Consider the following 43,409-nt stretch of genomic DNA (forward strand, 5'->3'; position numbering starts at 1 on the left):
CTCCACCGGCCCGGCCGACGGCCACCTGCCCCACACCCGGCTGCGGTAGCTCGCGTACCCGCTGTCCCGGCCCTGCCAGAACGGCGAGTTCCCGCTGAGCGCCAGCAGCACCGGCAGCCAGCCGCGGATCCGGTCCAGGACCGCCACGCCCTCCTCGTCGGACTCCACCGACACATGGATGTGGCAGCCGCACGTCAGCTGCTCAGCCGCGGTCAGCCCGTAACGTTCACGCAGCCACCCGTACCGCTCCCCCGTGCTCAGCGACGGGCTCACCGGCAGCGGCGAGGTCGCCAGCGCCGCGACCGCGCCACCGGACTGCTCCGCGTGGCGGGCCGCCTCCGCACGCCACCGCACGACCTCCGCCGCCAGATCCTCCATCCGCGCCTGCGGACGAGTCGCGAACTCCAACTGCTGACGCTGCAGTTCCGCCTCAAACACCTCACCGGTCGCGTCGGGGTCACGGCGCGCCGACGCCAGCACCGCCGCCGACAGCGCCCGCGGCTCCCCGGACTCCGCGTCCAGCAGCAGGAGCTCCTCCTCCACACCCACCGTCCGCATCACGCCACTCCGTTTCCATGACTGCGACGTGACCTACGGCCTGGACGCGCGTTGGACGCGATGTGCCAGAGCCCGCGATCATCCGTGACTCCACCAGTACGTCAAGCATCACATCGCCTTCCCCGCCTTCGCCCATCGATGCCCCCACCGTGGCCTGCCTGACACCCTCGTCCGGGTCTACCTTCGGGGGCACCGTGGTCACCGTCATCGGAACAAACGGGAGCACAGCGCAGAACGTCACATTCGCGGCTGCTCAGACGCCCTTCGCAGTGATGGCCGACGATGAACTGTCGGTCATCGCTCCGGCCGGCGTTGCTGGCACGCTCGCCGTTGCCATCTCTGTCGGGGCGGATCCCACGTCATCGCCAAGGCCTTCACCTACGTCCCGGGTCCGCTGGTTGAGCAAGGCATGTAGCAGCAATGCAGGAACACGTATGTGCAGTGCGTCCAAGCAGCATGAGAGTAGAAACGGGACTGGCTCACTGCACCGGGAAGTCAGCCCGTCCATCTGTTGCAACGTCGGCACGCGGCGCGCTCGACCAACACGGACCAGCGCAAGGATGGTTGCCCCCCAATTAGCGCCCCGTGAGCAACCCGCCGGGCACTGGCCGCGTCACGGGGTTGGACACCCCGTGCGTGGACCTCGACGTACCGGCGTAGCCAGCGCGCGGTGCGCTGCCGCCGAGCATGCTGGCACGACAGCGGGGCACACGCGGGGTCAGGAGGTAAAAGACATGGTTCCCTTGCTGCTTGTCCTGCTGCTGGCCCTGATCCTCTTCGGGGCGGGGTTCGCCCTCAAGGCCTTGTGGTGGATCGCGTTGGTCGTCCTGGTGGTGTGGCTGCTCGGCTTCGTGTTCCGGGCCGCCGAGGGAGGCGGGCGCCGCCGCTGGTACCGGTGGTGACCTGACCCTCGCTCGCAGCAACGACGGGGTGCCGGCCGCGATTCGCGGCCGGCACCCCGCGCGTCGTGGGCCTTATCAGGTCAATCCCCGTAAGGCACCGGTCTTTGCCGCTCCACGGGGTACACGCGGGCACAGACGGCCGGAGCAGCCCGGCCCATGCCTGCCAGGAGACGCCGATGAGGGAGGACCGCCGGCTCACCGTCCGGGAACGAACGGCTCTCGAAGGGATCGAGCGACTGCTCCGCCATGAGGACCGAGCCCTTGACCGGCGACTGCGCCAGATGCGCATCCGCACCCCCTTGCGGGAGGCCGCGGCGCGTTTCGCCCGGTGGCCGCGCGCCCTGCTGGTGACCTTCCTTGCAGGTGCCACCCTGACCCTGCTGCTGTCGGCCACGCTGACCAAGGCCCCTCCGCTGGTCTGAGTGGGTGCGGCCTCATGGGTCGTCACCCTTCGCGCCGCCACGTGCTCGATGGCGGGTGGGAAGCGCATCCGACGGCGGAACCAGGTGGCGTGACGCGCTGTCGGCGGACAAAAGAGTGGCCGGGGTTCGAGGGCTGCGAGAGCCGCGACGGCGGTGCGGTCACTCCGGCCCAGTCAACGAAGCCAACCCGGGTGCAGCCGAAGACCTAGCGCCGCGCCCGCGGGGTTCGGCATGTCGGCCGCGGCCCCCGTACGCGCGTCGCATGTCGCCAGGACGCGGAAGCCCAGCCGCGCCGCCGCTGACGCGTTGCGTCAGGCCGGGACGGCGGAGTCGTCGTGGGGGCGGGCGCCAGGCAGGTGGAGGCGGGCCGCGAGCAGGGCTGCGTCGATGTCGCTGGTGCCGGTGGCCAGGCACAGCGTGTACGAGACGTCGTCGAGCCGTCGGCGGACCTCGGGGGCCTTCGGGTTCAGCAGGCGAAGCGTCTGGTAGCGGTCGATCAGGTCGTTCAGGACGGCGGGGTGGGCCATCAACACGGTGTACTCCTCAGTCGAAGCTGGCGTTCGGCCGTTGATTTACCGACTTCCCGGCCGTCTGAGACGCATGCCGCTCCTCAGGGCAGCGGCGTGCCGCCCGTGGCGTTGACGACCTCCGCGGTGATGTAACTGGCGCGCTGGGAGGCGAGGAAGACGTAGGCCGGGGCCATCTCGGCCGGCTGGGCGGGTCGGCCGAGCGGGGACTGCTTGCCGAACTCGGTGGTGTCGGGGAGGGTCGCCGGGATGAGCGGGGTCCACACCGGTCCCGGGGCCACCGCGTTGACGCGGATCCCCTTGGAGGCGACCATCTGTGCCAGTCCCTGCGTGAAGTTGACGATCGCCGCCTTCGTCATCGCGTAGTCCAGCAGATGGGGGCTGGGCTTGTAGGCCTGCACGGAGCTGGTGTTGATGATCGAACCGCCGGCCGGGAGGTACTCCAGGGCCATCCTCGACAACCAGAACATCGCGTACAGGTTGGTCTTGAGCACCCGGTCGAACTGCTCCGTGTCGATCGCGCCGATCCCGTCCGGCTGTGACATCTGGTACGCGGCGTTGTTGACCAGGATGTCGAGCCGCCCGAACTGCGTGAGCGCCAGGTCGACCACCTCGCGGCACTGCTCCTCCTCGCGGAGGTCACAGGACAGGGCGACGCCCTTGCGTCCGGCGTCCACGATGAGTCCGACGGTGGTGTCCGCGTCGGCCCTCTCCTCGGGCAGGTGCGTGATGAGCACGTCCGCGCCCTCGCGGGCGAAAGCGAGCGCGACGGCCCGGCCGATCCCGGAGTCGCCGCCGGTGATCACCGCGGCCTTGCCCTCCAGCAGGCCAATGCCTTCGTAGGAGGTCTCGCCGTGGTCGGGGGGCGGGTCCATCGGCCCCGTCCAGCCCGGATGCGGTTGGTCCTGGGCGGGGAAGTCCGGCTGAGGGTGGCGGCTGACCGGGTCCTCGTTGCGGGAGGTCATGCGGGTTCCTCCGTCACTTCTCGATCGCGACTCGGATGGAGCGCACCTTCTGGTCGGCGGCGTCCGGGACGACCATCCCGGCCTCGACCCCCGAGCGCAGGTAGTCCAGCACTTGCCGGTTGAGACGTTCGCCGGGCAGGGCGGCAGGGATGCCGGGCGGGTAGGGCGTGAGCATTTCGGCGGTGATCCTGCCCTCGGCCTTCGCGATCGGGATCTGCTCGGTCTCGCCGAAGAAGGCGTCGCGGGGCAGGACGACCTGTTCCAGGGTGAGTTCCTCTGGGCTCGGAATGTGCACGGGAGCCGCGGGGCGCAGATCGCCCAGGTGGTCGACGAGGTCTGCCAGGGCGGTGACCAGGACCTTCGTGGTGTCCTCGTTGTCGGCGTGGGTGAGCTGGGCGCTGATCCTGCGGTGGTCGCTGACGTGGAGGTTCACCCCGTGGTGGGCGCGCAGCCAGTCGGCGGCCCGGTATCCCGTGGTGCCCAGCGCGGAGATGTCGACGATCACCTGCAGGGGGTCCAGATCGGCGGCCCGGCCCGGAGCGCAGAAGTCCGCGCGGCCGTGCACGTGGAAGCCGTCGAGGGTTTCCATCTGGCCGCGCAGGGCCTCGGCCACGGCGAGGGCCCGGTCGTAGAGGGCGTGGCCGTGCTCCACCATCTGCCGGCGCCAGCCGTCCAGCGCCGCGTAGAGCAGCACCGAGGGGCTGGTGGTGCCCAGCAGGTCCTCGCGGGCCTTGAGTACGGCGGGGTCGATCAGGTCCCCTTGGAGGTGGAAGACCGAGGTCTGCTCCAGGGCCGACCCCATCTTGTGCACGGAGGTGACGCACACGTCCGCTCCGGCGTCCATCGCCCAGGTCGGCAACGAGGGGTGGAAGGGCAGGTGCGCTCCCCACGCCTCGTCGACGATCAGGGGCTTGCCCTGCCGGTGGCACTCATCGGCGATCGCGCACAGATCCGCGCAGGTCCCGTACGGGGTGGGGCTGGTGACCAGGGCGCCCTTGGCGTCCGGGTGGTCGCGCAGGGCCGCGGCGAACGCCTGCGGGGACGGCGGATGGGCCAGGTGCAGGTCGGGGTCCCACTGGGGGCGCACCCAGATCGGCTCCTGGCCCGAGAGGATCAGCCCCGAGATGACGGACTTGTGGGCGTCCCGTCCGACCACGAGCCTTTCGTGGGGTCCGGCGACCGAGAGCATCGCCGACTTGACCGACAGCGAGCTACCGCAGGTGGAGAAGAACGTGTGATCCGCTCCCACGGCGTCCGCCATGAGCGCCTGCGCCCGCTCCAGGACACCGCCGGAGGAGGTGCGGTCGTCCAGGCCGCTGGTGGCCAGGATGTCGGAGCGGAAGACCGCGTCTCCCAGCGCCTCCAGGACACGGGGATCGGCGCCCCGGCCCTGTTTGTGACCGGGTGGGGTGAACGGTGTCTGACCGGTCGCATGGTAGGCGGCCAGCGCCTCCAGGACCGGCGCGTGCGAATGGTCCATGAACAGCGGCTGCCCCCGCCCGGATGGCGGAAACGCCCCGTGGGAGGACGGCGGTGGTCAGCGACCGCGGTGCTTGGTCTGCGGCTCCTGAGGGTCGACCCCGCTGAACTGCGAGGTGTCCTTGGCACCGCTAGGGCGGCCAGAGGGGCCGCGCGGCCCGGTGTCCTGGATCTGGCGCTTGCCGGACTTACCGGCCCGCTCCTCACCACTGCGGGACACGTCGTGGGCCGGCGTGCCCTCCTTCGACGCCTCGATGTCCTCGGGGGACGGCTGGCGGTTCCTGCCGCCGGGTGCGTAGGTGTCCGGGTGGAAGGAGCGGTGCCCGCTGGGGTTGTCCTGCTGCTCCGTGGCGTCCACGTCCGTGGCCCATCCGTGCTGGTCGTCGCCCTTGTGCCGGCTGGGGCCCTGGCCGTGCGAGGGGTTCTGCTTCTTCGTCATCGCGCTTTCCTTCCAAATAAGAAATACCTGTATATGTCCCTCCTTTATGGGCGCGTGCCCCGGCACCACCGGCTCATGCGGGCGCACAGCGACGAACGGTGGGGCCCGCCGAGTCCGTACGGTCGTCCGCCGCGGCGGCGGGTAGGCGAACCGGAGACAGCCGGGGAGGCCACCGATGCCCGAGGAACTCGACGAGCTGTACGCACGTGTCGCGGAGGAGCTGACCGCACGGGCGGCCCCAATGTGGGGCGTCGCGCTCGCGCTGCACCGCGATCCTGAGCCGTCTTTCGAGGAGGTACGGGCGGCCCGCATGCTGACTGGTCAGCTGGAGCGGGAGGGCTTCTCCGTGGAGCGCGGGGTGGCCGGGCTGCCCACGTCCTTCGTCGCACGCACCGGCGACGGCGACGGCCCGCGGGTGGCGCTGCTGCTGGAGTACGACGCCCTGCCTGGGCTCGGTCACGCCTGTGGCCACCATCTGATCGCCGCGGCCGGGCTGGGGGCGGGGCTGGCCCTGCGGGAGGCGCTTGCGGCCGTTTCCGGGTCGTTGCTGGTGGTGGGGACCCCGGCGGAGGAACGGGGCGGGGGCAAGGTCGCCATGACGCGGGCGGGGGTCTTCGAGGGGGCGGACGCGGCCTTGATGTTCCACCCCGGCGTGTACAGCTGGTCGTGGGCACCTCTGACGGCCTCGTCCCAGGTGCGGGTCGCCTTCCACGGCCGGGCCGCCCACCCCACCGGGAATCCGACCGAGGGCGTCGACGCGCTCGCCGCGCTGATCCAGTTGTTCAACACCCTGGCGGTGCTCGGCCGGCGGCTTCCTTCCGGGTCCCACGTGCAGGGCATCGTCACCGAAGGCGGCAAGGCCACCAACATCGTCCCGGACTACGCGGAGGGCCTGTTCGGCCTGCGGGGGGCGACCACGGCCGCCCGCGACGAGCTGGCGGACACCCTTACCGAGTGCGCGCAGGGGGTGGCGCGGGCCACCGGCACCCGGGCGGAGAGCACCACCGTCGACGCCGGCTACGACCACTTCCGCAACAGCGCCGTCCTGTCCTCGCGCTTCACCGCCCACCTGGCCCGGGCGGGCCTCCAGGCGGGCGAGCCCACGCCGGGCGTCTACCTGGGCTCCTCGGACGTCGGCACGGTGAGCACCAGCCTGCCCACCATCCATCCGTTCCTGGCGATCACCGGGGCGGACGGTTCCGACCACACCCCGAAGTTCGCCGCCGCCGGGGTTACCTCCCGGGCCCGGGAGGTGATGCTGGCCGCCGCCCAGGCGCTGGCCTGCACCGCAGCCGACGTCCTGGTCGATCCCGACGTCACCGCCGCGGCCTGGGCGGAACACCGCCATCCGGATGGCTGACAAAGGGGGGCGTGCCCGCCCTTGGATCGGGAAGCCGCTCCGGAGAAGACCGTAGACCGCACACCGACCCGGAAGGAGTCACGTGATGGGACACGGCGGAAACGTCATCGCAGAACTCACGGCCGACCACCGCGAGGTGGAGGAGTACTTCGCCCGTCTGCGGGCGCTGCCCCCGGGCGACAAGGAACGCAGGAACGTGCTGGACGAGGTCACCATCGAGCTGGTGCGGCACTCGGTGGCCGAGGAGATGTACCTCTACCCGGCCGTCCGGGAGCACCTGCCCGGAGGCGACGCCCTCGCCGACAAGGAGATCGAGGAGCACGCCGAGGTGGAGCAGGTCCTGAAGGACCTGGAGGACGTCGACATCGACGACGCCCGCTTCGACCAGCTGGTGGGCAAGCTGATCACCGACGTGACCGAGCACGTCCAGGAGGAGGAACGGCAGCTCTTCCCGAGCCTGGCGCAGGCCTGCACGCCCGAGCAGCTCAATGACCTCGGGGACAAGGTGCGCAGGGCCAAAAAGGTAGCCCCCACCCGGCCGCACCCCAGCGCGCCGGACACCCCGCCCGGCAACAAGCTCCTGGCCCCGGGAGCCGGGCTGGTGGACCGGGCCCGCGACTTCGTCACCGGCCGCGGCCGCTCCTGACGATCGGGCCCTTTTGGGGCGCTCAGGCGGGATGCGCGCCGGAGCGCCCCAATGCTCTGTGTGGCCTGCTCCAGCACCGAGCGACGGTCCTCGCGAGGTCGTCGCTAGCCGCTCAGCGGACTACGTGGAGTGCCGGCCCCGTCGGGCCAGGGCCCACTGTGCTCCGCTCAGCAGGCGGCTGGGCGACCGGGTACGCAGCGCGGCACGAGCCGCGTTGGCGCCTGGGGCGCCGTGGACGCGCCGCCCGGATGAGCCCCGGCGGATGCCAGGAGCAGGCCGGTGATCGGCGTCTCCGGCCGCCCCGTACCGGGGAGGGGACGGAAGACCAATTGCTGGTGCACGCCGCGGTGCCGCCGTTGATGGCACCGCCAGAGAGGTTGGCGTCGTTCGCTTCGATCTGCGGTGGGGCGAGGACTCGGCGGGCGGCGACGAGTGAACGAAAGCCCGGTGCGTACCGTTCGACCTGCGCTTCGACCCGGTCGGCCATCAGTTCCCGGTCGGTGCGGGTCCAGGTGCCGGTGATGCCCGCCCCGCCCGCGTCCCCGCGGACGCGGTGGGAGAGGTGGGTGTACGTCCATGCGGACTGGGTTCCAGAAGGGGAACGTGCGCCGTCCGCTGTTGTCATCTGCCCGAACAGGAGGAAGGGCCGCTCGGGGACCTGCCCCATGGCGATCTCGGCGGCGAACTGCGTCAGCGCGTCAACCCCTTCGGCCAGATGCACGCTGCCCGCCTGCGCTGCAGCAGGAGACGACCACGGCACCGCGCCCTCCGGGGCCCAGCCCACCTTGAAGGTCACGAAGTCCCACTGGAAACGCCGCAGTTCCTCCAGGACGCGGTCCGGGAGGTCGTCCCGGCTGACCAGCTGCCCGTACAGCGTGGGCACGGACACGTCGGCAGTACGGCGCGGCGTGTCGGGACCGTGTCGCCGTCGGCCGTACGGACCCCCACCGCCCGGCCCGAGCGCACCACGACCTCGGTCACCCGTGCCTCGCACCGTAGCGTCCCGCCGCGCTTACGGAGCGGCGGACCCTCAGCTGCCGGCCGGTGAGCGCGGCGCGAGGGCGGCGAGGGCGACGGCTGCGGTCACCCCGGCCCAGGCGACGGGGCCGAGCGGGGTACAGCCGAAAAACTGGCTCACGCCGGGGGTCTGGATGATTGCGATGAGCGCGGCGGCGGAACCGAGCACCGTGAGCCACACCATCGGGCTGTGACGGCGGCCGGTCACGGTCTGCGTCAGCTGGGCACCGACCACGCCGCACAGCGCCATGGTGCTGGTACGCCGGGCGCTGCCAGGGGTGACGGTGCCGACCAGCCAGGCGGCCGCGGCGCCGAGAGCGGTGAGGATGCCGCGGTGGCGGATCCGCCGGGCCAGGGGCGCGCCCAGGGTTCCCAGGCCCAACGGTGCGGTGCCGGTCCGTGCCGCACCCTCTTCCGCGTCAGGGCTGGCGTCCGCACTGCCTTGCGGGGTGACGGCGACCGCCATGGCCGGGAACATGTCCGTGAGCAGGTTGACCAGCAGCAGTTGCCGGGTGGACAGCGGGGACGCACCGGAGACCAGGGTCCCGAACAGGGAGAAGCCGATCTCGCCGGCGTTGCCGCCGATCAGGACGGTCAGCGCGTCGGCGACGCTGTGCCACAGGGCGCGGCCCTCGGCGACCGCCTCGATCAGCGCGGAGAGTTCGTCGTTGACGATGACGAGGTCGGCGGCGTTGCGCGCGGCCGCGGAGCCACGGACGGCGATGCCGACGCCGACGTCGGCGGCCCTGATGGCGGCGGCGTCGTTGGAACCGTCGCCGACCATGCCCACGACGCGTTCGGATTCTCTGAGGGCCTCGATGACCTGGAGCTTCTGCTCGGGGGCGACGCGGGCGACGACGCCGCAGTCGCGGACGAGCTCCGCTCGTCCGGTGCGGTCGCGAGAGGCCAGCTCGTCCCCGGTGACGACCGAGACGCCTTCGGGCCAGCCCAGTGCGACGGCCACGGCCTTGGCGGTCTCGGGGTGGTCACCGGTGAGCATCACCGGCCGCACGCCGGCCTTCCGGAGGCCTGAGATCAGCGGTGCCGCGTCGGAACGGGGCGTGTCTGCCAGGGCTATGAAGCCGGCGAGCCGCAACTCATGCTCTTCTAGGGGACTTTCCAGTGCGCTCTCGAACTGGTCCGGCTGCATTCGGTGTTCCGCGACAGCCAGGACGCGCAGGCCCTCCGATGCCAGCCTCCGGGCCGTCTCCATCGTGTCGTCGGCGTCGGGGCAGAGGGGCAGCACGACCTCGGGGGCGCCCTTGACCACGAGCAGCGGGGTGTCCTCCGCGTCGTGACCGGTGGCCGAGGCGTAGCCGCGGGTGGCCTGGAAGGGCTGGGTGTCGCCGGGGGTCCACTCCGGATCGTCGCCCGCAGCCTCGAGAACGGCGCCGTCGGTGGCGTGGGCGTGGACGCCGTGGTCGTCGTCGGCTTGGGGGCAGGTCCGGGCGGCCTGCCGCAGTATTGCGAGGCCTTCAGTGGATTCGGAGTCATGGTCGTGGCCGTCGGGCGCGGCGGTGCGGACCACCCGCAGCCGGTTCTCGGTGAGGGTGCCGGTCTTGTCGAAACAGACCGTGTCCATCCGGCCCAGTGCCTCCAGGGTGCGCGGGGTGCGCACCAGCACTCCGTGCTCGGTCAGCCTGCGGGCGGCGGCCAGTTGGGCGACGGTGGCGGTGAGCGGCAGCCCTTCGGGCACGGCTGCGACGGCGACGGCCAGCCCTCCGGCGACGGCTTGCCGCACCGGGGTGCCGCGCAGCAGCGACACTCCGGTCACCGCGGCTCCGCCTGCCAGGGTGAGGGGCAGCACGGTGGAGGTCAGTTCACGCAGGCGGGCCTGGACTCCGGGCGCGGGCGGCATCCGGGCGGCCAGGTGGGCGGCGCGGCCTGCCTCGGTGTCGTCTCCGGTGTCCACCACCACGGCACGGCCATGGCCCGCCACCACGGTGGCGCCCTGGAAGACCATGCAGTCGCGGTCGGTCACTGGTACCCGGGGGGTGGCCTCCACTTGTTTGAGGGTGGGCAGGGACTCCCCTGTCAGGGAGGACTCATCGACCTCGAGGTCCTCGGCTTCGAGCAGCCGCGCGTCGGCGGGGATCACGTCGCCGGTCTGGAGGTCGATGATCTCCCCTGGGGTGAGCCGTCCGGCCTCGACGGTGCGCGTGTCGCCGGTGTCCGGGTCGACCACCCGGCGAGCCTGCTGACGCTGGCTCACTGCCAGGGAGGCCAGGGCTTGTTCGGCGCGGAGGCGCTGGATGCCGCCGACGAGGGCGTTGACGCCCATCGCGCCGGTGACCAGCAGGGCGTCGACGGCCGAGCCCAGCAGAGCGGAGGCGGTGGCCCCGACGGCGAGTACGGGGGTGAGGGGGTCGTCCAGCTCGGCGCGGACCGCGCCGGCCAGACGGCCCGTCAGGCGCAGGGGCGCGACAACGGGTGATGCGGCCACCGCCTGGCCGAGGCGCCCGGCCGCCGACCGGGCACGGGTCGTCTCCTGCCGCAGCGACCGTTGCGTCTCCCGCAGCCGGTCGATGACCTCCTGGGGTTCCAGAGCGTGCCAGGGCACGCGCGGCCGGGGCCACGGGACGTCGGGGCGCAGTACGTGCCGGGCGCCGCGCCAGCCGTCGACTAGGGCGGCCGCCGCGGCGGCGTTGACCGGGCTCAGCCGCAGCCCCACGCGCCAAGCGGCGCTCCGTCCCCGCGAGCCGCGGGTGAGCACCATCAGTTCCGACAGGGCAGCTCCGGCCTCGGCCAGGATCTTGGCGTGCCGGGCGGCGGCGTGGGCACCCGGCACGGCGGTCAGCAGCCGCCACACGCCGGCCAGGTCGTCCAGGACGAGCGCGTCCGCGGCCCACAGCACGGCGCTGCTCCCGTCGACGACGGTCACGGCCACGTCGCTGCCGAGCAGTCCCGTGGGCACGTCGTCGTCGGGCCGGGTACCGGGGGCCACCCGGGCCACCGTGAGCACGATCCTCCGGGACTGCCGAAGTTGACGGACAAGGTCCGTCAAGGTGACGTCCTCGGGGGTGAGTTGGTCGGCGAGCGCGCCGAACTCGCCGAGGGTCCCGTCGTCGGCCACGACCACGTGCAGGCCGGCCCGGCGGGCCACGTCCAGCACCGCCTCCGCCAGCGGGTCGACTTCCCTACCGACGAAGACGGTACCCACCTCACGGCTGTCCTGGTCGAGAACGGTCATCTGCCCGGTGCGGGTGCCGGGGGCGGTGCCGGGAGCAGGCCGCAGACGCACCTCGCGGTCGGAGCCGGATTCACCGTCCGCCGGCTGCTCGTCCTGGTCCCGGAGCGTGGCCGCGGCTGCATGCCACAGCCGGTCGTGGTCCCAGTCGTCGCCCCGGGGGGTGACCTCCAGGAGGGTGCGTTTGCGTCCACTGATCACGGAGTGGTGCAGCACGATCGTGTCGACCAGCTCCAGCTGCCGGATCCTTTCCAGGTCCCGTACGAGCACCTTGCGACGGGCCAGGCCGGTGCCCAGGGCGGCGGTGAACGCGACGGGCCCGTAGCGTGCGGCCCGCGGCGAGGCGGCGAGCACCGCCTCGGCGGCCTCGGCGCCGTTGCGGGTGAAGGCCAGCGTCGCAGCCGCACCCACAAGCCCTCCGGTAACGGCCTGGTCCGCGTACTGCTGCGCCGGCAGCACGTGGAGGCCGGGCCGCCGCACCCGGGGCACGGGCAGACTCTCCCGTTCGGGCGCGCACAGCTGGTCGTGGACCTCGAACAACGCGGAACGCGCGACGGATTCGATGAGCTGACCTGCGCGCAGGGCCGCGTCCAGCACGAGAGCCGTCGGGGACTGCCCGAAGCCGTGGGCGGCGGCGTAAGCGGCGGAGAGGACCACGTCGGTGGCCGGTGTCCCCAGCCTGCGCTGGAGCCAGGCGCGCGGTCGGGAGTCCTCGCGCAGCGCCGTCACGGCCGCGGTCACCATCCGCGGGGAGCTGGTCAGGCGCAGTACCCGTGCGGCTGTCGCGGTGGCGATCCCGGCCACGTCGCAGCCGAGGGCCGCGGCATGGACGCGAGCCCCCGGGGCCTGGCCGGGATGGTCGTGGTCCGGTTCCGCGGGTTGCTCCAGTTGGTGGGCGTCGGCCAGTTCCGCCGCCCGGGCCGCCACCGTGTCGGCCACCGCGTCCTGTGCGAGCTGCACCACCAGCGATCCGAGGCCGCCGTCCCAGTACGCCGTCAGCACCTCGGGGTGTTCGGCCAGCGACCGGGCTACCTTCTTCGCCGCCGCCTCCACCTGCCGGCGGTCCAAGGCCACGCCGGGGCGTGCCCGCAGAGGAACGTGCAGGTGACGGTCGCCGACCCAGCAAGAGCCTGCGGTGACGGCCTGCTGGGTGGCCCGCCCCAGCCGCACTGCCCCGCGTGAGGCGGCCACGGCGCTGCGCACTGCCGCGCGCGCCCCGGCATCCGCCAGAGGGACCACGTGGCGCGCGACGCCTGTAGGCGCGCTCGCCGCGAGCCGCAGGCCCGCGGCAGGCAGCCCGATCAGTAGTCCAAGCCCGTCCAGCGGCCTCATGTGTCGGAGGCCTTCGCCTTCTTGCCTTCCTTCGCCTTGACCTTGGCCTTGCTCGGCCCGCCCTCGGGAGTAGGAAGCTCATAGGGTTCGGTCATCGCTGCCGGCCCCTTCTCGGCCATGGGGGACTCGCGCGTCTTCGCTGCTGACATGTGCCCCTGCGCGTGGGATTCGGACGGAATCCGCGTCTCCGGCGGCATCATCGCGTCCTGCATCTCCGGCGCGCCCTGCGCGGCCTGCGCCTGGGCCTGGTCCTGCACCGGCGCTTGGGCCCGCTTCGCGCCCGGCCGCTGCTGCGTCAGCCACACCGCGGCCGCACCGGCGGCCGCGACCGGCTACTCGACGACCCCGGCAACCCCCAAGAGGCCGGCCCCGGTGTAAGCGGCCACTCGCCGCGTCCTTGGCGACACCACCCCTACCGTGTCCAGTACGTTGTCGACGGCCCCCTTGACCGTGTCCGCCCCCGGCAGGCGCTGCGCCGTGGACTTCATCGTGTCGAGGGGATGCGCCATCGCATCCATGACGGCGGAAGATCCATTACGCCCACGTTCATCCATCTTTATCACCTCATATACGTGCTGCCCAGAAATGCCAGGCTGAACAATCCGCACCCAGGCGGCCACGCACGGAGGCCGCGAGCGCACCGACGGTGTCGCACGATGGAAAGACAGCGAAACAGCCGCCGCTCAGGAGTCGTCATCGTGGCCGTGAACCCCATCAGCGTGATCGTCTTCGACGTGAATGAAACGCTCAGCGACATGACACCCCTGGGCGACCGTTTCGCAGAGGTCGGCGCGTCCGCCGACCTGCTGCCCACCTGGTTCGCCGGGATCCTGCGCGACGGTTTCGCGCTGACGGCCGCCGGCGGGTACGCGAACTTCTCCGATGTCGCCACGGAAAACGCGCGGGTCCTGCTCACCGGGTTGGGTAACTGGACCGGTGACGCGGAGGCCGCCGCCCACCACCTGGTCGAAGGATTCGCCGCGCTCACCGTGCACCCGGATGTGCCGGACGGCGTACGGATGCTGCACGCCGCCGGCTACCGACTGCTGACGATGACCAACGGCTCCGCGGCCACGACCCGGCGGCTCCTCGACAGCGCAGGCCTGCTGGGGCATTTCGACGCCCTGCTCGACGTCTCGGGGCCGCGCTGCTGGAAGCCCTGTCGGGACGCATACCTCCATGCCACGGACAGGGCCGGCGTGCGGCCTATGGAGGCCATGCTCGTGGCCGTGCATCCCTGGGACGTCGACGGCGCGCGACGCGCCGGCCTGACCGGCTCCTGGCTGCGCAGGGGGCGCGCGCACTATCCCGGAATCATGACCCCCGCGAACTGGGAAGCGGCGAGCTTGACGGAACTCGCCGGGAAGCTCCCGGACGCGCGCCGCTAGGAGTCCTCGCTCAGGACTGGGCCTTGGCGACCTCTTCGACCACGTGACGGTCCAGAGCCGCCCGCACCAGGGCCGCGGCGAAGACCGCGTAGGCGGCCTTGGGCACCAGGGCCGCCAGCTCCTCCGGCCGAGCCGGAAGGCCGAGCCGCTCGGCGCCCTGCAGGGCCTTGTCGTCGAACAAGGGGCCGGTCTCCGGCCAGACCGCCTGCACCTCCCGCAGGAAGATGTCCACGCCGACCGGCCCGAGCCCGGGAACCTGGCGCAGAGCGCGCCGGATCTCCTCCGGGTCGCCGTCCGCCTCGTCCCGCAACCGGCGCAGGTCGCCGCCGTACCGGTCGAGAAGCAGCTCCGCCCCGTCCCCGAGCTGCGTCGCCGTCCGCTCGTCGTAGCGCCGGTAGTGTCCCCTGCCCAGCGCGTCGACCCGCTGCTGCCAGGTGGCGTCGCGCATCCGGCGCGGGTCGCGCATGCCCGCCGCGAAGAGCTCGTGCGCCGCGTCGGTGGCCACGGTCGCCTTGATCCGGGCACTGAGCAGGCAGGCTGCCACCAGCGCCTGGTAGAGCGGCTGCGGGGTGTTCTTCAGCTTGATGCCGGCGTCCTCGGCATAGGTGTGGCCTTCGCTGTCCAGCAAGGCCTTGACCGTCGCCTTGTCCCGGTGCCCGGTGCTCCTGTCCATCACACATCACCTTCTCGGGCCGCCCACAGCCGTGCGGTGGTCTCCGCCGACCGCGTCTGTCGACGGGGGTCAGAGCTCCCGCAGTGCGGGGAGCAGGGTCTTCTCGGCCCAGTCCAGGAAGGCCATCTGGCTGTCGCCGCCCACCTGGACGAGGGCGATCTCGGTGAACCCTGCCTCCGCGTACGGGCGGACCGCCTCCACGAAGGCATCCGGGTCGTCCCCGCAGGGGATGGACTGCGCGACGTCCTCCGGGCGCACGTGGGCGCCGGCCGAGGCGAAGGCCTCCGTCCCGGGCAGTTCGGAGTTGACCTTCCAGCCGCCGCCGAACCAGCGGAACTGCTCGTGCGCCCGGCGCACGGCCGTGGCCCGGTCCGGGTCGTAGGACACCGGCAGCTGCCCGACCCGCGGCTTGCCCGAACCTCCCTGCTCGTCGAACGCGGCCACCAGTTCGGCGTCCGGCTCGGTGGCGATCATCAGGTCGGCGAGCCGTCCCGCCAGTTCGCAGGACTGTGCCCCGGAGACGGCGACCCCGATCGGCGGCGGGAGGTCGGGCAGGTTCCCACAGCTTCGCCGACTCGACGTCGAAGTGCTCGCCGCGGTGGTTGACGTAGCCTCCCTCGAACAACGCCTGGATGATCTCCACGGCCTCGGCGAGCATCTCGTGGCGGACGTCCACGGCCGGCCATCCACCGCCCACGACGTGTTCGTTGAGGTTCTCCCCCGAACCCAGGCCGAGCCGGAACCTGCCCTCGGACAGCAGTTGCAGCGTCGCCGCCTTCTGCGCGACGACGGCCGGGTGGTAGCGCACGGTCGGACAGGTCACGTACGTCATCAGCGGGATCCGCGAGGTGGCCTGCGCGGCCGCTCCCAGCACGCTCCAGGCGTACGGCGCGTGACCCTGCTCGTCCAGCCACGGGAAGTAGTGGTCGGAAGTCACCGAGAAGTCAAAGCCCGCCTCCTCCGCCCTGACCACGTGGGCCACCAGGTCCTTGGGGCCCGCCTGCTCGGTCATCATGGTGTATCCGAATTGCGTCATATGAGGCGGCTGCCCGGCCGGTCTGGGTGGAAACAGCCTCATACGCGTGTGTGTGGTGGCGGATCGAGGGCAGCCGGATGGTGCGGTGAGGCAGGCCGCATGATGGGTGAATGCCCTGGACGCCGGGCCCCCTCCCGGCGTCCGGGATCACGCTCTTCCGGCATGTCCTCCGCTCAGCCGGGCGGCTCCCCGGGTAACAGGTTTTACCGGCCTCGTGCCTTCGGCTGGACGCGCAGAGATTCGGACCGGTACGCCGCGCCGGGCAAGGCCGGCATCGATGGACAGGTGCCTTCGTGGCCGCCGCCACTTTCGTCGGTCAGCGTCCCTGCTCATCTCAGCCCTGGCCGGCATCCCCATCGGCCGTATCCTCGACGCCCGCGCCCTTCGCACCGTCCTGACCCTCGGTTCCCCCCTCGCCGCCGTCGCGCTGATCATCATCGCCGCGGCGCCCGACCTCGTCCCGTTCGGCACCGGCTGCGTACGCGATCGCTCGACATTGCCACGGCGGGACGGCCCCCGAGGACTCCGTCGAGGCCGTGCTCAGCGCTCCGGCCGCCGACACATCGTGGCTCCGACGAGATGCTGTCCACCCGTTCGGCAGCACGCCGCGCCAGTGGGCCGGGGCACCCCTAGCATGCTGACTGTGCGATCCATTCTCCCGAAGATCGAGGGCGGCGGCCGGGTGCAGAGCCTCCTACAGCTCATCGAGGACGGTATCCACCTCGTCGTCGCGGCGCTCCTCGTACTGCTGGCGGGGCTCCTGGCCGTCGGGGTCGTCCACGACGTCATCAAGTCGATCCAGGGGCCGTACCGCGAGGAGACGGTCGTTCTTTCCGCCCTGGACAACGGCCTTGTGCTGTTCATCGTGGCCGAGTTGCTCCACACCGTCCGCCTCACCATCAGGAACCAGACGCTCGACGCGGAGCCGTTTCTCGTCGTCGGCCTGATTGCCGGCATTCGCAAGGTGCTCATCGTGACGGCCGAGGCGGAGAAGTCCTTCCGGTGGAACGTCGAGGGGATCGAACTGCTCATCCTGGCGGGGCTGATCCTCGTGATGGCGACAGCGGCGTACGTGTGGCGGCGCTCGACGCGGCCTGGAGACTACTTCCCGGTTCAGGAGGCGCGGCGCTACCCGTCGCCGACGCCGTCACCCACGCCGGTGAGCGGGTCCTGATCCGTCACCTTCCGCCGCCACGGCCGCGCGTACCCGCTGCTCCTCGCGTACAGAGCCGACGTCCCGTTCCAGGGGTGTGCGGCTGACGGCCGTCGTGAGATCCTCCAAGGCACGCCTCTGCAGTTCGGCGCCGCGCCGCGCCACCGTGCTCCGGTCCCCGGCTGGGGCGCCCTCCCACTCATGGAGCGCCTCCTCCAGGCGCCCCCAGTCCGGAATCCGGTGCTCGCGCACGTCGTCCGCTGCCTGCGCGGTGTCCGCCTCCAGGGCCTCGGCGAACCGCTCCGCCTCGGGGATGGAACGGCTGTCGGCCCGCGGGACATGGCTCTCCATGAGCATCGCCGCCCGGCCGAAACCCTTGAGCGCCTCTTGCGCCTCCTCCGCCTCGCGCGACGTCAGACCCCTGGGGCGGACCGGTTCCTGCCTTGCCTGGTCATAGGCCTCCTGCCAGGCTGCTCGTGCCTCCCTGCTCGCCAGCAATGCCCTGCGCATGTCGGCGCGACGTTCCCCGGTCGGTTCGGCGTAGCTGCGCAGCACCGCGGCCGCGTAGCGACCGTTGGCGGCGAGCCAGTCCGCAAGCCGGTTCGGCAGTCGGGGCGTCTCCCATGCGGGGAACACGACGTACGCCAGCATGGCCAGGGCCCCGCCGATCAGGGTGAGCACCACCCGCTCCGGGACCGTCTGCTCCCATGCCTGGCCGCCCATCCCGAGCAGGAAGACGACGTATGCGGCAGTGAAGCACTGGGAGTAGGCGTAACCGGTGCGGATCAGCGTGTACGACAGGCCCGCCGAGACCACCGCCAGCCCACCGAGCACATGGGCGTCCGGGCCCAGGGTCCGGACCATCCCGGTGGCGAGCGCGACCCCGGCCAGGGTCCCGGCAAGACGGGCCACGACACGCGCGTACGTCCGGTGGAAGTCCGGCCGCATCGCCATCACTGAGGCGATGGGTGCCCAATAGCCGTGGTTCAGGGGTAGCCGGGCGGCGATCAGATAGCCGAGCGTGGCCACCGCCGCCAGGCGGATGGCGTGCCGGAACACGGGCGAATCCCAGCGGAGCTCACAGCGGACCGCCCGGACGGCGACCGGGAGCAGCCGGAACATGGTCGGGCGCACCAGAAACTGGGCGCTCGCGGTGCCGGGCGATGTGGCCACTTTTCCGCGCGCGCCGCTCCCGGCGACCTCCAATGCCTCGCCGAGTAGTTCCACGAGCTGCTCGGCGGCCTGCCGGGCGGGGCCCTCCAGCACCTCGTGCTCGTCGTCGGCGCGCAGGACGTCCGCGCTCTCGGGCGGCACCTGGGCGGGAGTGCCACGGCGGATCGAACGGGCGGCCGCGTCCAGGACGTCGGCGGCCGCGTTGAGCAGCTCTCGGGCCCGGTCCCGCCCGGGTCCATCCGACGGGGCGCCGACGTCCGGGTCGGCGAGCGCGGCAACGACCGGCCGAATGCGCTCGGCCAGGCCCCGCGGTCCGTGGAGGGCGGGGGGACGGGTGCGAGCCTGTGAGGGCGTCACGGCGGCCGCGTCCCGGGCCGTCATCAACGGCTCCGGGTCGAACGGGGCGGTCGGGTCGTGTCGCAGCCGGCGGGCGTAGTCCGCCACGGCGGCCAGGGCGTCGGCGAGCGCGTCACGATGTGCCCCCCACCGGCGGATCGGGAAGAGCAAGATGAGCACGGCCTGTGCCACGCCTCCGAGCGCGATGATCCCTGCGTGCTCCAGGGCTCGCTCGACGCTTGTGGGCAGGGTGATGGTCACCAGCATGCTGCCGACGGTCGTCGCTGCGACGATCCCAGCGGTCGATCCGACGGCCCACGCCATCCCCGCGAGAAAGGCCCATACGGCCAGCAGGGGGAGGAACGTCACGAGTCGCCCCGCTGCGAGGTAGCCCACGAAGGTGCTGAGCGCCAGGCCTGCGCCCGCGCCGAGCGCGATCACCTTGCGTGGGCGCCAGGTGCGCTGGAAGGTGGCCCCACCCGCGGAGTAGGCACCCAGGGCGGCGGACGCGGCGTATGCAGGGGAAGCCAGCCACAGCGCCGGCCCGACGACGATCGCCACCCCAGCGGCCGTGCGCAGCGCGAGCAGGGGCTCCAGCCGCGTCTCCTCGATCGTGAGCCCGGATCGCACGACCTCCCCGAAGGCCCGCAGCCACCTCACGGTGTGAGCCCAGCCGGAACGCCCTGCCGGGTCGCGTCGGCTTGATTGAGGTAGGCGCAGCCGTCAGGCAAGGAAAGCCTCCCGCACGGGCCCAGGAACAGGGCGGCCGCACCGCTGGGACGCGGCGGTGCCACTGCGGACAATACTGGGCGTCCACCGTCCGTCCCACCGGGCTGGAGAGCGGGCGATTGCCGCTGGCTCAGGTCCGACCGGAGCGCAGGCGATCGTCGCCCATTCAGCCCCGGCCGGCCGGGGGTGAGCGCCACCGGTCGGCCGGACCGGTCCGGGGAAACGGGTGGGACGGCGGCCCTCGGGTCCCTTATCCCTTGTGGCCGTTGCCGTGTCCGTTCGGATGCAGGACCACCTTGGTCCAGCCCTCGTCACGGGCGTCGAAGTGCTCATAGGCGGTGGGTGCCTCGTCCAGGCTGAGTTCGTGGGAGACGACGAAGCTGGGCTTTGCCTTCCCGCCGGCGATCAGATCCCGCAGCGCCCGGTTGTACTTCTTCACCGGCGCTTGCCCGGTGCCCATGTGCTGGCCTTTGAACCACATCATGCCGAAGTCGATCGGGACCTTGCCCTGCGCTTCCAGCTCCCCTTGGGCCTCGGCACCGCCGGGGTCCTTGGGCAGGAACACGCCCACCACGCCAATGTCGCCCGTGAACCTGACCGAGTCGATCAGTCCGTTGAGCGTGAGGCTGGCGTCCTCGTGTCCCTTGGCGTCGTGTGCCTGGTAGCCGACGCACTCACAACCGTTGTCGGCGCCCAGACCGAGGGTGGCCTCCTTGACGACCTCCGCAGGCTTCTGCTCGGCGGTGTTGATCGGGATGGCCCCGATCTCCTCCGCCTTGCGCAGCCGGTCGGGCTGGTGGTCGGCTACCCAGACACGGCCGGCGCCCTTCAGGAGGGCTGAGTAGGCCGCCATCAGCCCGACGGGACCGGCCCCGAAGACGATCGTCTGGTCGCCCGGTTTGACGTGGGCCATCTCGGTGGCGTGATAGCCGGTGGGGAAGATGTCGGCGAGCATCACATAGTCGGTCTGCCGGTCGGCGGCGTCCTCGCCCAGACGCAGCGCGTTGAAGTCGCCGTAGGGCACGCGCAGCAGTTCTGCCTGGCCGCCCTGGTAGGGGCCCATGTCGGCGAATCCGTAGGCGGCTCCGGCCAGTGCCGGTTCCGGCTGCATGGTCAGGCAGTAGTTGGTGAGACCGCGCTCGCACTGCTTGCAGAAGCCGCAGGCGATGTTGAAGGGCAGTACCACGTACTGGCCGACCTGGACCTTGCGGACGGCCGGGCCGACCTCCACGACTTGGCCCATGTTTTCGTGTCCCAGGGTGCGGCCAGACTCGAACGAGGTGCGGCCCTCGTACATGTGCAGGTCCGAACCGCAGATGTTGGTAGTGGTGATCTTGACGATGATGTCGCAGGGGTGTTCGATCTTCGCGTCTGGTACGTCCTTCACTGTGACCGTTCGCGGGCCTTCATATACCGCTGCTTTCATGATGGCTTCCTTTGGTGCCGCAGCATGGCCGCGGCACAGCAGGGATGGAGACAGCGCAAAGAGCCTGACTCCAGGGAGTGGGTGCGACGAGGTCCGCGGCTCCGGCATGCCTGTGTGGGCTGTCCACGCGGTTCGGATGGAACGGTGGTGCCACAGCCGGGCCGTCAAGCGAAACCCCGGCGCTCCGGCGGCGTACCGTCCGAGTCCCCGTCGGCCCATGACGCGAAACACTCACGCACTGATCGACCAGCGGAATCTTCGGACCCGGACGACCGTCAATCAACGACGCGTCTTCAACTCAGGTTACCAGCTGGTCACCGTGGTCGTCCTGGAGCATGTGGAGACGTTCCTGTTCGCGCTTGGAGTAGGCGGCTGCCCGGATCGCCTCGTCGCTCTCCAAGCCTGATCCCAGCGCGCCGCCCACGGTGGCAACCGAAGCGACGAACCATGACAACGTCAAGTATTCCGCTGCCTGCAGCGGGCTTCGTGTCACGGAAGCAAACACTTCGCCGTTGATGATGAACAGAGCCCACACCAAATTGATGACGATCAACCCGCCGTAGCAGACGAGCACCCCGATACCCACGGTCATGACCGTCGAGGCGTTGTACAGCCTCGCCCTCTGCCTCGCCTCCGCCGAGACCTCTGTCGATCGATGCCACAGCTCTGCGTCGATGATCAGCCAGCCGATCATGAGCCCGACAGACCCGACCGTCGCGATCACGAGGCGTGGCGCGCTCAGGTACTCGGCCAGGCTCCAGATGGTGGAGTTCACGGTGGCGACTGCTCCCGTGGCCAGTGCGGCCGCCAAGGCCTTCGACAAGCCCGGCACCAACCGCCACGGCCGGTTGGCGCGGACCATACCGACGAGCACCCTCAGGTAACCGCGCGGCCCGCTGACGACGTACCGAAGATCAGCGGTCTCCTCCTCTTCGACCGGGCCCCGGTGAACAGGCGCGAGACGACTGACGAAGGGCCCGAGCACCGGCTGACTTTGCGGAGGTCCTCCAGTCCCAGTGGCCGGCGGACCCGCCAAGCCCAGCACGGCTTCTTCCACGGCCCGCCGCGCCCTCGACTGCAGACGCAAGCCCCCCAACGCAGGAAGAGACACCAGCGCCAAACCGTGTTCGTGACTCAGATCCACAACGACCTTCCGCCCGTGTGAGCGCAGCGGAAGGTCGGTGAGGGCCACGACGATGTCCCAATGCTCAGCTGTTCCGCGGTCCATGATCCGGCGCATCAAGGTGGGTGGGTCCTCGGTCCCTGCGGTGAAGGGCTCACTGACCACCTTGACTTCGAAACGCCGCCCCTGGCCCGACTTGTCGGCGAGCCGAGTGGGAAGTACCTGGGCCATGCGCTGCGCGATCTCCGTCGGCGCATCCGGATCCGCCAGGAGAGCCACGACCGTAACGCCCGCAGACGACACCCGCATGACTCCTTCCCGACGGCTGCCCCCGCGATCGCCCGTGCCCACAGGATGCCTCGGAGGCAACGTCGACGCCGCGTGACACGCTGGCCCGCCGGTAGGTGCAGGAGGTACGGCCACATCTCCTCCGCATGACCCATCGGCATCATCTGCCTCTACGCCATGCTGTCCGTGCTCGTTGCGTCACTGCGGCGTTCCTGCTCACACCGTAGTCGCCGGGTAGTGCCTCTCCCTCGCCACTTCATCCCGTTCATGGAACCGGCGGCGTAGCGCTGGAGGCGGCTGGGAGGACGCTCGGGGGGTGGGCCGGGCCGCCCACGGGTCGTCAGGGAGAAGGCCAGCGTCAGGAAAAGGCTCGGGCCGCCACCGGCCGGCGCACCTGGACTAGGGGCCAGCGGAGCGGACCAGATTTCCTGTCTTTCCGCGGTGCTCGTGCACGAGGCGGATCGCCATGGCACCCTCACCGGTCGCCGAGGCCACCCGCTTGACCGAGCCGCTCCTGACGTCGCCGGCGGCGAAGACCCCGGGAAGGGTGGTCTCCAGCAGCAACGGACCCCGGCCGAGCAAGTCCCACCGGGTCGGATCGGCCGCCGCCTGGGCGTCAGCGCCGGTGAGGACGAAGCCCTTCTCGTCCAGGGCCAGCACGCCCCTGAGCCACTCCGTGTGCGGCCGGGCCCCGATGAACACGAACAGCGCCGCGACCCGCAGCTCCCGGTGCTCACCGCTTGCGTTGTCCTCCACCAGCAGCGACTCGAGCTTCTCCTCCCCCGAGGCACGCCGGACTTCGGAGTGGAGCAGCACCTCAATCTTCGGGTGCGGTTCCACCTGGTCCACCAGGTAGCGCGACATGTCCGCGTTTAGGTCACCGCCCCGAACGACGAGGTGGACCCTGGACGCGTGGTTCGCGAGGAAGAGCGCCGCCTGCCCGGCGGAGTTCCCGCCGCCGACCACGGCGACCGGATCCGCCTGGCAGAGACCGGCCTCGTGGACCGTGGCAGCGTAGTAGACGCTGACGCCCTCCAGGCGGTCGATGCCGGGCACCTCGAGCCGGCGGTACCAGACACCCGAGGCGAGCACCACGGCGGCCGCCCGGACCCGGGACCCGTCTGCGAAGGTGACGACGTACTCGTCGTCCTGCGGGGTGAGGGCACTGACCTGGGCCGGCACCATGAGGCGGGCACCGAACTTGTGGGCTTGGAGCACCGCGCGTTCGATGAGTTCGCCCCCGGAGATGCCCGACGGGAAGCCAAGGTAGTTCTCGATGCGAGACGAGGTACCGGCCTGGCCTCCGGTGGCCACGGCGTCGACAGTGACCGTGGTGAGACCGTCGGAGGCACCGTACACGGCGGCGGCGAGTCCCGCGGGGCCCGCCCCGACCACCATCACGTCACACCGCCCGGCCTCCGGCGAGGGGGCGGGCAGCCCGATGAGGCGAGCGAGTTCGGCGTTGCTCGGATTGCGCAGTACCCGCTCGCCCTTCCAGATGACCACCGGAGTCTCCTCGGGGCGGATGGAGAACCGGCGCAGCAGCGCTTCCGCCTCCTTGTCCTTCTCCAGATCCACCCAGCGGTGAGGCAGCCGGTTGCGGGCGGCGAATTCCCGCAGCCGCAGCGTGTCCGGTGAGTAGCACGAGCCCATGATCCGGAAGCCGGCGCCGAGGCCGATGAGCAGATACCGGCGGCACAGGTAAGCGCGGAGGATCAGGTCGCCGAGGACGGGGTCGCGGCCGACCAGGGTTCGTTGCCGTTCCACCGGCACGGCGAGGACCTCGCCCGCCTCGCGCACCACGGCGGTGTTGAACGCCGTCTGGCCCTCCAGCAACCCGAGTTCGCCCAGGAATCTGCCGGGTCCGTGTACGGCCACCGTGCGCTCGTCGGGCCCGCCGAGATCGTGGAGTATCTCGACGGTCCCGCTGAGGATCGCGAGGAACTCCCGGAACGGCTCGCCTTCGCGGTACAGCACTTGGCCCTCGGCGGTCCTTCGGCGCTCACCGTGCCCAGCCAGGTCCTCGAGCTGCTCCGGTGTCAGGCGCGGGAACGCCCCGTACCGGTCTGGTGTCTCGTGGACCGCACTCTGCTTGTGCTCGGCCGCGCTCATCAGACCAGGGCCTCGTCGACGTAGCACCAGCGCCAGTCCTCTCCCGGCTGGAAGGACTGCACGATGGGGTGACCGGCGCTGCCGGCGTGCCGCCTGGCGTGCTTGAGGGGCGAGGAGTCGCAGCAGCCGACGTGCCCGCAGGTGAGGCAGAGCCGCAGGTGCACCCACGGGGAACGCTCCTTGAGGCACTCCTCGCAGCCCTCCGGAGTATGGGGCGTCACTGGGCGCACCATCGCCAGGTGCGGGTCGGGAATCGTGGTCATCAGGGTTCTCCTTCCGTGGGTGGGACTGCTCAGCCGCGGCGCCCGCGATGGTCTCCTTCACCCAGCGGCGCAGCACCGGGGCGGCAACAGCCCGGCGGGACATCACCCCTCCCGTGTCGAGCGCACCAGGCCGCAGCAGGCTGCGTCGAGACGCGGGTTCCCGGGCCTTTGGGCGTTCCCACCAGTCCAGCGTCGCGGCGCCAGGACTTGATGCGTTACGCGCATCCGTTCAGCCCGCGGACTCTCGCCCTGCAGGGGCGCCCATAGCCGGATCGCAGCCGGGCGGCGCCGGCGGTCTCGTGGATGGGTTCGCCGTGGAGGCGGCGCATCGGTGGGCTCAGGACCGACTTCACATCTGGCGGGGTCACAGATCGGTCTTGGCGGCACCCTGGACGCGGATGAGGCGATCGCCACTCACAGCAGCAGGTCGAAGACTGCTCGGGCCTCGTCCCAGTGCTGAGTCTGCGGGTTCTTCAGGTCGGGGTGGAGGATCTTGAAGCTCTGGGCAAGGGCCAGGCTGAGTCCGCCGATGATGTCCGGATAAGCCGCCTCGGTCTCCTCGTCGGGCGTCCGGTCCAGCGCGGGGTGGGTGGCGAGCTGCTCTAGAATCGGCTTGATTTCTACTTCCTGGTCGATCTTCTGGAAGTGGTGAATGCTCTCCTGCAGGCCTTTCGTGATCGGCAGGTCACAGGTCCGGATGATGTCGCGCCCGTTGGCCTTGGCTGTGGCCTGGGCAACGGTCAGCAGATCGTAGAGCTTGGCGTCGACGAAGTCGCTGTAGCGCTTGAGATCGTTCTTGTCGACGTCCAGCCCCGCGGCTGCGCGGAAGAACCTTTCGAACCTGGCGATGGACATCACGGTCATGACGGCAACCTCCGACTGCGGGCGCCGGGGTAGCTCCCGGCCCCTCGGCTTCCCCGCCAGCCTGGCTGACGGGTTACGTGAATGAATGCGCATGTCGGGACCAATCAGCCTCCCTGAAATGCCCTGCCAGGCCCAGGCATCCGACGGCCCGGGTACGGGCGAGCGTGCGAGTCGGCCCAGGTACCTGCGGGTGGGCCCACCTTTGCTACGGGAATAGCCTCCGTACAATCCGGTTGCGGTGGTCGGCCCATCGTTATCACTTTCCTGCAGTGGTCTGCCTTCCCTTCATCGCCTGCTCGACCCACGAGCGCAGGACGTGCGCGGGTGCCGCGCCGGCCTGCCGGGCTACCGTCTCGCCCTGATCCAGAACGAGCAGGGTCGGCACCGCCTGTACCTCGAACCGCCGGCTGAGCTGCGGATTCTTGTCCACGTCGACCTTGACAAGCTTGATCCGTCCGGCGAGGTCGCGGGCGACCTGTTCAAGGGCGGGGCTGACCATGCGGCAGGGGCCGCACCAGGTGGCCCAGAGGTCGACGACGACGGGCTGGGTGGCGTTGTCGGCAACCTCGGCGAAGTCGTCGTCGCCTGCGTCGACGATCCAGGGCAGGGGCTGCTTGCAGTGGCCGCAGTTGGGGCGACCCTCGGCGGCCACAGGAATCCGGTTGGTGCGCCCGCAGTTCGGGCAGGTCGAGGTCACCGTCCGGGTGGTGTTCACGCCGCCCTCGTTTCCCGCTCCGCCTGCTGGTCGTAGGTGACCACCAGCTCGCCGTGCTCGGCGTCTACGCGGACCGTCGCGCCGTCCTGGACGTCGCCGCGCAGCAGCGCGCGCCCGACCAGTGTCTCGACCTCGTGGGAGATGTAACGCCGCAGCGGCCGCGCCCCGTACACCGGGTCGTAGCCCTGGTGGGCGATAACCTCCCGAGCCGCGTCGGTGAGTTCGACGGTGATGCGGCGTTCGGCCAGCCGCTTCCGCAGCTCGTCGAACTGCAGCTCGACGATTCGCTCGATCTGCCGCTCGCCGAGCGGCTTGAACAGCACGATGTCGTCGACGCGGTTGAGGAACTCCGGGCGGAAGTGCCCGCGCAGCTCGCCCATCACCAGGGCGCGGGCGTCGGGCTTGATCTCGCCCTCGGCCGTGGCGCCGTCGAGGAGGTGCTCGGAGCCGATGTTGGACGTCATGATGATCACGGTGTTGCGGAAGTCGACGGTGCGGCCCTGCGCATCGGTGATGCGGCCGTCATCGAGGATCTGCAGCAGGGTGTTGAAGACATCAGTGTGCGCCTTCTCGATCTCGTCGAACAGCACCACCGAGTACGGCTTGCGGCGGACGGCTTCGGTGAGCTGGCCGCCTTCCTCGTAGCCGATGTATCCGGGCGGTGCACCCATGAGCCGGCTTACGGTGTGCCGCTCTTGGTACTCACTCATGTCCAGGCGGACCATGTTCTCCTCGGAGTCGAACAGGGTCCGGGCGAGGGTCTTGGCCAGTTCGGTCTTTCCGACGCCGGTGGGGCCGAGGAAGATGAACGAGCCGATAGGGCGGCGGGGGTCGCGGATGCCGGAGCGGGCGCGGATGATGGCGTCGGCGACGAGCTTGACGGCCTCGTCCTGGCCGATGACGCGCTCGCGCAGGATCTCGTCGAGGCGCAGCAGTTTCTCTCGTTCGCCCTCCTGGAGGCGGGCGACGGGGATGCCGGTCCAGGCGGCGACGATCTCGGCGATCTCCTCCTCGGTGACGACCTCGCGCAGCAGCCGGTTCTGCCCTTGCTTGGCGGCCAGTTGCTCCTCCTCTGCGGCGAGTCGGCGCTCCAGGTCCTGGAGGCGGCCGTAGCGGAGTTCGGCGGCGCGGTTGAGGTCATAGGCGCGTTCGGCCTCTTCCGCCTCGTGGCGGACCTGTTCCAGTTCCTGGCGCAGTTCCTGCACGCGGCGGATCGCCTGGCGTTCGGCCTCCCACTGGGCGTGTTTGGCGTCGGCCTCACCGCGCAGGTTGGCCAGTTCACTGCGCAGCTCCTCCAGGCGGGTTTTGCTGGCAGAGTCGGTCTCCTTGGAGAGGGCCGCTTCCTCGATCTCCAGACGAGTGACGCGGCGTGTGATCTCGTCGAGTTCGGCGGGCATCGAGTCGATCTCGGTACGCAGCCGGGCGCACGCCTCGTCGACGAGGTCGATGGCCTTGTCGGGCAGGAACCGGTCGGTGATGTAGCGGTGGCTGAGGGTGGCCGCGGAGACCAGCGCGGAGTCCTGGATCTTCACGCCGTGAAAAACCTCCAGGCGTTCGCGCAGTCCGCGCAGGATGGAGATGGTGTCCTCCACGCTCGGCTCGTCGACCAGGACCTGCTGGAAGCGGCGTTCGAGGGCGGCATCCTTCTCGATGTGCTTGCGGTACTCGTCCAGGGTGGTTGCGCCGATCATGTGGAGTTCGCCGCGGGCGAGCATCGGCTTGAGCATGTTGCCCGCGTCCATGGCCCCTTCGGCAGCGCCCGCGCCGACGACGGTGTGCAGTTCGTCGACGAAGAGCAAGATGCGCCCCTGGGCGGCCTTGACCTCGCTGAGCACAGCCTTGAGGCGTTCCTCGAACTCACCGCGGTACTTGGCTCCGGCGACCAGGGAGCCCATGTCGAGGGCGAACACGATCTTGTCGCGGAGCCCTTCGGGCACGTCGCCGCGGACGATGCGCTGGGCGAGGCCCTCGACGATGGCGGTCTTGCCGACGCCGGGGTCGCCGATGAGGACGGGGTTGTTCTTGGATTTGCGGCTGAGGATCTGGGTGACGCGGCGGATCTCCGCGTCTCGGCCGATGACCGGGTCGAGCCTGCCGTCCCTGGCCTCGGCGACGAGATCACGGCCATATTTCTCCAGAGCCTCGTAGGCCACTTCGGGGTTGGCGGAGGTGACGCGCTGGTTGCCGCGGATCTGGGTGAGCGCGTTCAGGAACGAGTCCCTGGTGATGCCGGCCTGCTTGAGCAGTCGCCCGGCGGCGGTCGAAGAGCCCTCCTCAACAAGGGCGAGCATGAGGTGCTCCACGGACACGTATTCGTCCTTGAGGCGTTTGGCTTCCCGTTCGGCGGCATCTAGGAGGCGGGCGAGGCGCTGAGTGACGAAGACCTGGCCGGGTGCCGCGCCGGGGCCAGTGACCTTCGGGCGGCGGGAGAGGTCCTCGCTCACGGCCGCGTGCAGTTCCTTCGGGTCGGTGCCGGCCCGTTGCAGCAACCGCGGGATCAGACCGTCCTCCTGATCGAGAAGTGCGAGCAGCAGGTGTTCCCCGTCGACCTCGGTCTGGCCCATGCGGACGGCCGCGGTCTGGGCCTCCTGAAGGGCATCCTGGGACTTCTGGGTGAGACGGTTCATGTCCATGGGGGTGTTTCACTCCTCGTGCCGCGGCCGCGCAGGGCGGCTTCGAGCAGGCTGATGCGGTCGAGCAGGTCGAGCACCAGGCCGATGGATGCGTAGTTGAGGCAGAGTCCGGAGCGCAGCCGCTGGATACGGGCGAGGACCGCCGGGGCCGTGGGGTCGAACACCAGGTGCCCCGCTGCGTCGCGCTCGGCGTCGACCAGGCCGAGGGCGACGAACCGGCGGATCAGATCGGGGTGGAGACCCGAGCGACTGGCCACCACGTTCAAGGAGAGCCTGGGGGCGGGCACGAGCGCGTACCGGACAGCCGTCGAGGCGGTGATGTCGGCACCCGTTCGTACCGGACGGTGGCCCACACCGGCCCGGCCGATGCCAGCCGCTCCCGGGGGTCGGTCCTTCATCGTGTCCTCCTGGGGTCGAACGACGAGGTGGCGGCGAGCTCCTCGAACAGTTCACGCTCCCGATCGCCGAGGGTGGGCGGCACCACGACGCGGAGTTCGGCAAACAGGTCGCCGTTCGCGCCGCGCGGGTTGGGCATGCCTTCGCCGCGCAGCCGCAGCCGTCGACCGCTGGACGAGCCCGCAGGCACCGTGACCTTGGCCGTGCTGCCGCCGGGGGTGGGCACCGGCACGGTCGCCCCCAGGGCCGCCTCCCAGGGGGCAACCGGGATCTGAATGTGCACGTCCCGGCCGTCCAGCCGGAACCGAGGGTGGGGCTTAATACGCACCCGCAGGTACAGGTCGCCCGCGGGGGCGTCACCACTGCCCTGGCCGCCCTCGCCCACCAGCCGGACGCGCTGCCCATCGGTGACGCCCGGCGGCACATCGACCTCGTACCGCCGCGGCTGCCCGCCGGGACCGGCGAGCGTGACGGTGCGACGGCCGCCCTTGTAGGCCTCCTCGACGGTGAGGGGCAGTTCGGCCTCCTGGTCCGCTCCGGGGACGCCGCCTCGGGCGGCGCCGGCTCCGAACATGGAGCCGAGCAGGTCCTCGATGTCGATGCCCTCCGCTCCGAAGCCGGTGGCGTACCGGACGCGGGGACCGCCCGCACCCGCGGTCCTCCCATCTCGGAAGCCGGCGCCCGCTCCCGCCGCGACCCGTTCGTCGAAGTCCTCGGGGATCTTGCGGAAGTCCTCGCCGAAGCGGTCGTAACGGGCCCGGGTCTTCGGGTCCGACAGGACGCTGTACGCCTCGTTGAGGTCCTTGAAGCGTTCCTCCGCCTCGGGGTCCTTGTTGACGTCGGGGTGGTACCTGCGAGCGAGCTTGCGATATGCCTGCTGGATCTCGTCCGGGCTCGCGGTCCGTGACACGCCCAGCACCTCGTAGTAGTCCCGTGCCATCGCCGGTCACTCCCGCTTTGCGACGGTCACCGCAGCTGGTCTGAGCTGCCGCTCGCCGTCCCCGTAGCCGGCGCGCAGCACCTCGACGACCGTGCCCGGCTCCACGTCGGGGTCCTGGACGACGCCGACCACCTCGTGCCGGGCCGGGTCGAAGGCGACGCCGGTCTCCGCGTGTCGCGGGTAGCCGAGCAGTTCGATGACGTTTACTGCCTGGTCGCGAACAGCCCGGATGCCCTCCACGATCGCGCCCGAATCGGCGCCCGCGTGGTTGAGAGCGAGTTCGAGGTTGTCGATGACGGGCAGGAAGGCGGCCGCCGTGCGGGACCGCTCGACCGCCCGCTCCCGCTCCAGTTCCCTGGCGTGACGCTTGCGAAGGTTGTCGAGGTCGGCGAGCGCGCGCCGCCAGCGGTCCTCCAGTTCCTGGATCGCGGTCGTGTACTCGTCTTCGGCACGCGCGGGGCCGGCGGCGTCGGGTCCCGGTTCGCCGTTCGCCGCTTCCGGCCGGGGCGGCGGGCCCGGTTGCGGCAAGTCCCCGCTAGGAGGGCGTACGGCGCCTTCCGGGACCGGTTCGACCGGATCCGACGCGGCCTGGTGGGGTTCCTGGGAGCGGCTGGGCATGGCGCGCCTCAGTCCTTGTCGAACTCGGCGTCGATGACGTCGTCGCCACCGCCGCTCGTGGGACCACCGGTGGCGGTGTCTTGGCCGGGACCGCCCGTGGTAGTCGCGTCCTGATGGGCCGCCAGCCCGGCGAGCACCTGCTGGAGTTCGGAGGTCAGGGGCCTCACCCGCTCCACGCCCGCCTCTTCCTTGACCGCCGCCCGGGCGTCGGACACAAGCATCTCGGCGCGTGCCTTCTCGTGCGCCGGCGCTGCGTCGCCCAGTTCGGCCAGGCGCTTCTCGACCTGGTACGCGACGGCGTCGAGCTCATTGCGGGCGTCGACGGCCTCGCGGAGTGCCTGGTCCTGGCCTCGGTTGCTCTCGGCCTCCTGGACCATGCGTTCGACCTCACTGCGGTCCAGGTTCGAGCTCTCGCTGATGGTGATGCCCTGTTCCTTGCCGGTGTCCCGGTCGCGGGCCTTGACGTTGAGGATGCCGTTGGCGTCGATGTCGAAGGTGACCTCGATCTGTGGTTCGCCCCGCGGCGCCGGCCGGATGTCGGTGAGCTGGAAGCGGCCGAGCACCCGGTTGTCGGCGGCCAGCTCGCGCTCGCCCTGGAGCACCACCACATCGACGGCCGGCTGGTTGTCCTCGGCGGTGGAGAACGTCTCGCTGCGGCGCACCGGGATGGTGGTGTTCCGCTCGATGATCTTCGTCATGACTCCGCCGCGCGTCTCTACGCCCAGCGACAAAGGTGTGACGTCGAGTAGCAGGACGTCCTTGACCTCGCCCTTGAGTACCCCGGCCTGGATCGCGGCGCCCAGGGCCACGACCTCGTCGGGGTTGACGCTCATGTTGGGTTCCTTGCCGCCGGTCAGCCGGCGCACCAGGGCCTGGACCGCCGGGATACGCGTGGAGCCGCCGACGAGGATGACCTCGTCGATGTCGCTCTCGCCGACTTTGGCGTCGGCCATTGCCTGCTGGACCGGTCCCAGGCAACGCTCCACCAGGTCGCCGGTGATCTGCTCGAACGTGGACCGCATGATCGAGTCGGTGAGGTGCTTGGGGCCCGAGGCATCGGCGGTGATGAACGGCAGGCTGACCTGCGTCTGCGTCACCGAACTGAGTTCGGTCTTGGCCTTCTCCGCGGCCTCGAACAGTCGTTGCAGCGCCTGCGGGTCCTTGCGCAGGTCGATGCCGTTCTCCTTCTGGAAGTCGTCCGCGAGGTAATCCACCAGACGCCGGTCGAAGTCGTCGCCGCCCAGGTGGCTGTCGCCGGCGGTGGAGCGCACCTCCACCACGCCGTCGCCGACGTCGAGGATGCTCACGTCGAAGGTGCCGCCGCCCAGGTCGAAGACGAGGACGGTCTCGTGCTGCTTCTTGTCCATTCCGTACGCGAGGGCGGCCGCCGTCGGCTCGTTGATGATCCGCAGCACCTCCAGTCCCGCGATCCGTCCGGCGTCCTTGGTGGCGGTGCGCTGAGCATCATTGAAGTAGGCGGGGACCGTGATGACCGCTTCCGTGACCCGCTCCCCGAGCTGCTTGGAGGCGTCGTCGGCAAGTTTGCGCAGCACCTGCGCGCTGATCTCCTCAGGCGCGTAGAGCTTGTCGCCCACCTTGAAGCGGGCCGCCCCGCCGTCGCCCTCGACGACGTCGTACGCCACCGCCCTCGCCTCGTCGGAGATCTCGTCGAAGTGCCGGCCGATGAACCGCTTGGCCGAGTAGATGGTGCCCTTGGGATTGAGGATCGCCTGGCGCCGGGCCAACTGGCCCACCAGGCGTTCGCCGGTGTCGGTGAAGGCCACCACGGACGGTGTCGTGCGGTTGCCCTCGCTGTTGGGCACGACGGACGGTTCACCGCCCTCCCACACGGCGATCACCGAATTCGTGGTGCCCAGGTCGATGCCCACTGCCTTGGCCATGGGGAACTCCTCCCGTGCGGCGGCATGCGCCGGCACTGCGGATCTGATCGTTCAGGTTGGGGTCACGAGCGCTCCGGAAATCGGGCCGTAGAGGGCGGGGACGAGGAGCTTCCAGCCGGTTGCCGAGGCCGCAAAGCCAGCTGATCAGCGCACCGGGAAGCCCCGCTCGCCGCTTCGTGCCAGACGGCCCCCGCTGTAGTCCATACGCCCGATGACATGCTCGCCGAGGCGGACGTCATGACCGATGGTGGCCGCCCTCTGTGCGAAAACCCCAGGTAAGACGTGATCGACGGCGCGTTCGGCTTCCTTGTACGTCTCGTACGTGACAATCGGCCTGCGTGAGTGTTCGGTCATCGCCCAGTCCTTCCTGCCGGGCATACGCGAGCCCAGGCAGCCCCAGACTCGCGAGCCGAGCAGCTCTACGCCTGCACCCGGCAAGTCCAAGAACAGCAGAGCCTGTCACCCCACGAGCACAAAGCCAAAGACTCCGGACATCTCGGGTAATTTGCGTCGGGTGGGGTACGCGAAGGGTCGCCGTCATTTCTCGGCGGACTCGGCGGAAGGGAGTAACCCCATGGCCGGCCGCTGAACACGGAACGTGTACCGCCCGCTAGGGAGAACGGAGTGATCCCATGGCCGGCAGCCGGGCGCGCACCCTGCACCACCGCCACTACGACCGGGAGAGCAGCCCCACCCGGTGTAGCGGGCGGTACAGCGCGGCCACGCGAAGAGGAGCCCGCCCACGCGTTCCAGCCCCAGATGAGGGTGCCCCCCACAAACTGATGGCGCTCTCCCGCGCCCTATTCGACACTCGGGACGAAGGCGAGATCCTGCGCCTGGCCATGGACGGCATAGCTGCCGCAGGGCCATATAGCGCCGAGGCCGGGTACCTCAGGGTGGACGGCGACCTGGTCCCAAGCCCGAGGGACGGGCAGGCCCATGCCTTGGCCGTGGACCGGAAGGTGCGGGAGCTGGCCGGGCATGACGGTCCTGTGACCGTACCCGACCGATCCTGGGGCCGGGCCCTGGGGCTACGGGGACATGGGGGACTCCTCGGCTACCTCGTGGTGACGTCCCGATCCCAGCCCACCGAGGCCGAGCGATCCCTGCTCGCCATGCTCGTCCGGCATGCCGCTGGTGCTTTGACCGTCGCCTTCGCACACCGCTGCCACCGCGAGGACGCGGTCGAGCTTCACCGGCTGAGGGAGGAACGGACTGTTCTCCAAGGGCAGCTGATTTCCGTTGTGGCCGAGCTGGGGTGGCAGCGGGCCGTTCACGCGATCATGACCGAGGTCGCGGGCTCGGACGGCGGCGAGGAAGCCATTACCCGCGCTCTGCACGGGCTCACTGGACTTCCCGCGCTGGTCGAGGACCGCTTCGGTCGGCTGAGGTCCTGGACCGGACCCAGCCGCCCTGACCCCTATCCGGAACCGGACCCTGTACGCCAGGACGAAATGCTGTACGCCGTCGCCCGGGAGGCCGGGCCGGTCCGAATCAAGGACCGGCTGATCGCCCTGGTCCGCCCGCACGGAGAGATCCTGGGCGTGCTGGCCCTGGTCGATGCCCAGGACGAGGCCGACGAGCACACTGTGCTCGCGCTGGAGCACGCCGCCACGTTGCTCGCCCTGGAGCTGGCGCACCTGCGTCTTCTGGCCGAAGTGGAGCTGAGGCTGCATCGCGAGCTGGCCGACGACCTCCTGGCGGGGACGGACGAGGCGAGCGCCTTCGCCCGGTCCGAGGCAGTCGGACACGACCTGCACCGCAGCCACTACATCGTCGTGGTGCAGTGGTCGAATCGGACTGCGGACGATTACTTCGCACAAACCGTGGGCCGGGCAGCCTCTGCCGTGGGCATGCGCTCGCTGCTGACCCGGCGTTCCGACCACGTGGTTCTACTCGCCGACGACAGACCGCCCGCCCGGGCTTTGTACGAGGCGCTTGCCCGGGAGACGGGGACACGGTCCGGGGCCATCGGGGTGAGCGCTCAGTGCAACTCCCCGGACGACATCCCCCACCGCTACCAGGAGGCGCAGCGTGCCCTGGAAGTGCGCCGTCATTCCCGCGAGCGTTACGGCACGACGTTTTTCGACGAGCTTGGCCTCTACCGGGTTCTGGGACCTGGCAACGATTACCGGGAACTAGAAACGTTTGTCCACGAGTGGCTCGGGCAGCTCATCGACTACGACTCCCGGCACCACACAGCCATGGTGGAGACCCTGACCCGGTACTTCGACTGCGGCGGCAACTACGACGAGACCGCCGAATCCCTCGCGATCCATCGCAGTACGTTGCGTTATCGGCTCCAGCGCATCCGTGACATCAGCGGCAACAACCTCGCCAACGTCGAGGACCGGCTCAACCTCCAGGTGGCGACCCGAGTGTGGAAGATCGTGCTAGGCGGAGCCGAGTAGTAGTGACCGTCTCAGCGTCCAGACCCTCGCTCCAACGCCACAGCGGAGACGGGTCTCCGACCGCGACGAAACCCATGCGGTCTGACCACGCGGCTGACCAAACCGCCGTGCGCGTACTCGGCGAGAGGCCCATCGCCGGGCTCGTCCAGAGCCAGCTGAGCCCCCTGGTAGACGAATCGGTGTTCGTTGAAGGTGTGCTACATGGCGATCCGGGCTTTCTCCGGGTGGCCTCCTGCCAGGACTCTAAGGCTCCCACCTGCCCTCCCCGCGAGGCGCATGCCACCTGGCACCCGGGGTGACATGCGCCGCGAACGGCGGACATCCCACGCCGCGCCGTTTGCCCGCGGGTGGCACCGGTTACCCGGAGACGACAGGGTTTCCGAGGGACGAGCGGGAGAGCGCCATGGCCAACGAGCCGGGCCCGGTGAAGAAGATCGTAGACAAGGTCATGGACGTGGGCGCGGGGCTCACCCCCGCGGGACGGGCGGACATCCCCGGCGTGCCGGCGAGCATGCCTCCGACGGTGGAGGAACCGGTCGAGCCGCACACGCCGCTGCCGGCCAAGCCCGACCAGGACGTGCCCACCCCGCTCAGCGCCACGGGGCGCACGGACGGGCCGTCCAAGACCGTGCGGGCCCAGGACGGCGCTTTCCTCACCAGCGCGCAGGGCGCGCGCCTGCCCGACACCGATCACTCGCTCAAGGCCGGACCGCGCGGTCCGGTGCTGCTGCAGGACCACCATCTGCGCGAGAAGGTCATGCACTTCGACCACGAGCGGATCCCGGAGCGAGTGGTGCACGCCCGGGGCGCCGCGGCGCACGGCGTCTTCCGGGGTTACGGCACGACGGCCGAGGTCTGCAAGGCTGCCTTCCTCGCGAAGGACGTCGACACGCCGGTCTTCGTGCGGTTCTCCACCGTCCTGGGTTCGCGGGGTTCCGCCGACACCGTGCGCGACACCCGCGGGTTCGCCACCAAGTTCTACACGTCCGAGGGCGTCTTCGACCTGGTCGGCAACAACATCCCGGTGTTCTTCATCCAGGATGCGATCAAGTTCCCGGACATCATCCACGCCGGCAAGCCGCATCCGGATCGGGAGATCCCGCAGGCGCAGAGCGCGCACGACACCTTCTGGGACTTCGTGTCCCTGCACACCGAGGCCACGCACCACACCCTGTGGAACATGTCCGACCGCGGCATCCCGCGTTCCTTCCGCACCATGGAGGGGTTCGGCGTCCATACCTTCCGCCTGGTCAGCGCCACCGGCGCCACCACCCTGGTGAAGTTCCACTGGAAGCCCAAAGCTGGCGTCCACTCCCTGGTGTGGGAGGAGGCGCAGATGATCAGCGGCATGGACCCGGACTTCCACCGCCGCGACCTGGCCGACGCCATCGAGGCCGGCGCGCACCCGCAGTGGGAGCTGGGCATCCAGACCTTCCCCGACACCCCGGAGCAGACCTTCCAGGGGATCGACCTGCTGGACCCGACGAAGATCGTCCCGGAGGAGCTGGCACCGGTGCAGCCCGTCGGGCTGCTCACCCTGAACGCTAACCCCACCAACTTCTTCGCCGAGACCGAGCAGGTGGCCTTCCACGTCGGCCACCTGGTTCCCGGCATCGACATCACCGACGACGCGCTGCTGGCCGGACGGCTCTTCTCCTACCTCGACACCCAGATCACCCGGCTGGGCGGCCCCAACTTCCCGCAGATCCCGATCAACCGGCCGCACGCCGCGGTCAACGACATGCTGCGCGACGGCTTCCACCAGGACGCGGTGCACACGGGCGTCGCCCCCTACAAGCCCAACTCCCTGGACGGTGGTTGCCCGTTCTTCGCCGGCGCCGGGGATCACGCCTACATCGAGCACCCCACGCCGATCGCGGCCGCCGCGAAGGTACGTGAGGCATCGGCCTCGTTCGACGACCACTTCAGCCAGGCACGGTTGTTCTGGCTCAGCATGAGTCCGGCCGAACGGGAGCACATCATTGCCGCCTACACCTTCGAGCTCGGCAAGTGCTACGAGCGGGCCATCAAGGAACGCACCCTGTTGGTCCTGGCGAACATTGATCCCTACCTGTGCCGGCAGGTCGCGCAAGGTCTGGGCCTGCCCACCCCGGAGGCCTCGCAACCGCTCACCGAGGCGCAGCCCAGTCCTGCGCTGTCGCAGGTCAGTCGCACCTGGCCGACCGCCGGGCGCGTCATCGGCATCGTCACCGACGGCACCTGCGACCTGGGAGCTGTGGACACCGTCCGGCGTTCCGTGCTGGCGGGCGGGATGGTCCCGCTGATCGTCGCCCCGACCGGCGGCACCCTCACAGGTGAAGGCGCCGATCCTGTGACGGTGCAGCGCAGCTTCGCCACCGCGCGCTCGGTCGAGTTCGACGCGCTGCTGCTGGCCGGGGCCCCCGTCCCGGCCGCCGACGCCCAAGGCGGCCGGGACGCCAAGGCCGGGGCCTCGGCTCTCGCCGCCACGCCCGTCGACCCGCGCATCGTGCTGATGCTCCAGGAGGCCTACCGCCACGCGAAGCCGATCGGCGGCTGGGACAACGCCGAGGCCGCACTGCAGGCGGCCGGCATCGGCGCCGACGCGCTCGGCGTGGTCACCGGCTCCGACAGCGAGGCCGTGCTGCGCGACATCACCGCGCTGCTGGGCGCCCACCGCGTATGGGACCGGTTCCCCGCTCCGTCGGAGAGCGGCGCCGCCTGAGCAAAGGCGCACAACCCTGACGATGCCTCCCTCAGCCGGCTCGGTTCCCTGCTGAGGGAGGCCCGCCGTCCGCTCCAAGAAGCGTTCACTTCAGTGGATCATGGCCCCAGTTCATCAGGGAGTACCGCCACCGTGTCTCGGTGACATCGCCGCCGGGCCGCTGCTTGACGTGCCGGTGGACGTAGCCGACGACCTTGCGCATGTGCGCCAGGTCGTCGTCGCTGAGGTCGCCCTTGTTGGTGCGCAGCAGCGTGACGATCCGCCGGCCCGAGGCGTGGCCCACGCTCTCGCCGCCGTCGCTTTGATCGACGCTCTTCGACTCATCGGTGGCAAGCCACTTCTCGAGCTGGGCCGCCGTCATGTTGACCGCTTCTTCGAAGGCGCTCACCGCCTCGTCCCGCTCTTCCCGCCTCCCGGCCACGGCTCACTCTTCCTTGCCCAGTGACTCAGGCTTGTGGACGGCCGATCGCCCGGACTTGTCGCTCTCCACCTCGTACTGCGGTTCCTCACTGGAGGCGTCGACGGTGCGGCCCGCCGCCCGGGTCCGTTTGGTGATCTTCTTCTTGACCTTGCCTGTCACCTTCTGGCCGTGGCTCTTCCACGACACCTCGTCGCCCTTGCTCAGGTCACGCTCGGCCATGGATTCCTCCTCGACGAGGCGTACCGCCGCTTTCGGGCGCCCGCCCCGTACCGGCTCAGGCCATCAGGCTCACCCCCATGGCAATGAGCTGGTCCCCGTCACACCACCACGGACGGAAACCAGCTCATCGGGTCGAGGGCCGTGAGAGGCCGCGGCCCTCGGGACGGTGCTCTTCACTGCTTTCAGCGTGCGCCCATCGGGGCCATCCGGCATCTTGCTCCTAATGCACCTGCCGGCCTTCCCGGTCGCGGGACTGCCCGCCCCGTCCCCGGCCCCTGATACGAAGCCCGCGACCCGGGTAGCCGAGCCTCATGACGAACCAGCGGCACACCAAGACGGTCGTGGTGACCGGGGCCAGCGGTGGTGTCGGCAGGGCAGCGGTCCGCGCGTTCGCCGCCCGCGGGGACCGTGTCGCCCTGCTGGCCCGCGGACGTACAGGTCTGGCCGCGGCGGCCGACGACGTGGTGAGGGCGGGCGGCGAGGCGCTCACCGTGCCGGTCGACGTCTCCGATGCCGGCGCCGTGGAGGAGGCCGCGTCCCGCGTCGAGGAGGCGTTCGGACCTCCCGATGTGTGGGTCAACAACGCCTTCACCGGTGTCTTCGCCCCCTTCACCGAGATCGCGGCGGACGAGTTCCGGCGGGTCACCGAGGTCACCTACCTGGGTTACGTGTACGGCACGCAAGCCGCCCTGCGACGCATGCTCCCGCGCGATCACGGGGCGATCGTGCAGGTGGGGTCAGCACTTGCCTACCGCGGCATCCCGCTGCAGTCGGCGTACTGCGGTGCCAAGCACGCCATCCAGGGGTGGAACGAGTCGCTGCGCTGCGAACTGCTGCACTCGGGCTCACAGGTGCGTACGACGATGGTGCAACTGCCGGCGCTCGACACGCCGCAGTTCGACTGGGTACTCAGCCGGCTCCCTCACCGGGCTCAGCCCGTGCCGCCGATTTATGAGCCCGAGGTGGCGGCCCGGGCGATCGTGCACGCCGCGGATCACCCGCGCCGGCGCGAATACTGGGTAGGGGCGAGCACCGCGGCGACACTGCTGGCCAACGCGGTGGCGCCGGGCGTCCTGGACCGCTATCTGGCCCGCACCGGCTTCCGTTCGCAGCAGACGGCCGAGGACCGCGATCCCGCGGCACTGGTGAACTTGTGGTCCCCCGCCGACGATGGTCCCAGCGGCCACGACTTCGGTGCGCACGGCCGTTTCGGGCCGCAGGCCCGCGCAACGAGCGCGCAGGCCTGGGCCTCGCGTCACCACATGGCCGCGGGGGCGGCAGCGGCGATGGCCGCCGCAGCCGCCGTGGCGGTCGCGCGTGGCCTCCGGAACGGCTGACGGCCCGGACCGCGCCCGCTACCAGTAGTGCTTTCGGCCGCCGACGCTGTGCCCCACTGCGCCCAGTACCCAGAGCACGAGGCCGATGATCACCAGGATGATCCCGATGGTCCACAGGATCGAGATCCCCGTGAGGAAACCGATGATCAGCAGGATAATTCCCAGGATGAGCACGACGCCCTCCAATGGTCGGTACTGCGGCCTCATGGCCGTGACTGCGCCTCAGCACTATGCTCGGACCTGACCTGACCACAACGGGCCGGCGGCTGAGCTACTTCCCGAGCGCGCGCTGAAGTTCGGCCTTGTTCATGTGGGAGCGACCGTCGACGCCTCGACGTTTGGCCTCCGCGTAGAGCTGGTCGCGGGTCGGGCCCTGCGAACCGTTGCCGGACCGCTGACCGCCGCGGCGCCCAGAGGACATGTCCTCGGTAGAACTGCGGCTGGCGCTCTTGGACTCGCCGGCGCGAGCCCGCTCTTTGTTGACGGTGCGCGCGGCGATCTCCTTGGCCCGCTTCTCGCTCTCGCCGCGTTCCTCGGCGCTGTCCTTGATGTGCTCGTACTGTCGTTCGCGTTTGCGGCTCGATCCTGCAGGCATCTCGTTCACCCCTAGGTGATCAATTTGAGGGCCTTAATGGTCTGCTACCCGTCATCGTTGCTGATATTTCTGCAGAGAGGATGATCCCAGTCGGCCCTAAAGCCTCCCTGAGGTACTGGAAACTGGGGTGCTAAGTGGCAAGGGCTCTCAAGAACGTGCTTGCTGTGCGTTACTCCGCTCGCGTGATCCAGCGCCGGGACTTGGATGTCCAAGTCCGGGTAGGGGATATCTGAAATGTTCGAAATGAACGGAGATGGTCCGCATGTCTCGGACGCAACCCGGCATCGAGCAGCACCCCGATCTGCTTGAACTTCGAGCGGACTACGAGCGCGTGACCGCCACCAACCGCAGCCAGGCCGTGGAGGCCATGGGTCTGCTCACCGGTATCTACCTGGCCGCTTCACCGTGGATCGTGGGCTTCAACGCGCTGTTCGGCTTCAACGCGCTGTCGACGATCGCCGTGAACAACCTCGTCGCCGGAATCGCGTACGCCCTGCTGATGGGAGGCGTGGGGCGCGGCTTCGAGCGGGCGCACTCCAGGGCCTGGGCGGCAGCGATCATCGCCCTGTGGACGATCATCGCGCCGTGGTGCATCACTGGCAACGTCAGTACCACACGCACCATCACGAACAATGTCATCGTCGGCGTGATCGGACTGATCCTGGCTCTCGCGGCAGCGTCGCTCCGTCCCGGCAGCTCCCTGCGCAAGCGCCAGGGCGGGTCGAACCCGGCGGGAGGCGGTTTGCGCCGGATGTAGGCGGCTGCCCCGGCGACCATCGAGGTCCGCGACACAATGCACGACAAGGAAACGACCGCGCTCATCGTGATCGACATGATCAACACGTATGAGCACGAAGACGCCGAACTCCTGCTTCCATCAGTGCGGGAGATTCTCCCAGCCGTGCGGAGCCTCATCTCCCGCTCCCGGCGCGTCGGTGTGGACGTGATCTACGTCAACGACAACTTCGGTCGCTGGCGCTCCCACCACGACGAGATCCTCGACATGGCCCTCGCCGGCCCGCACGCCGACCTGGTCGAACCGGTCAAGCCCGACGCCGATTCACTGTTCGTTGTCAAGGCCCGGCACTCGATCTTCTTCCAGACCCCCCTGGAGTACCTGCTGGACCGGCAGAACGTCGGCCATCTCGTGCTGTGCGGGCAGGTCACCGAGCAGTGCGTGCTGTACTCGGCACTCGACGCGCACATCCGTGACCTGCCGACGACCGTCGCGAGTGACGCTGTCGCGCACATCCACCGTGATTTGGCCGACGCGGCGCTGCGCATGATGGAGCGCAACATGGGGACGCACCTCTGTCGCGCGGAAGAAGTGCAGCTGGGCGTGGAGCCCGGGACACCGATCCCCCGGCCGTGATCTTTCGATGAGTCGATCCATCGCGGACGTGCAACAGCCGCTCACCCGGCGTCGCCAGCCTTGTTCACCGGCGGGCTCATCGATTATGCGTAAATGCCGCGCGCGAGCCGAGGTTGCCTCAAGCCAGGGCACACTCAAGGCCGGCGCGCCGCGTTCGCGAACGGGACGCTCGTCACGATCGTGGCTGGCCGCCTTATCTCACAGATGGCGGGTAGACGCACTGGCGTGAACCACTCCGGTAGCCGAGCGGAAGGAGCGGCCATCATGAGGGACGAGGTCGAGCGCGCCGCGCTCTTCGACATGGACGGCACCCTCGTCGACACCAACTACCTCCACGCGGTCACGTGGTGGGAGGCGTTCCGGCAGGCCGGACACACAGTGGCGATGGCGGACATCCACCGCTGCATCGGTATGGGTTCCGACCATCTCTTGGAGCGCCTCTTGGGCAAGGAGCGAGATCGCAGCAAGGATGACCCGATCAGCGACGCCCACAAGGCCCTGTACGGCGCCTACGGTCCCACCCTCGCCCCTCTGGACGGTGCCGCCGACCTGCTGCGCGCGGTGGCGGCCCGTGGCTTCCGGGTCGTCTTGGCCACCTCGGCCGACGGCAAGGAGCTCGCCGTGATGCGGGCCGCCCTCGACGCCGACGACGTCATCGCGGACGCCACCAGCAAGGACGACGTCTCCGCGAGCAAACCGGCACCCGACCTGGTCGCGCAGGCGCTGGAACGCGCGGGCGTGCCTGCTGACCGAGCGGTGTTCGTGGGAGACACGGTGTGGGACATCGAGGCCGCCGGAAAGGCGGGGGTGCCCTGCGTGGCGCTTCTCTCGGGGGGCATCAGCCGCGCCGAGCTGGAGGAGGCGGGCGCCGCCGCCGTGCACCGCGACCCGCTCGACATGCTGGCCTCTCTCGACACCAGTCCCATGTGGCGATAGTTCCGCTCGCGACTGCCGCTCGTTTGATCGCGGACACGCGGGTAGCCGCACGTTATGTGGTTTTTGTGCCCCCCGGGGGTGTACCGCCCGCAAGGCGACACCTGCCTGCTCGAGGACGCATTGCAGCGGGAGCTTCTGGTCGCCGCCGATGTCCTCGATCTCGGGACGGGAAGCGGCGCGCTGGCGCTCGCCGCCGCCGAAGGCGGCGCGGCCCAGGTGACTGCCGTGGACGCGTCCGTGAGCGCGGTGTGCACCACGTGGTTCAACGCCCGCATCAATGGATTGCGGGTCAGGGTGCTGCGCGGCGATCTCACCGGGCCCGTGGCAGGTCATCGCTTCGACCTGATCATGGCCAATCCGCCGTACGTGCCGTCTCCGCGAGCAGACCTCCCCGCCCGGGGGCGCGCCCGGGCGTGGGATGCGGGGTCCGACGGCCGCGCTCTGCTCGACCGAGTCTGTGCGGACGCGCCGCCGCTGCTCAACCCGGGAGGAGTCCTGCTCCTGGTCCACTCCGGTCTCTGCGGTGTCGAGCGCACCCTGGGCCGACTCCGTCGTGCCGGACTGCGGACCGTGGTCACCGAGCGCCGGTACATCCCCTTCGGGCCTGTGCTGCGCGGCCGGTCGGCGTGGCTGGAGGCGCGGGGGCTCATAGCTCCGGGCGAGGAGAAGGAAGAGCTGGTGGTGATCCGTGCCGAACGTCAACTTGACCCGGCCATGAAGGACCGGGCTTGCAGGTAGGTACACCACTGGCTGTCGTGTGCTCTCCCGCATCTGAGCCCCTGCTAGGCAGGGGCTGGGACGCGTGACGCACGC

General features: G+C 70.2%; 38 protein-coding genes and 3 pseudogenes. 14 read left to right on the forward strand and 27 right to left on the reverse strand.

What is annotated here, in order from left to right:
* Positions 1 to 558: YbdK family carboxylate-amine ligase (locus tag CHF15_RS40330; RefSeq protein ID WP_143681745.1), on the reverse strand; the 558-nt coding region annotated here is incomplete at its 3' end.
* 149 nt (positions 559 to 707) lie between these two features.
* Here CHF15_RS40330 and CHF15_RS46855 point away from each other — a divergent pair.
* The 3 genes and pseudogenes from CHF15_RS46855 to CHF15_RS40340 form a co-directional block, all read left to right on the forward strand.
* Positions 708 to 908, forward strand: a pseudogene (locus tag CHF15_RS46855) (IPT/TIG domain-containing protein); the annotation flags it as partial.
* A 384-nt stretch (positions 909 to 1,292) separates the two neighbouring features.
* A complete protein-coding gene (locus CHF15_RS46200; RefSeq protein WP_245939318.1) occupies positions 1,293 to 1,460 on the forward strand; it encodes a hydrophobic protein in 168 nt (55 codons plus the stop codon).
* A 176-nt stretch (positions 1,461 to 1,636) separates the two neighbouring features.
* Positions 1,637 to 1,882, forward strand: a complete 246-nt coding sequence (locus tag CHF15_RS40340; RefSeq protein ID WP_089228921.1) for a DUF3040 domain-containing protein — start codon at positions 1,637 to 1,639, stop codon at positions 1,880 to 1,882.
* A 311-nt stretch (positions 1,883 to 2,193) separates the two neighbouring features.
* Here CHF15_RS40340 and CHF15_RS40345 read toward each other — a convergent pair whose 3' ends face one another.
* The 4 genes from CHF15_RS40345 to CHF15_RS40360 form a co-directional block, all read right to left on the reverse strand.
* Positions 2,194 to 2,415: a DUF5133 domain-containing protein gene (locus CHF15_RS40345; RefSeq protein WP_089228922.1), complete on the reverse strand. Its 222-nt coding sequence runs from the start codon at positions 2,413 to 2,415 to the stop codon at positions 2,194 to 2,196.
* A gap of 77 nt (positions 2,416 to 2,492) precedes the next feature.
* Entirely contained in the window at positions 2,493 to 3,374 is an 882-nt protein-coding gene (locus tag CHF15_RS40350; protein ID WP_089228923.1) for an SDR family oxidoreductase, read from the reverse strand.
* 13 nt (positions 3,375 to 3,387) lie between these two features.
* Positions 3,388 to 4,854, reverse strand: a complete 1,467-nt coding sequence (locus CHF15_RS40355) for an aminotransferase class I/II-fold pyridoxal phosphate-dependent enzyme (protein ID WP_089228924.1) — start codon at positions 4,852 to 4,854, stop codon at positions 3,388 to 3,390.
* Positions 4,855 to 4,911: 57 nt separating this feature from the next.
* The gene (locus CHF15_RS40360) at positions 4,912 to 5,292 is read right to left on the reverse strand and encodes a hypothetical protein (RefSeq protein ID WP_089228925.1); all 381 of its coding nucleotides are present in this window, start codon (positions 5,290 to 5,292) and stop codon (positions 4,912 to 4,914) included.
* A 175-nt stretch (positions 5,293 to 5,467) separates the two neighbouring features.
* Between CHF15_RS40360 and CHF15_RS40365 the strand changes: the two genes are divergently transcribed.
* Together CHF15_RS40365 and CHF15_RS40370 are read left to right on the forward strand one after the other, a co-directional pair.
* Positions 5,468 to 6,652 carry an amidohydrolase gene (locus tag CHF15_RS40365; protein WP_089228926.1) on the forward strand — a complete coding sequence of 395 codons (1,185 nt, stop codon included), beginning with the start codon at positions 5,468 to 5,470 and terminating at the stop codon, positions 6,650 to 6,652.
* Positions 6,653 to 6,737: 85 nt separating this feature from the next.
* Positions 6,738 to 7,298, forward strand: a complete 561-nt coding sequence (locus CHF15_RS40370) for a hemerythrin domain-containing protein (RefSeq protein ID WP_089228927.1) — start codon at positions 6,738 to 6,740, stop codon at positions 7,296 to 7,298.
* A 120-nt stretch (positions 7,299 to 7,418) separates the two neighbouring features.
* Here the strand turns inward: CHF15_RS40370 and CHF15_RS46205 are convergent.
* From CHF15_RS46205 to CHF15_RS40385, 3 genes and pseudogenes are all read right to left on the reverse strand, one after another.
* Positions 7,419 to 8,318 (reverse strand): annotated as a pseudogene (locus tag CHF15_RS46205) (phytoene desaturase family protein); the annotation flags it as partial.
* Positions 8,319 to 8,328: 10 nt separating this feature from the next.
* Positions 8,329 to 12,834 (reverse strand): cation-translocating P-type ATPase, encoded by a 4,506-nt coding sequence (locus CHF15_RS40380; protein WP_089228928.1) that lies wholly within the window; start codon positions 12,832 to 12,834, stop codon positions 8,329 to 8,331.
* Positions 12,831 to 13,139 carry a hypothetical protein gene (locus CHF15_RS40385; protein WP_089228929.1) on the reverse strand — a complete coding sequence of 103 codons (309 nt, stop codon included), beginning with the start codon at positions 13,137 to 13,139 and terminating at the stop codon, positions 12,831 to 12,833. The genes CHF15_RS40380 and CHF15_RS40385 overlap by 4 nt, the downstream gene beginning before the upstream one ends.
* Before the next feature lie 393 nt (positions 13,140 to 13,532).
* Here CHF15_RS40385 and CHF15_RS40395 point away from each other — a divergent pair, with 393 nt between their 5' ends.
* Positions 13,533 to 14,222: a haloacid dehalogenase type II gene (locus tag CHF15_RS40395; RefSeq protein WP_245939319.1), complete on the forward strand. Its 690-nt coding sequence runs from the start codon at positions 13,533 to 13,535 to the stop codon at positions 14,220 to 14,222.
* 10 nt (positions 14,223 to 14,232) lie between these two features.
* Here the strand turns inward: CHF15_RS40395 and CHF15_RS40400 are convergent, their stop codons facing one another.
* The gene (locus tag CHF15_RS40400) at positions 14,233 to 14,895 is read right to left on the reverse strand and encodes an HhH-GDP family DNA glycosylase (RefSeq protein WP_089228931.1); all 663 of its coding nucleotides are present in this window, start codon (positions 14,893 to 14,895) and stop codon (positions 14,233 to 14,235) included.
* A 69-nt stretch (positions 14,896 to 14,964) separates the two neighbouring features.
* A pseudogene (locus tag CHF15_RS40405) lies at positions 14,965 to 15,931 on the reverse strand (LLM class F420-dependent oxidoreductase).
* A gap of 634 nt (positions 15,932 to 16,565) precedes the next feature.
* On the opposite strand from CHF15_RS40405, the gene CHF15_RS40415 reads away from it, so the two are divergent.
* Positions 16,566 to 17,105 carry a phosphate-starvation-inducible PsiE family protein gene (locus CHF15_RS40415; RefSeq protein ID WP_089228966.1) on the forward strand — a complete coding sequence of 180 codons (540 nt, stop codon included), beginning with the start codon at positions 16,566 to 16,568 and terminating at the stop codon, positions 17,103 to 17,105.
* On the opposite strand, the gene CHF15_RS40420 is transcribed toward CHF15_RS40415, so the two are convergent.
* The 13 genes from CHF15_RS40420 to CHF15_RS40480 form a co-directional block, all read right to left on the reverse strand.
* Positions 17,079 to 19,253, reverse strand: coding sequence for an FUSC family protein (locus CHF15_RS40420; protein WP_089228933.1), 2,175 nt, complete (start codon positions 19,251 to 19,253; stop codon positions 17,079 to 17,081). The genes CHF15_RS40415 and CHF15_RS40420 overlap by 27 nt on opposite strands.
* Positions 19,254 to 19,572: 319 nt before the next feature.
* Positions 19,573 to 20,748, reverse strand: a complete 1,176-nt coding sequence (locus tag CHF15_RS40425) for a glutathione-independent formaldehyde dehydrogenase (RefSeq protein WP_089228934.1) — start codon at positions 20,746 to 20,748, stop codon at positions 19,573 to 19,575.
* Between the two features lie 298 nt (positions 20,749 to 21,046).
* On the reverse strand, positions 21,047 to 22,180 hold the full coding sequence (locus tag CHF15_RS40430; RefSeq protein ID WP_179280198.1) for a hypothetical protein: 1,134 nt from the start codon (positions 22,178 to 22,180) through the stop codon (positions 21,047 to 21,049).
* A gap of 378 nt (positions 22,181 to 22,558) precedes the next feature.
* Complete coding sequence (locus CHF15_RS40435) at positions 22,559 to 24,271, reverse strand: FAD-dependent oxidoreductase (RefSeq protein ID WP_089228935.1); 1,713 nt, start codon at positions 24,269 to 24,271, stop codon at positions 22,559 to 22,561.
* Positions 24,271 to 24,534, reverse strand: coding sequence for a UBP-type zinc finger domain-containing protein (locus CHF15_RS40440; RefSeq protein ID WP_089228936.1), 264 nt, complete (start codon positions 24,532 to 24,534; stop codon positions 24,271 to 24,273). The genes CHF15_RS40435 and CHF15_RS40440 overlap by 1 nt, the downstream gene beginning before the upstream one ends.
* Before the next feature lie 414 nt (positions 24,535 to 24,948).
* Positions 24,949 to 25,398 carry a DUF1931 family protein gene (locus CHF15_RS40445; protein WP_089228937.1) on the reverse strand — a complete coding sequence of 150 codons (450 nt, stop codon included), beginning with the start codon at positions 25,396 to 25,398 and terminating at the stop codon, positions 24,949 to 24,951.
* A 256-nt stretch (positions 25,399 to 25,654) separates the two neighbouring features.
* Entirely contained in the window at positions 25,655 to 26,113 is a 459-nt protein-coding gene (trxA, locus tag CHF15_RS40450; protein WP_089228938.1) for a thioredoxin, read from the reverse strand.
* On the reverse strand, positions 26,110 to 28,746 hold the full coding sequence (gene clpB / locus CHF15_RS40455; RefSeq protein WP_089228939.1) for an ATP-dependent chaperone ClpB: 2,637 nt from the start codon (positions 28,744 to 28,746) through the stop codon (positions 26,110 to 26,112). Before clpB ends, trxA begins: the two co-directional genes overlap by 4 nt.
* Entirely contained in the window at positions 28,737 to 29,144 is a 408-nt protein-coding gene (locus CHF15_RS40460) for a chaperone modulator CbpM (protein ID WP_089228940.1), read from the reverse strand. The genes clpB and CHF15_RS40460 overlap by 10 nt, the downstream gene beginning before the upstream one ends.
* The gene (locus CHF15_RS40465; RefSeq protein WP_089228941.1) at positions 29,141 to 30,082 is read right to left on the reverse strand and encodes a DnaJ C-terminal domain-containing protein; all 942 of its coding nucleotides are present in this window, start codon (positions 30,080 to 30,082) and stop codon (positions 29,141 to 29,143) included. Before CHF15_RS40465 ends, CHF15_RS40460 begins: the two co-directional genes overlap by 4 nt.
* A 6-nt stretch (positions 30,083 to 30,088) precedes the next feature.
* Positions 30,089 to 30,700, reverse strand: a complete 612-nt coding sequence (locus tag CHF15_RS40470) for a nucleotide exchange factor GrpE (protein ID WP_089228942.1) — start codon at positions 30,698 to 30,700, stop codon at positions 30,089 to 30,091.
* Between the two features lie 8 nt (positions 30,701 to 30,708).
* The gene (gene dnaK, locus CHF15_RS40475) at positions 30,709 to 32,601 is read right to left on the reverse strand and encodes a molecular chaperone DnaK (RefSeq protein WP_089228943.1); all 1,893 of its coding nucleotides are present in this window, start codon (positions 32,599 to 32,601) and stop codon (positions 30,709 to 30,711) included.
* 144 nt (positions 32,602 to 32,745) lie between these two features.
* Entirely contained in the window at positions 32,746 to 32,955 is a 210-nt protein-coding gene (locus CHF15_RS40480) for a hypothetical protein (protein ID WP_089228944.1), read from the reverse strand.
* Between the two features lie 278 nt (positions 32,956 to 33,233).
* Between CHF15_RS40480 and CHF15_RS40485 the strand changes: the two genes are divergently transcribed.
* Positions 33,234 to 35,012 (forward strand): PucR family transcriptional regulator, encoded by a 1,779-nt coding sequence (locus CHF15_RS40485; protein ID WP_089228945.1) that lies wholly within the window; start codon positions 33,234 to 33,236, stop codon positions 35,010 to 35,012.
* A gap of 403 nt (positions 35,013 to 35,415) precedes the next feature.
* Positions 35,416 to 37,716 carry a catalase gene (locus tag CHF15_RS40495; protein WP_089228947.1) on the forward strand — a complete coding sequence of 767 codons (2,301 nt, stop codon included), beginning with the start codon at positions 35,416 to 35,418 and terminating at the stop codon, positions 37,714 to 37,716.
* 85 nt (positions 37,717 to 37,801) lie between these two features.
* On the opposite strand, the gene CHF15_RS40500 is transcribed toward CHF15_RS40495, so the two are convergent.
* Both CHF15_RS40500 and CHF15_RS40505 read right to left on the reverse strand, forming a co-directional pair.
* Positions 37,802 to 38,137, reverse strand: a complete 336-nt coding sequence (locus CHF15_RS40500; protein WP_220093394.1) for a DUF3140 domain-containing protein — start codon at positions 38,135 to 38,137, stop codon at positions 37,802 to 37,804.
* A gap of 3 nt (positions 38,138 to 38,140) precedes the next feature.
* The gene (locus tag CHF15_RS40505) at positions 38,141 to 38,356 is read right to left on the reverse strand and encodes a hypervirulence associated TUDOR domain-containing protein (protein WP_089228948.1); all 216 of its coding nucleotides are present in this window, start codon (positions 38,354 to 38,356) and stop codon (positions 38,141 to 38,143) included.
* A gap of 311 nt (positions 38,357 to 38,667) precedes the next feature.
* Between CHF15_RS40505 and CHF15_RS40510 the strand changes: the two genes are divergently transcribed.
* Positions 38,668 to 39,693, forward strand: coding sequence for an SDR family oxidoreductase (locus tag CHF15_RS40510; protein WP_089228949.1), 1,026 nt, complete (start codon positions 38,668 to 38,670; stop codon positions 39,691 to 39,693).
* An 18-nt stretch (positions 39,694 to 39,711) separates the two neighbouring features.
* On the opposite strand, the gene CHF15_RS45325 is transcribed toward CHF15_RS40510, so the two are convergent.
* A complete protein-coding gene (locus CHF15_RS45325; protein ID WP_089228969.1) occupies positions 39,712 to 39,867 on the reverse strand; it encodes a DUF6131 family protein in 156 nt (51 codons plus the stop codon).
* 97 nt (positions 39,868 to 39,964) lie between these two features.
* Positions 39,965 to 40,288, reverse strand: a complete 324-nt coding sequence (locus CHF15_RS40520) for a plasmid stabilization protein (protein WP_089228970.1) — start codon at positions 40,286 to 40,288, stop codon at positions 39,965 to 39,967.
* Positions 40,289 to 40,541: 253 nt separating this feature from the next.
* Between CHF15_RS40520 and CHF15_RS40525 the strand changes: the two genes are divergently transcribed.
* The 4 genes from CHF15_RS40525 (at position 40,542) to CHF15_RS40540 (ending at position 43,334) form a co-directional block, all read left to right on the forward strand.
* Positions 40,542 to 41,045: an SPW repeat protein gene (locus CHF15_RS40525; RefSeq protein WP_179280199.1), complete on the forward strand. Its 504-nt coding sequence runs from the start codon at positions 40,542 to 40,544 to the stop codon at positions 41,043 to 41,045.
* Between the two features lie 36 nt (positions 41,046 to 41,081).
* A complete protein-coding gene (locus CHF15_RS40530; RefSeq protein ID WP_089228950.1) occupies positions 41,082 to 41,660 on the forward strand; it encodes a cysteine hydrolase family protein in 579 nt (192 codons plus the stop codon).
* A 264-nt stretch (positions 41,661 to 41,924) separates the two neighbouring features.
* A complete protein-coding gene (locus CHF15_RS40535) occupies positions 41,925 to 42,596 on the forward strand; it encodes an HAD family hydrolase (protein WP_089228951.1) in 672 nt (223 codons plus the stop codon).
* Between the two features lie 54 nt (positions 42,597 to 42,650).
* Entirely contained in the window at positions 42,651 to 43,334 is a 684-nt protein-coding gene (locus CHF15_RS40540; RefSeq protein WP_089228952.1) for a HemK2/MTQ2 family protein methyltransferase, read from the forward strand.
* Positions 43,335 to 43,409 lie beyond the last annotated feature (75 nt).

This window comes from Actinacidiphila glaucinigra, assembly GCF_900188405.1.
Lineage (GTDB): Bacteria > Actinomycetota > Actinomycetes > Streptomycetales > Streptomycetaceae > Actinacidiphila > Actinacidiphila glaucinigra.

Coding starts and splice junctions, on each gene's coding strand:
- CHF15_RS46200 (WP_245939318.1), top strand. CDS start 1,293: ATGGTTCCCTTGCTGCTTGTCCTGCTGCTGGCCCTGATCCTCTTCGGG.
- CHF15_RS40340 (WP_089228921.1), top strand. CDS start 1,637: ATGAGGGAGGACCGCCGGCTCACCGTCCGGGAACGAACGGCTCTCGAA.
- CHF15_RS40350 (WP_089228923.1), bottom strand. CDS start 3,374: ATGACCTCCCGCAACGAGGACCCGGTCAGCCGCCACCCTCAGCCGGAC.
- CHF15_RS40355 (WP_089228924.1), bottom strand. CDS start 4,854: ATGGACCATTCGCACGCGCCGGTCCTGGAGGCGCTGGCCGCCTACCAT.
- CHF15_RS40360 (WP_089228925.1), bottom strand. CDS start 5,292: ATGACGAAGAAGCAGAACCCCTCGCACGGCCAGGGCCCCAGCCGGCAC.
- CHF15_RS40365 (WP_089228926.1), top strand. CDS start 5,468: ATGCCCGAGGAACTCGACGAGCTGTACGCACGTGTCGCGGAGGAGCTG.
- CHF15_RS40370 (WP_089228927.1), top strand. CDS start 6,738: ATGGGACACGGCGGAAACGTCATCGCAGAACTCACGGCCGACCACCGC.
- CHF15_RS40380 (WP_089228928.1), bottom strand. CDS start 12,834: ATGAGGCCGCTGGACGGGCTTGGACTACTGATCGGGCTGCCTGCCGCG.
- CHF15_RS40400 (WP_089228931.1), bottom strand. CDS start 14,895: ATGGACAGGAGCACCGGGCACCGGGACAAGGCGACGGTCAAGGCCTTG.
- CHF15_RS40415 (WP_089228966.1), top strand. CDS start 16,566: ATGCTGACTGTGCGATCCATTCTCCCGAAGATCGAGGGCGGCGGCCGG.
- CHF15_RS40425 (WP_089228934.1), bottom strand. CDS start 20,748: ATGAAAGCAGCGGTATATGAAGGCCCGCGAACGGTCACAGTGAAGGAC.
- CHF15_RS40430 (WP_179280198.1), bottom strand. CDS start 22,180: ATGCGGGTGTCGTCTGCGGGCGTTACGGTCGTGGCTCTCCTGGCGGAT.
- CHF15_RS40435 (WP_089228935.1), bottom strand. CDS start 24,271: ATGAGCGCGGCCGAGCACAAGCAGAGTGCGGTCCACGAGACACCAGAC.
- CHF15_RS40440 (WP_089228936.1), bottom strand. CDS start 24,534: ATGACCACGATTCCCGACCCGCACCTGGCGATGGTGCGCCCAGTGACG.
- CHF15_RS40445 (WP_089228937.1), bottom strand. CDS start 25,398: ATGACCGTGATGTCCATCGCCAGGTTCGAAAGGTTCTTCCGCGCAGCC.
- clpB (WP_089228939.1), bottom strand. CDS start 28,746: ATGGACATGAACCGTCTCACCCAGAAGTCCCAGGATGCCCTTCAGGAG.
- CHF15_RS40460 (WP_089228940.1), bottom strand. CDS start 29,144: ATGAAGGACCGACCCCCGGGAGCGGCTGGCATCGGCCGGGCCGGTGTG.
- CHF15_RS40465 (WP_089228941.1), bottom strand. CDS start 30,082: ATGGCACGGGACTACTACGAGGTGCTGGGCGTGTCACGGACCGCGAGC.
- CHF15_RS40470 (WP_089228942.1), bottom strand. CDS start 30,700: ATGCCCAGCCGCTCCCAGGAACCCCACCAGGCCGCGTCGGATCCGGTC.
- dnaK (WP_089228943.1), bottom strand. CDS start 32,601: ATGGCCAAGGCAGTGGGCATCGACCTGGGCACCACGAATTCGGTGATC.
- CHF15_RS40480 (WP_089228944.1), bottom strand. CDS start 32,955: ATGACCGAACACTCACGCAGGCCGATTGTCACGTACGAGACGTACAAG.
- CHF15_RS40485 (WP_089228945.1), top strand. CDS start 33,234: ATGGCCGGCAGCCGGGCGCGCACCCTGCACCACCGCCACTACGACCGG.
- CHF15_RS40495 (WP_089228947.1), top strand. CDS start 35,416: ATGGCCAACGAGCCGGGCCCGGTGAAGAAGATCGTAGACAAGGTCATG.
- CHF15_RS40505 (WP_089228948.1), bottom strand. CDS start 38,356: ATGGCCGAGCGTGACCTGAGCAAGGGCGACGAGGTGTCGTGGAAGAGC.
- CHF15_RS40510 (WP_089228949.1), top strand. CDS start 38,668: ATGACGAACCAGCGGCACACCAAGACGGTCGTGGTGACCGGGGCCAGC.
- CHF15_RS40520 (WP_089228970.1), bottom strand. CDS start 40,288: ATGCCTGCAGGATCGAGCCGCAAACGCGAACGACAGTACGAGCACATC.
- CHF15_RS40525 (WP_179280199.1), top strand. CDS start 40,542: ATGGTCCGCATGTCTCGGACGCAACCCGGCATCGAGCAGCACCCCGAT.
- CHF15_RS40530 (WP_089228950.1), top strand. CDS start 41,082: ATGCACGACAAGGAAACGACCGCGCTCATCGTGATCGACATGATCAAC.
- CHF15_RS40535 (WP_089228951.1), top strand. CDS start 41,925: ATGAGGGACGAGGTCGAGCGCGCCGCGCTCTTCGACATGGACGGCACC.
- CHF15_RS40540 (WP_089228952.1), top strand. CDS start 42,651: ATGTGGTTTTTGTGCCCCCCGGGGGTGTACCGCCCGCAAGGCGACACC.